The 53,189-nt window shown below is 61.3% G+C and carries 43 protein-coding genes; 27 read left to right on the plus strand and 16 right to left on the minus strand.

Features of this window, described 5'->3' with window-relative positions; genetic code table 11:
• Positions 1-341: 341 nt before the first annotated feature.
• Together rhtA and AC07XF_RS21525 are read left to right on the plus strand one after the other, a co-directional pair.
• Positions 342-1,229 (plus strand): threonine/homoserine exporter RhtA, encoded by an 888-nt coding sequence (gene rhtA / locus AC07XF_RS21520; RefSeq protein WP_495028076.1) that lies wholly within the window; start codon positions 342-344, stop codon positions 1,227-1,229.
• Between the two features lie 168 nt (positions 1,230-1,397).
• Entirely contained in the window at positions 1,398-1,679 is a 282-nt protein-coding gene (locus tag AC07XF_RS21525; RefSeq protein WP_495028077.1) for a hypothetical protein, read from the plus strand.
• Positions 1,680-1,693: 14 nt separating this feature from the next.
• On the opposite strand, the gene AC07XF_RS21530 is transcribed toward AC07XF_RS21525, so the two are convergent.
• Positions 1,694-2,254, minus strand: a complete 561-nt coding sequence (locus AC07XF_RS21530) for a TetR/AcrR family transcriptional regulator (RefSeq protein ID WP_495028078.1) — start codon at positions 2,252-2,254, stop codon at positions 1,694-1,696.
• A gap of 93 nt (positions 2,255-2,347) precedes the next feature.
• On the opposite strand from AC07XF_RS21530, the gene AC07XF_RS21535 reads away from it, so the two are divergent.
• Both AC07XF_RS21535 and AC07XF_RS21540 read left to right on the plus strand, forming a co-directional pair.
• Positions 2,348-3,076 carry an SDR family oxidoreductase gene (locus AC07XF_RS21535; protein ID WP_495028079.1) on the plus strand — a complete coding sequence of 243 codons (729 nt, stop codon included), beginning with the start codon at positions 2,348-2,350 and terminating at the stop codon, positions 3,074-3,076.
• Between the two features lie 36 nt (positions 3,077-3,112).
• Positions 3,113-3,703: a 2-hydroxychromene-2-carboxylate isomerase gene (locus AC07XF_RS21540; RefSeq protein WP_495028080.1), complete on the plus strand. Its 591-nt coding sequence runs from the start codon at positions 3,113-3,115 to the stop codon at positions 3,701-3,703.
• On the opposite strand, the gene AC07XF_RS21545 is transcribed toward AC07XF_RS21540, so the two are convergent.
• A complete protein-coding gene (locus tag AC07XF_RS21545) occupies positions 3,700-4,698 on the minus strand; it encodes a zinc-dependent alcohol dehydrogenase family protein (RefSeq protein WP_495028081.1) in 999 nt (332 codons plus the stop codon). The genes AC07XF_RS21540 and AC07XF_RS21545 overlap by 4 nt on opposite strands.
• A gap of 104 nt (positions 4,699-4,802) precedes the next feature.
• Here AC07XF_RS21545 and AC07XF_RS21550 point away from each other — a divergent pair, with 104 nt between their 5' ends.
• On the plus strand, positions 4,803-5,723 hold the full coding sequence (locus AC07XF_RS21550; RefSeq protein WP_495028114.1) for a LysR family transcriptional regulator: 921 nt from the start codon (positions 4,803-4,805) through the stop codon (positions 5,721-5,723).
• On the opposite strand, the gene AC07XF_RS21555 is transcribed toward AC07XF_RS21550, so the two are convergent.
• The 5 genes from AC07XF_RS21555 to AC07XF_RS21575 all read right to left on the minus strand — a co-directional run bounded on the left by AC07XF_RS21555 (position 5,716) and on the right by AC07XF_RS21575 (position 10,428).
• Positions 5,716-7,524 (minus strand): aminopeptidase P family protein, encoded by a 1,809-nt coding sequence (locus tag AC07XF_RS21555; RefSeq protein WP_495028082.1) that lies wholly within the window; start codon positions 7,522-7,524, stop codon positions 5,716-5,718. The two genes, AC07XF_RS21550 and AC07XF_RS21555, sit on opposite strands and share 8 nt — an antisense overlap.
• Before the next feature lie 65 nt (positions 7,525-7,589).
• Positions 7,590-8,747, minus strand: coding sequence for a cysteine desulfurase family protein (locus AC07XF_RS21560; protein WP_495028083.1), 1,158 nt, complete (start codon positions 8,745-8,747; stop codon positions 7,590-7,592).
• A 206-nt stretch (positions 8,748-8,953) separates the two neighbouring features.
• Entirely contained in the window at positions 8,954-9,568 is a 615-nt protein-coding gene (locus AC07XF_RS21565) for a LysE family translocator (protein ID WP_007990118.1), read from the minus strand.
• A 101-nt stretch (positions 9,569-9,669) separates the two neighbouring features.
• On the minus strand, positions 9,670-9,939 hold the full coding sequence (locus AC07XF_RS21570) for a hypothetical protein (RefSeq protein ID WP_495028084.1): 270 nt from the start codon (positions 9,937-9,939) through the stop codon (positions 9,670-9,672).
• A 117-nt stretch (positions 9,940-10,056) separates the two neighbouring features.
• The gene (locus AC07XF_RS21575) at positions 10,057-10,428 is read right to left on the minus strand and encodes an antibiotic biosynthesis monooxygenase (protein WP_495028085.1); all 372 of its coding nucleotides are present in this window, start codon (positions 10,426-10,428) and stop codon (positions 10,057-10,059) included.
• A gap of 95 nt (positions 10,429-10,523) precedes the next feature.
• Between AC07XF_RS21575 and soxR the strand changes: the two genes are divergently transcribed.
• From soxR to AC07XF_RS21625, 10 genes are all read left to right on the plus strand, one after another.
• Positions 10,524-10,979 carry a redox-sensitive transcriptional activator SoxR gene (soxR, locus tag AC07XF_RS21580; protein WP_495028086.1) on the plus strand — a complete coding sequence of 152 codons (456 nt, stop codon included), beginning with the start codon at positions 10,524-10,526 and terminating at the stop codon, positions 10,977-10,979.
• Between the two features lie 126 nt (positions 10,980-11,105).
• On the plus strand, positions 11,106-11,564 hold the full coding sequence (locus AC07XF_RS21585) for a VOC family protein (protein ID WP_495028087.1): 459 nt from the start codon (positions 11,106-11,108) through the stop codon (positions 11,562-11,564).
• Between the two features lie 398 nt (positions 11,565-11,962).
• Entirely contained in the window at positions 11,963-13,165 is a 1,203-nt protein-coding gene (locus AC07XF_RS21590; protein WP_495028088.1) for a PepSY-associated TM helix domain-containing protein, read from the plus strand.
• A complete protein-coding gene (locus tag AC07XF_RS21595) occupies positions 13,162-13,704 on the plus strand; it encodes a PA2404 family protein (RefSeq protein WP_495028089.1) in 543 nt (180 codons plus the stop codon). The genes AC07XF_RS21590 and AC07XF_RS21595 overlap by 4 nt, the downstream gene beginning before the upstream one ends.
• Positions 13,701-14,030, plus strand: a complete 330-nt coding sequence (locus AC07XF_RS21600) for a hypothetical protein (RefSeq protein ID WP_495028090.1) — start codon at positions 13,701-13,703, stop codon at positions 14,028-14,030. Before AC07XF_RS21595 ends, AC07XF_RS21600 begins: the two co-directional genes overlap by 4 nt.
• Positions 14,027-14,602: a DUF6162 family protein gene (locus AC07XF_RS21605; RefSeq protein ID WP_495028091.1), complete on the plus strand. Its 576-nt coding sequence runs from the start codon at positions 14,027-14,029 to the stop codon at positions 14,600-14,602. Before AC07XF_RS21600 ends, AC07XF_RS21605 begins: the two co-directional genes overlap by 4 nt.
• A gap of 29 nt (positions 14,603-14,631) precedes the next feature.
• Complete coding sequence (locus AC07XF_RS21610; RefSeq protein ID WP_495028092.1) at positions 14,632-15,558, plus strand: metal ABC transporter substrate-binding protein; 927 nt, start codon at positions 14,632-14,634, stop codon at positions 15,556-15,558.
• Positions 15,555-16,403 (plus strand): metal ABC transporter ATP-binding protein, encoded by an 849-nt coding sequence (locus tag AC07XF_RS21615; protein ID WP_495028093.1) that lies wholly within the window; start codon positions 15,555-15,557, stop codon positions 16,401-16,403. Before AC07XF_RS21610 ends, AC07XF_RS21615 begins: the two co-directional genes overlap by 4 nt.
• Positions 16,403-17,302: a metal ABC transporter permease gene (locus AC07XF_RS21620; RefSeq protein WP_495028094.1), complete on the plus strand. Its 900-nt coding sequence runs from the start codon at positions 16,403-16,405 to the stop codon at positions 17,300-17,302. Before AC07XF_RS21615 ends, AC07XF_RS21620 begins: the two co-directional genes overlap by 1 nt.
• Positions 17,303-18,205, plus strand: a complete 903-nt coding sequence (locus AC07XF_RS21625; RefSeq protein WP_495028095.1) for a metal ABC transporter substrate-binding protein — start codon at positions 17,303-17,305, stop codon at positions 18,203-18,205. It begins immediately after the preceding gene.
• Between the two features lie 200 nt (positions 18,206-18,405).
• On the opposite strand, the gene AC07XF_RS21630 is transcribed toward AC07XF_RS21625, so the two are convergent.
• The 4 genes from AC07XF_RS21630 to AC07XF_RS21645 all read right to left on the minus strand — a co-directional run bounded on the left by AC07XF_RS21630 (position 18,406) and on the right by AC07XF_RS21645 (position 22,324).
• Positions 18,406-18,633, minus strand: a complete 228-nt coding sequence (locus AC07XF_RS21630; protein ID WP_057713869.1) for an MbtH family protein — start codon at positions 18,631-18,633, stop codon at positions 18,406-18,408.
• Between the two features lie 81 nt (positions 18,634-18,714).
• On the minus strand, positions 18,715-20,115 hold the full coding sequence (locus tag AC07XF_RS21635; protein ID WP_495028096.1) for an aspartate aminotransferase family protein: 1,401 nt from the start codon (positions 20,113-20,115) through the stop codon (positions 18,715-18,717).
• 206 nt (positions 20,116-20,321) lie between these two features.
• Positions 20,322-21,647 carry an ATP-binding protein gene (locus AC07XF_RS21640; RefSeq protein WP_495028097.1) on the minus strand — a complete coding sequence of 442 codons (1,326 nt, stop codon included), beginning with the start codon at positions 21,645-21,647 and terminating at the stop codon, positions 20,322-20,324.
• Positions 21,644-22,324 carry a response regulator gene (locus tag AC07XF_RS21645; RefSeq protein ID WP_413423766.1) on the minus strand — a complete coding sequence of 227 codons (681 nt, stop codon included), beginning with the start codon at positions 22,322-22,324 and terminating at the stop codon, positions 21,644-21,646. Before AC07XF_RS21645 ends, AC07XF_RS21640 begins: the two co-directional genes overlap by 4 nt.
• A gap of 154 nt (positions 22,325-22,478) precedes the next feature.
• On the opposite strand from AC07XF_RS21645, the gene dsbD reads away from it, so the two are divergent.
• Genes dsbD through dsbG form a run of 3 tightly spaced genes read left to right on the plus strand, consistent with a single transcriptional unit; the run spans position 22,479 to position 25,812 of the window.
• A complete protein-coding gene (dsbD, locus tag AC07XF_RS21650; RefSeq protein ID WP_495028098.1) occupies positions 22,479-24,215 on the plus strand; it encodes a protein-disulfide reductase DsbD in 1,737 nt (578 codons plus the stop codon).
• Positions 24,215-25,069: a TlpA family protein disulfide reductase gene (locus AC07XF_RS21655; protein ID WP_495028099.1), complete on the plus strand. Its 855-nt coding sequence runs from the start codon at positions 24,215-24,217 to the stop codon at positions 25,067-25,069. The genes dsbD and AC07XF_RS21655 overlap by 1 nt, the downstream gene beginning before the upstream one ends.
• Positions 25,045-25,812 (plus strand): thiol:disulfide interchange protein DsbG, encoded by a 768-nt coding sequence (dsbG, locus tag AC07XF_RS21660; RefSeq protein WP_495028100.1) that lies wholly within the window; start codon positions 25,045-25,047, stop codon positions 25,810-25,812. Before AC07XF_RS21655 ends, dsbG begins: the two co-directional genes overlap by 25 nt.
• Before the next feature lie 151 nt (positions 25,813-25,963).
• On the opposite strand, the gene AC07XF_RS21665 is transcribed toward dsbG, so the two are convergent.
• Positions 25,964-38,962 (minus strand): non-ribosomal peptide synthetase, encoded by a 12,999-nt coding sequence (locus AC07XF_RS21665; RefSeq protein ID WP_495028101.1) that lies wholly within the window; start codon positions 38,960-38,962, stop codon positions 25,964-25,966.
• A 370-nt stretch (positions 38,963-39,332) separates the two neighbouring features.
• On the opposite strand from AC07XF_RS21665, the gene AC07XF_RS21670 reads away from it, so the two are divergent.
• A complete protein-coding gene (locus AC07XF_RS21670; RefSeq protein WP_495028102.1) occupies positions 39,333-39,881 on the plus strand; it encodes an RNA polymerase factor sigma-70 in 549 nt (182 codons plus the stop codon).
• Positions 39,882-40,007: 126 nt separating this feature from the next.
• Here AC07XF_RS21670 and AC07XF_RS21675 read toward each other — a convergent pair whose 3' ends face one another.
• The 3 genes from AC07XF_RS21675 to AC07XF_RS21685 form a co-directional block, all read right to left on the minus strand.
• On the minus strand, positions 40,008-41,021 hold the full coding sequence (locus AC07XF_RS21675) for a GNAT family N-acetyltransferase (RefSeq protein WP_495028103.1): 1,014 nt from the start codon (positions 41,019-41,021) through the stop codon (positions 40,008-40,010).
• Positions 41,022-41,096: 75 nt separating this feature from the next.
• Positions 41,097-41,915, minus strand: a complete 819-nt coding sequence (locus AC07XF_RS21680; RefSeq protein ID WP_495028104.1) for a substrate-binding periplasmic protein — start codon at positions 41,913-41,915, stop codon at positions 41,097-41,099.
• A gap of 93 nt (positions 41,916-42,008) precedes the next feature.
• Positions 42,009-42,635, minus strand: a complete 627-nt coding sequence (locus tag AC07XF_RS21685) for a TetR/AcrR family transcriptional regulator (protein ID WP_495028105.1) — start codon at positions 42,633-42,635, stop codon at positions 42,009-42,011.
• A 177-nt stretch (positions 42,636-42,812) separates the two neighbouring features.
• Here AC07XF_RS21685 and AC07XF_RS21690 point away from each other — a divergent pair, with 177 nt between their 5' ends.
• From AC07XF_RS21690 to ppnP, 8 genes are all read left to right on the plus strand, one after another.
• Positions 42,813-44,615: an acyclic terpene utilization AtuA family protein gene (locus AC07XF_RS21690; protein ID WP_495028106.1), complete on the plus strand. Its 1,803-nt coding sequence runs from the start codon at positions 42,813-42,815 to the stop codon at positions 44,613-44,615.
• Positions 44,616-44,627: 12 nt separating this feature from the next.
• Positions 44,628-45,497 (plus strand): SDR family oxidoreductase, encoded by an 870-nt coding sequence (locus AC07XF_RS21695; protein WP_495028107.1) that lies wholly within the window; start codon positions 44,628-44,630, stop codon positions 45,495-45,497.
• Between the two features lie 3 nt (positions 45,498-45,500).
• Positions 45,501-47,117: a geranyl-CoA carboxylase subunit beta gene (atuC, locus tag AC07XF_RS21700; RefSeq protein WP_495028108.1), complete on the plus strand. Its 1,617-nt coding sequence runs from the start codon at positions 45,501-45,503 to the stop codon at positions 47,115-47,117.
• A gap of 24 nt (positions 47,118-47,141) precedes the next feature.
• The gene (atuD, locus tag AC07XF_RS21705; protein ID WP_223550733.1) at positions 47,142-48,299 is read left to right on the plus strand and encodes a citronellyl-CoA dehydrogenase; all 1,158 of its coding nucleotides are present in this window, start codon (positions 47,142-47,144) and stop codon (positions 48,297-48,299) included.
• Positions 48,296-49,093, plus strand: coding sequence for an enoyl-CoA hydratase/isomerase family protein (locus AC07XF_RS21710; protein ID WP_495028109.1), 798 nt, complete (start codon positions 48,296-48,298; stop codon positions 49,091-49,093). The genes atuD and AC07XF_RS21710 overlap by 4 nt, the downstream gene beginning before the upstream one ends.
• Positions 49,094-49,210: 117 nt before the next feature.
• Entirely contained in the window at positions 49,211-51,172 is a 1,962-nt protein-coding gene (locus AC07XF_RS21715; RefSeq protein ID WP_495028110.1) for an acetyl/propionyl/methylcrotonyl-CoA carboxylase subunit alpha, read from the plus strand.
• A gap of 71 nt (positions 51,173-51,243) precedes the next feature.
• Entirely contained in the window at positions 51,244-51,786 is a 543-nt protein-coding gene (locus tag AC07XF_RS21720) for a 3'-5' exonuclease (RefSeq protein ID WP_495028111.1), read from the plus strand.
• A 69-nt stretch (positions 51,787-51,855) separates the two neighbouring features.
• A complete protein-coding gene (gene ppnP, locus AC07XF_RS21725) occupies positions 51,856-52,140 on the plus strand; it encodes a pyrimidine/purine nucleoside phosphorylase (RefSeq protein WP_495028112.1) in 285 nt (94 codons plus the stop codon).
• Between the two features lie 86 nt (positions 52,141-52,226).
• Here ppnP and AC07XF_RS21730 read toward each other — a convergent pair whose 3' ends face one another.
• A complete protein-coding gene (locus AC07XF_RS21730; RefSeq protein WP_495028113.1) occupies positions 52,227-53,033 on the minus strand; it encodes an MOSC domain-containing protein in 807 nt (268 codons plus the stop codon).
• Positions 53,034-53,189: the final 156 nt, after the last annotated feature.

Here is a 53,189-nt window from a genome sequence, read left to right on the forward strand (position 1 = left end):
TTGCGCCTTCGATCTCTCGTTGGCGGGAGGCGAATTCTACAGCGTTACTCGCTGCTGTCAACACCTCTTTTTCAACTCCCTTTCGGCTTCGATGACCTGAAGCAACTCACTGTCGAAAACTATGTAACTCTTTGTTTATCAAGGAGTTTTCCGCTTCGACTGCGCCGGAAGTGGGGCGAATTATAGGCCTCCAGAATCTGCCGTCAAGCACTGATTTTGGTTTTCTACCGACATGTGCAAAAACGCTGCTTATATATAGACGCGCCGGCAGCGAATGCGCAGTATATTGCCCATCACGAAGAGAAATGCCCTTACTTCCTATTTTCGGACGATGCCACGTAATGAATGATCAGCCTCGCAGCCTAGCCTCTACCCTGTTCTCGGTCGGGCTACTGCTCATAGCCATGGCATCGATCCAGTCCGGAGCCTCCCTGGCCAAAAGCATGTTCTCCGTTGTTGGCCCTCAGGGGACGACAACATTACGTCTGATTTTCGCCAGCGTGATCATGATGCTGATACTGCGTCCATGGCGGGCAAAACTCACCGCAAGATCCCTGCGCACCGTCGTCGTCTACGGGATGGCGCTGGGCGGCATGAACTTCCTCTTCTATATGTCACTGCAAACAGTCCCGCTGGGTATCGCGGTGGCTCTTGAATTCACGGGCCCATTGGCGGTGGCGATCTATGCCTCCCGTCGCGCAATCGACTTTTTGTGGATCGCCCTGGCTGCCGTCGGCTTACTGTTATTGATACCGACGGGAGAAGCGACCGCAGGAATCGATCTGATAGGCGCCGGTTATGCCTTGGGTGCAGGTGTCTGCTGGGCACTGTACATTTTGTTTGGCCAAAAAGCCGGGGCCGATAATGGCGTGCAAACCGCCGCGCTGGGGGTAATGATCGCTGCGCTATTCGTAGCCCCTATCGGTATTGTCCATGCCGGTTCAGCTCTGTTGACCCCATCATTGATCCCTGTGGCCCTCGGCGTTGCCCTCTTGTCCACTGCCCTTCCCTACACGCTGGAGATGGTCGCTCTGACCCGCATGCCGGCCAGAACCTTCGGCACACTGATGAGTATCGAGCCCGCCGTCGGCGCGTTGTCGGGCTTACTGTTCCTGCATGAATACCTCTCGCTGTCACAGTGGATGGCCATCATCTGCATCATCCTGGCATCCGTCGGCGCAACCATGACCATGAGCACTGCCACCAAACCAGCAGTAGCGGCAGATTGAATGCAGATATGACGTAGGTCTGGTATTTGCCGCCCAATTAGGCCATGTTTAGCCCCGCACCCAGAGTCATACCATGGACAATTCCAGATAGGGATATCGGCACGCTTCAAGTGCAAGCGAATGCAGCCAGACCCGGGCACAAGATCCGGGGACGCGTTAAGGACAGTAATGAAACGAATTTTGATAGTGATCGCCGTACTTGCAATTGCGGGCTGCGCAGCGACATCAAAAACACAGATCAAGCACGGCAAGAAAGGGCTACATATCAACTGTTCCGGACTGTCTTCATCCTGGGACAAGTGCTACGCCAGCGCAGCCAACTCCTGCGCACCCAAGGGCTACAAGGTCATTGCCAAGTCGGGAGATGCTGTGGAAGAGCCCGGCGACTATCCGTTTGGCCTCAATCCTGCGGGCTATACCAGTCGCAGCATGATTGTCATCTGCAAATAGTCAGGGCCGTCGCGTCAGGTTCTCGGACTTGCGATCTGACGGCCAATTTCTTCGTAGCTGGACTTCAGCACTGTACGCTGGATATCCGGGCTAGCGAGCATACGCGCCACAACCAGCGCGCCAATGCATTGCGACAGAATCGCCCACGCCAGGCTGTCGCTTTGCAGAACACCCGCCCAACTTTCCTGAAGCCGACAAATCCAGCGCTCTGCCTGTTGGCGGACAGCCACGTCGGAACGGGCAATTTCCGCCCCCAAAGCTGGTAATGCACAACCGGTTTCCGGATTCTCGACATGCGACATGCTCAAGTACAGTTTCAAGCAGCGCTCAAGCTTGTCACGGTCCTGCCCTTCCCCCAGTCGCGCCAGGCTTTGGCACAACTCACGCTCGACAATGGTTGCGAACAACTCGTCTTTCGACGAGAAGTGGCTGTAGAAAGCGCCTCCACTCAAGCCAATCGCTTTCATCAGGCCGTCCACGCCCACCGTTGAAAATCCGGACTTCTTGGCCGATACCGCACTGCTTTCCAGCAGCCTTTGCCTGGTTTCCAGCTTATGACTGGCCGAATAACGCATTGCCCTTCTCCCTTGATTGCTCACCTTGACGCCTGTCGAATCGTAGCATAACGTTCGTTTAGCTAACGATCGTTTACCAAAAGGGATCTACCCATGAATAACAAGAAGGTCGTACTGGTCGTCGGTGCAGGTGATGCCACGGGCGGCGCCATTGCCAAGCGTTTTGCGCGGGAGGGTTTTGTCGCCTGCGTCACTCGCCGCAGTGCGGACAAACTCCAGCCACTGGTGGATGCCATTCAGGCCGATGGTGGCGAGGCCCACGGTTTTGCCTGCGATGCACGTAAAGAGGAGGACGTGATCGCGCTGGTCGAGCAGATCGAAACCCAGATCGGCCCCATCGAAGCATTTGTCTTCAACATCGGCGCCAACGTGCCGTGCAGCATTCTCGAAGAAACCGCCCGCAAGTATTTCAAGATCTGGGAAATGGCCTGTTTTTCCGGTTTTCTCAACGCGCGTGAAGTGGCCAAGCGCATGGCCAAGCGCCAGCGGGGCACGATCCTGTTCACCGGTGCCACCGCAGGCATGCGTGGCGCTGCCGGGTTCGCCGCATTTGCGGGTGCCAAGCACGGTATTCGTGCACTGGCGCAAAGCATGGCCCGGGAGCTCGGGCCGATGAACATTCACGTTGCCCATGTCGTCGTCGACGGCGCCATCGATACCGACTTCATCCGCGAAAGTTTCCCTGAAAAATACGCCACCAAGGATCAGGATGGCATCCTCGATCCCGAACATATCGCCGAAAACTACTGGTACCTGCACAGCCAGCCCCGCGATGCCTGGACCTTCGAGCTGGACCTTCGCCCCTGGAGCGAACGCTGGTAATTACCCCCAAATAACAACAAGACGAGCGCCTGGAACATGAGCAAAACCGTGGAGTTCTACTTCGACCTCGGCAGCCCCGCCACCTATCTGGCCTACACCCAGCTACCGAAAATCTGCGCACAGACCGATACCCGACTGGTCTACATTCCGCTCTTGTTAGGCGGGGTGTTCAAAGCCACCGGAAACGCCTCCCCTGTGACTGTCCCGGCAAAGGGCCGCTACATGTTTCAGGATCTGGACCGCTACGCCAAACGCTACGGTGTGCCTCTGAAATTCAATCCGCACTTCCCGATCAACACCTTGATGCTGATGCGTGCCGTAACAGGCATGCAGTTGCGCCACCCTGAACGCTTTGCCGCGTTCATCGATTGCCTGTTCAAAGCCATTTGGGTCGACGGTCGGAATCTCGATGAACCGGCAACCGTCGCGGCAGTGCTGAGCGAAAACGCTTTCGATCCACAAGAAGTGCTAGCCCTGACCGCTGATGAAGAAGTCAAAGCCGTGCTCAAGGACAACACCGAAAAAGCTGTGCAGCGAGGGGTGTTCGGAGCGCCGAGCATGTTTGTCGACAACCAGCTGTACTTCGGCCAGGATCGACTGGATTTCGTGCTCGAAGCCTTGAGTTAAATCTCGACCACCAACCGCCCCTTTGCCGCTCCTGACAAGATCAGCACATGGGCGGCTTCTGCGGTCTGCAATGTGAAGGAGTGCGGGTCAAGCAACGGCAAGAGCTTACCCGCCTCAATCAACTGCGCCGCCTCGTGCAGAATCTCACCGTGATGCTCACGCCCCTTGCCCGTCAGGAGCGGCAGCAAAGTGAAAACACCGGAGTAAGTCGCCCCACGAAAAGAAAGCGGTGCCAGGCTGTGCTGACCCCAACCAAGACAACTGAGCACATGGCCGTGATACATCCGTGCAGCCTTGAATGACGCATCCAGCGTTTCACCCCCTACGGTGTCATAGACAATGTCAAATCCCTCACCAGCCGTATGCTCTGTCACATAGTCTTCAACCGAAGATTGCCTGTAATCGATAAATGTCGCACCAAAGCCCTCGATCGTTTTCTGTTGTGCGGCCGAGCCTGTAGCAAAAACCTCAGCGCCAAAAGCGCGGGCGATTTGCACCGCGACATGTCCGACGCCACCGGCGCCACCATGAATCAATACCTTCTGCCCGGGCCGAACGCGAGCCTGGTCCACCAGACCTTCCCAAGCGGTGATCAGCACGAGCGGCAATCCGGCAGCCTCGCGCATGCTCAAGTTGTGCGGTTTGCGAGCCAACAGCCGTGCATCAACTGCCGCGTATTCGGCCAATGAACCTTGAATACCACCAATGCCGGTGGCCATGGCGTACACCTCATCCCCCGGCAACCAGCCACTGACGCCCTCCCCCAACGCTTCTACGGTTCCGGCCAGATCCATACCCAATATCGCCGGCAACGGTTGACCCGCATGAGCCGCCTGCCCGGAGCGAATTTTGCCGTCCAGCGGATTCACACCACTGGCCTTGATCCTGACCAATACCTGCCCCGTCTGCGGCACAGGCCGCGCAATGGAAATCAAGCGTAACGGCGCATTGGCCGACTCGACCATCAGAGCGCGCATATCCAGTGAGTCAGTCATTTCGCAAAATCCCATCAGAAGTGAATGTAGGACCAATCTTGCCTCGACCCACTCATGCCGATAAGACGCTATATCGCTATAGTGAGCATTCCGAAAAAGCATCAATGAGGAACCCCGTGGACAAGCTCAATGCAATGGCGATTTTCGTGCGAGTGGTCGAACGCGGTAGCTTTTCTGCCGTTGCCCGGGAGATGCAGACCAGTCAGCCAACCATCAGCAAAGTGCTGCAAGCGCTGGAAACACAGCTGGGTGGAAAGCTGATTGCCCGCAGCACCCGCAAGTTATCCCTGACAGATGAAGGTCAGCGGTACTACAACGAATGCCGAATCATCCTCGCCGCCGTGGATGCGGCAGAACATAGCTTCCAATCCGGTCGGGAAAGGGTCGCCGGACCGTTGAAAATCGGCTCGTCGGTCAGTTTCGGACGCTTGCAGATCGCCCCCCGTTTACCGGGCTTTCTCAAACACTACCCTGACGTACAGATTGACTTGCAATTGAGTGATCAGAATCAGGATCTGGTGAGCGAAGGGCTGGACGTCACATTCAGGATCGGTGCCCTGGACGACAGTGGTCTGATCGCGCGCCTTGTCGGCAGCACACATCGAGTAACCGTCGCATCACCTGACTACCTCAGGCAAAACGGCCAACCACAAACACCGCAGGAACTGAGCAGGCACAACTGCCTGATGTTCAATCTGCTGAGCAGTCAAAACCTGTGGGTGTATACAAAAGACACCCAACGTCACGAAGTGCGGATCAAGGGCAATGCGCAGAGCAACAATTCCGAGGCGATCCGCGAACTGGTGCTGGGGGGATTGGGGATTGCGCTGTCACCGGTGTGGCTGTTCAGCGAAGACCTGAAAGCTGGCCGGGTGATCGCGATTTTGCAGGACTACAGCACGCTGTCGCTGCCGATACATGCCGTATCCCCGGCGAATCGTCGCCAATCCGCCAGGGTCAAAGCGTTTGTTGACTACATGAGCCAGGCGCTGGAGACAGCGCCCGAACTGAAAGCAATCAAATAGCCGCGGTACGAGTGTTCAGCCACTCAAGGGCCGCCCCCTCGACCAATGGGCTCAGGCGCTCGCGCACTTCGGCGTGATAGGCGTTGAACCACTGTTTTTCCTCTTCGGACAGCAGCGAGGTTTTCAGGCAGCGTGTGTCGATCGGGCACAGGGTCAGCGTTTCGAACTTCAGGAATTCACCGAATTCGCTTTTGCCTGCCTCACGGTTCATCGCCAGGTTTTCGATGCGCACACCCCAACGACCCGGACGATAGGTGCCCGGTTCAATGGACGTGATCATGCCAGGCTGCATCGCCGTTTGTGGCGCAGGCGCAGCCTGATAAGCGATGACTTGCGGACCTTCGTGTACGTTCAGGAAGTAACCGACACCATGACCGGTGCCGTGACCGTAGTCGACATTTTCCGCCCAGATGGGCGCGCGGGCGATGGCATCGAGCAGCGGCGACAGAATGCCTTTCGGGAACTGCGCGCGGGACAAGGCAATCACGCCCTTGAGCACGCGGGTGCAATCGCGTTTTTGCTCATCGGTCGGGGTGCCCACCGCAACCATCCGCGTGATGTCGGTGGTGCCGCCCAGGTATTGGCCGCCGGAATCGATCAACAACAGACCGTCCCCTTCGATCACCGCGTGTTCTTCTTCGGTGGCGTGGTAGTGCGGCATCGCGCCATTGGCGTTGAACGCAGCGATGGTATTGAAGCTCAGTGACACATAATCCGGACGACGCTCACGAGCGGCGGTGAGTTTTTCGTCGATGGTCAGTTCGGTGATGCACTCGCGGCCCAGCGCCGAGTCCAGCCAGGCGAAGAATTCGCACAGCGCTGCGCCGTCCTGTTCCATGGCCTGACGGATGTGATCAGCATCGGCCAGGCTTTTTTGCGACTTGGCCAGCGTGGTCGGGTTCAGGCCTTCGATCAGTTTCACCCCGCTGTCGAGGTTGTCCAGCAACCCCGCCGTGACCCGCGCCGGGTCGACTTGCAGGCTCGCGCCACTCGGCACGGCGCGCAGTGCGGCAGCGACTTCGCTGTAATCGCGCAAGGTCACACCGTCCTGTTCGAGGATTGCGCGCAACTCGGCGCTGACTTTGCTCAAGGCGACAAACAGCGTGGCCTGTTGTTGATTGATCAAGGCGAAAGAAACAAACACCGGGTTGAATGACACGTCGCCGCCACGCAGGTTGAACAGCCAGGCGATGTCATCGAGGGTAGCGATGAAATGCCAGTCGGCACCCCGTGCCTTAAGGGTTTCACGCAGTTTGGCGAGTTTTTCGCCACGGCTGACGGTCGCCTGTGGTGGCAAGTGTTGATAGATCGGTTCGTTCGGCAGGCTTGGGCGGTCGCTCCAGACTCCGCTCAACAGATCGAGGTCGGTGCGCAGACGGGCGCCACGCTCTTCAAGTTTACCGCCCAGGGTCCGTGCCGAAGCCACGGCCATGACCGCGCCATCGACGGCGACAACGCCACCTTCCGGGGTTTGCTCGGCCAGCCATTCCAGTGGCCCGGGTTGCCCCGGTTGCAGCTTGACCAGGTCAATGCCGCTGCCCTTGAGTTCCTTGGTCGCTTGCTCCCAATAACGGCTGTCGGCCCAGACGCCGGCAAAATCCGGGGTCACGATCAGGGTGCCGACCGAACCATGGAAACCCGACAACCACTGGCGCCCTTGCCAGTAACCCGGCAGGTACTCGGACAGGTGTGGGTCGGCCGACGGCACCAGCAAGGCGTGAATGCCCTCCCGGCTCATCAGTTCGCGGGTTTGCTCCAGGCGCTGGGGCACCGATCCATTGATCGAAAGCTGCGTATTCATCGTGTCTCCTGCTAACCACTTCATCATTATTGTTGAGGGCCGATCAACGTCGGCACTTCGTCGCCCTATTGCCAGAATGCCGGAGCACTGGCGCAGGCTGCCTTGATCAGTTGAACCGCCTGGTCGATATCCTGCTCGGTGGTGAAACGCCCGAGGCTCAAGCGGATGGTGCGACTGGCCGAGCGGGCATCATGCCCCAGGGCCAGCAATACATGGGATGGGGTATTACTGGCGGAATTGCAGGCCGAGGTCGCGGAAAACGCGATCGAAGCCAGCAGTGCTGCCGAGTTGAACTCGCCTTCGCTGAAGGTCAGGCTCAGGGTATGGGGAATGCGCCGGGTCGGGCTGCCGTTGAGACGCACGCCGGGAATACTCTGCAATTGCTCGAGCAAGCGTTCACGCAAACGCACGATGGTGGCTTTCTCTTCATCGAACGCAGCCGCCGCCAGTGCAAAGGCCGAACCCATGGCCACGATCTGATGGGTCGCCAGTGTTCCGGAACGCAAACCGCCCTCATGCCCGCCGCCATGGATCTGCGCCTGCAAACGCTGTTGTGCACGCGGACCGACGTACAACGCACCGATGCCTTTGGGACCGTACAGTTTATGTGCGGAAAACGACATCAGGTCCACCGCCCACTGCGCGAGGTCGATTGCCACTTTGCCCGCGCCCTGTGCGGCGTCGACATGGAACAACGCCCCGCGATCACGCACGACCTGACCAATGGCGGGAATGTCGTTGAGGGTGCCCAGTTCGTTGTTGACCAGCATCAGCGAGACCAGGAAGGTGTCCTCGCGCATGGCTTCGCTGACTGCTTGCGCGGTGATCAGGCCATCGGCGTCCGGCACCAGATAAGTCACCGCTACACCGGCATCCTGCAGTTGCTTCGCGGTATCGAGAATGGCCTTGTGTTCGATCTGGCTGGTGATGATATGGCCACCGCCAACGCCCCGGGCCTGGGCCACGCCCTTGAGCGCAAGGTTGTTGGATTCGGTGGCGCCTGAGGTCCAGACGATCTGCTCGGGCGTCGCGCCGACCAGTTCGGCGACCTGGCGTCGCGCCTGCTCAACCGATTGCCGGGCCTGCTGGCCGAATGCGTGGGAGCTGGAGGCCGGGTTGCCGAAATTGCCGGTAAAGCCCAGACACTCGACCATCACCTTGATGACCCGCTCATCCACCGGCGTGGTGGCGGCGTAGTCGAAATACAACGGACGTTTATTCATAAAAGACTCGCAGAGCGTGTTCCGGGATCAGGAAGCTCGTAACTGCAAACGGCAAAGCGCAGCCTTGTGAGCTGCGCGCGGTTTTCAGAACGTTACCAATACCTGATCGGATGCCGTTAAAGAAGAACTACTTCATTTAATAGTGCGTAGGAACGCTCCTGAAAAGTCAGCTTAACAGGCATCGGGCAACCGGTTGAAGCAATGCGTCAGCTAAAGCTTTCGAGTAACAGCGGATACAGCGAACCCACGAGCAACGCGGCCATGCCCCAATTGAACAGGCGCAGCCAGCGGCGGTCCTTCAGAACGTTGCGCAACAGCGTGCCGCAAGCGGCCCAGACACCGACGCTCGGCAGGTTGATGATCGCAAAGACGGCCGCAATCACGATCACATTAGTGAAGTAACCCTGCATCGGCGTGTAGGTGCTGATGGCGCCAATGGCCATGATCCAGGCCTTGGGATTGACCCACTGGAACGCGGCGGCGCCCAGATAGCTGATCGGTTTCGCCTCGCCCTGCTGGCTCTCCGACATTGGTCCGGAATGGGCGATTTTCCAGGCCAGATACAGCAAGTACGCCGCCCCCACATAACGCAGTACGGTGTAGAGCAAAGGGTAAGCCTGGAACACCGCGCCAAGGCCAAAACCGACCGCCACCACGAGTACGAAGAAGCCACAGGTGATGCCGAGCATGTGCGGAATCGTGCGGTTGAATCCGAAGTTCACCCCGGATGCCAGCAACATGGTGTTGTTCGGGCCGGGCGTGATCGAGGTAACGAGGGCAAACAGGGCGAAGCCCAGCAGCAGATCGAGTGAGAGCGTCATGGGTGGCAGTCCGTCAGGGTCGGTCAGGTATTGACCCTACCGCACACCTTGGGCGAAACCCACGGACAGTTGAGTGAAACTTGGAGCGGTACAGTTTTGCCTCAGCTTGGACGACCGTGAAGCTGTACAGATCGCCCGGCGTTCATTTCCCCTTGGTTGTCGAAATTGAACGACTTTTGTGGCTGGCCGAGCAGTTCGGCTTTTTTCGCATGGTATTCGTCGAAGGACAATCCGCGACGGTTCAGCGCCTCCAGCGCCAGTTCCTTGCTCTCTTCAGCCGTGTAAGGCCAAAGCTCCGGGGAAACATGGCTGGCACATCCGGCGAGTACGGAGACGGCGAGCATCAGCAAAGTGGCAATCATCGGTTTCATTTTTGGCGTCCTGGCGACTGGGTTCGAGACAATGAACACAGGCTACCCGCGCCTCCCGGGCAGCAGAAATCAACGCTTTCAATAGTGGCTATCAAGAAATGGCGATCATTGTCCTTATCAGCGCCAGCCCACCAGACTGCAATGCAATGCGTTGTCGTGGCTGAGCTCCAGACTGTGCAGGACCTGGAACGATCCGAAGGTCACTGCCTTCGCCTGATGGGCGCGGATCAACTGCCAGAAATCCTGTTCGCCGTTTTCAAAGGCCCGGAACGCGGCCTCCCCTGCTTCGCGGGTTTGCCATTGCAGGTAATTGAGGACGCGGCGGCCATCTTCGCTGGCCTGGATGCTGGCACTGAGAAAGCCACGGTGCTGCCGGGCCAGATACTCGGTCTGTGTCGACAAGGCCAACACCAGCGCGGGTTGTTGATGCGGCTCGATCTGGAACTCGATCAGTTGGGTAAAGCTGCGATTGTTCGCTGAGGCTTGCATGAAATGTCCCCACTCACAGGTCAGGCGAATCTTGCGATCCGAAGGCGTGCAGGGTAAAACCTCTAGTTAAGTAAAGGTCAAGAGGCAATTTTTAAATGATCACCCCGGAAAACCTGCATAAGGAACTCACCGTCGGCCAGGTCGCGGCGCGCAGTGGTGTGGCGGTCACGGCGCTGCATTTCTATGAGTCCAAGGGGCTGATCAAGAGCAACCGCAATCAAGGCAACCAGCGTCGCTATCCAAGGGAGGTGCTGCGGCGGGTGGCATTGATCAAGGTGGCCCAGCGCCTGGGGATTCCTTTGGCGGAAATCGGCGAAGCGTTCAAGTCACTGCCCGACAACCGGGCGCCGACGGCGGCGGACTGGAAAATACTCTCGGCGCAATGGAGCCGTGAACTGGATGAGCGCATCAACCAATTGACGCTGCTGCGCGATCGCCTCAATGGCTGTATCGGTTGTGGTTGCCTGTCGATGGAGGCTTGCCCATTGCGCAACGCAGGCGATGTGCTGGGGGAACGCGGGCCGGGAGCGCACTGGCTGGAGCTGACTTGATGGCACTTGTGTGGCGCTGCTGCTCGTCGGGCGCTCGGTGAGGCGAAAGAGGCTGGCCTATATTTATTCGGCCGAGTAACGGCGCAGGCACTGTCTATTCACACAACAAGAACAGCGAGATCCATCATGAGCGTCAAACCCATTCCAGAGGGGTATCACAGCATCACCCCTTACCTGGGCATCAACAAAGCTGCCGAAGCCATCGCTTTCTACAAGAAAGCCTTCGGCGCCATTGAAGTCATGCGCCTGGCCATGCCCGATGGCGGTGTCGGTCACGCCGAACTGCGCATTGGCGATTGCCCGATCATGCTGGGCACACCGTGCGACCAAGGGCCGCTGAGCAATCCGGACAATTCGCCGTCCGTGGGTCTGCATTTGTACGTGACGGATGTCGACAAGTCCTACAAACAAGCCATCGATGCCGGCGCAACCGTTGTATCCGAGGTCAAGGATCAGTTTTACGGCGACCGTACGGGCACCTTGAAGGATCCCTACGGGCACGTGTGGTTCCTGGCTACGCGCAAGGAAGACCTGACCCAGGAGCAGATAGAGCAACGGGCGAAGGAGATGTTCAGTCAGGGTTGAGACCTTTTTCCCAACCATAGAGTCTCCCACAGTGGGTCCCCGATCTTACGCGGGACTTGTGATCACTGAAGGAGCCTGTGGGAGCGGGCTTGCTCGCGAAAGCGGAGTGTCAGGCGACGTGGATGTTGAATGTGCCGGCCCCTTCGCGAGCAAGCCCGCTCCCACTGTTTGATCTTCAGTGAATGTAAATCCTGCGGCCGGCCGTGCGCGGATTGCTCTGCCTCTATGCCTCGCGCGAAACATTTTCTTTCATTTCCCCCTTCGGGATTTCCCCTGCTCATCCGTCCTACCTAGATGCAGTCCTGTCGCGTAGGCAAAAGCCACGACTGGACCTTTACGGCACTCAGCCCTGCGAAGCCCGCAGCCGAGTGGCCACTCATCCAGGCAAGACCTCCAACATGTCAAAGAAGTCCCGTTCAAAAATCTGGTTCCTGGTCCATAGCTGGCTGGCGCTGCCGATCTGGTTTTTCGTACTGATCGTGTGCGTGACCGGCACCCTGGCCGTCATCAGTCAGGAAATCGTCTGGCTGGCCAACCCGTCAATGCGTGCCACCCAACCCTCGGACGATGCACCGCTGCTCAGTTACCAGCAGGTCATCGAGGCCATCAACAGGGCCGAACCGCAGACCGTGGTGCAGAGCATCAGTCGCCCCGACGAATCGCACTTTGCCCTGGATGTCGAAGTCAGCTACCCCGACGGGCGCTCGGTGGTGATTTATGTCAATCCGTACAGCGGCGTGATCCAGGGTGTCGCGCCGGAATTCAACTTCCGCGCCTTCACCCGCGCCTTGCACGCCTGGTGGCTGGTGCCGTTCACCAACGGTTACAGCTGGGGCTGGTACCTGGTGTCGTTTCTCGGTCTGCCGCTGTTGGCGTCGCTGGTTACCGGGCTGGTGGTCTACAAACGATTCTGGAAAGGTTTTTTCCGCCCGACCCTGCGTTTTCGCCACGGCGCGCGGATTTTCTGGGGCGACTTTCACCGTTTGAGCGGCATCTGGTCGATCTGGTTCATCGCAGTGATTTCCATCACCGGCACCTGGTTCCTGATCCAGGCATTGCTGTCCGATAACCAGATTTCCATTTCCACGGAAAAGATCATCCCGGCGATGTCCCGCGAAGCGGTGCCGCTGTCGCCCGATGGCTCACCCCCGCCACGTATCGACCTCGACCGCGCGATTGAAATCGCCACGCAGAAAATCTCCGGCCTGGAAGCCAGCTTCGTCAGCCTGCCGGGCAATGCCTACAGCCACCTGGATGTCGGCGGACGCGGTTGGTATCCATTGATGTTCCAGACCGCCACTATCAACCCGTACAACGGCGAAATCGCCGCCTCGCGCCTGATCTCCGACCGCTCGGCCCTGGAGTTCGTCACCGAGTCCATGCGCCCGTTGCACACCGGAGACTTCGGCGGACTGTGGATCAAGCTGATCTGGGCATTCTTCGGCCTGCTGCTGAGCATGATGGTGCTCAGCGGCCTGCTGATCTGGAGCAAACGCACGGCACTGGCCACGGCCAATGCATTCAAGCGCAGTCACAAGAAACAGCGCGGCACCGCGGAGCAACCAGCCACGAGCAACGAAACGTCGGAGGCCAACCTGTGAGCAAAGTCACTGCGGCCTCTCACCCCTCGCGCCTGAGCGCGTTCTGGCTCAAATGGCGCTTTCACCTGAATGTCCTGTTGCTGCTGATTCCACTGGGTTTCATGCCCAAGTATTTCGCCGACGAAGCGTTGATGCGTGGCGACAGCGGCCTGGGTGAACGGGAAATCGGAGAAGTACAGGTCGGCCCCTGGAGCCTGCGCCTGGCGGAATTGCGCAATTCAGCCCCGATGCTCGAAGGACCGGCCGGTTACATGAAAGGCTTCAACGCCGCGCTGTGCGATGCCTGTATCGGACAGGTCAAGGCCACTTACCTGCGTATCGGCAAGCCCCGCAGCCTGCGCGCCGCCGGGGTGATCTTCTTCGGCGCCCCGTACCGCATGGGCGCCTCGCTGCCTGTCCCGGAAAAGACCACTGCCGACGCCGAGCTGTGGATCACCATGGAAGGCTGGGACGGCGCCCTGCATCAGGCATCCATTCCGTTGAGTCAGGCATCCCCCGCCACCATTGCCTGGCTGAACAAACAAGGAAGCAAACCATGATCAACCCTCTTCGCCCGCTCAACGCCGTATTGCTGATGCTCTGCGCCGGTTTTAGCGCCGGCGCCCTGGCCCACAATCCGATGTGCGAATGCAAGGCCATCGACGCCGACCAGATCCAGTGCACCGGCGGTTTTTCCGACGGCAGCGGTGCGCCGGGCGTGACCCTCGATGTGATCGGCTACGACGAAACCATTCTGGTGCCGGGCAAGCTCGGGCCTGACTCGACCCTGACCTTCAAGAAGCCCGACGCCGAGTTCTATGTGCTGTTCGATGCCGGCCCCGGTCACGTCGTGGAAATTGACCAGGCGGACATCGAAACGCCATGAGCACTCCAACGACCCAAGTCGTGCGCCCGGCCGGCGCAGGTCAAGAAACCGTCTACGTTCTGCTGCTGTGCCTGGTGATCCTCGCGGTCGCAGGGACTGTGGTGCTCTGGCGCGGTGAAACCCATGAAGTGACCAGCGTCAACAGCCACCAACTGGACGCGCGCCGTGACCTCAGTGCATCCGAGCAAGGCATCTACGCCGATTTGCGCGTGACGCTGGACGAGATTCATGTGCTGCGCCAGGAACAGCAAACGCTGGCGACACCCGAGGCCCTCGCCGAGGAAGGTTTTTCCCCGTTCGCCCAGGACGCCAGTTCTGTCAGCCGGGGCGGCCATGCCTGGCAATTGCTCGACGCCAAAGCCTACTTCGGCCTGAGCCAGGCGCCGACTGTCGCCGGCTCATTCCTGATGCGCCTGAGCGCAACCGACGATGCCGCACCGGACATCTGGCTCAACCGCGCTGGCAACCTCACGGCACCGGCCGACCTCAGCGACGCCGCGCTCGAAAGCGCCGGCTGGCAGCAGATCGTCGCGCAATTCGATGCCGGCGTGACCCGCCAGCACCGGCACTGAACCCTCACCCGAGAGAAGACCGCTTTCCCATGCCTATTTCATCTCAACGTTCTTTCCTGCGACTGCTGCTGGCGGGCCTGCTGGCTTGCCTGCTGCCAGCTCTGGCCAGCGCCGACGAAGCCAGGCGCCTGCGCATCGGCATCACCCTGCACCCTTATTACAGCTATGTGGCGAACATCGTCGGCGACAAGGCTGACGTAGTGCCGCTGATTCCGGCCGGTTTCAATCCGCATGCCTACGAACCCCGCGCCGAAGACATCAAACGCATCAGCGGCCTCGACGTCATCGTGCTCAACGGCGTCGGCCATGATGATTTCGCCGACCGCATGATCGCCGCCAGCGAAACCCCAAATGTCCCGGTGATCGAAGCCAACGAAAACGTACCGCTACTGGCCGCCACCGGCATTGCCGCCAGGGGGGCGGGCAAAGTGGTGAACCCGCACACCTTCCTGTCGATCAGCGCCTCGATTGCCCAGGTCAACAACATCGCCCGCGAGCTGGGCAAGCTCGACCCGGCCAACGCCAAAATCTATGCCGAAAACGCCCGCGCCTACGGCAAGCGCCTGCGCAAGATGCGCGCCGACGCCCTGGCCAAACTGACCCAGGCGCCGAACGCCGAACTGCGGGTGGCCACGGTGCATGCGGCCTACGACTACCTGCTGCGCGAGTTCGGCCTGGAAGTGACGGCCGTGGTCGAGCCGGCCCACGGTATCGAGCCGAGCCCTAGCCAGCTGAAAAAGACCATCGACCAACTGCGTGAGCTGGACGTGAAGGTGATCTTCTCGGAGATGGATTTTCCGTCCACTTACGTCGACACCATCCAGCGCGAATCCGGGGTGAAGCTGTATCCGCTGTCGCACATTTCCTACGGCGAATACGCCGCCGACAAGTACGAAAAGGAAATGACCGGCAACCTCGACACCGTGGTGCGAGCGATTCAGGAGTCGGGGGCATGACATCGAAAGAAACGCTCACCACCCCAAACGCCGAATACCCTGTGGGAGCGGGCTTGCTCGCGAAGGCGCCCAGTCAGTCAACATCATCGTTTAATGACACACCGCTTTCGCGAGCAAGCCCGCTCCCACAGTTTCCCGGACCGACTCTGGATTTTTCCGACGTCAGCCTGACCCTCGGACGCACGACGATCCTCGACAAGGTGACCTTCAAAGTCCGCCCCGGCAGCGTGCATGCACTGGTCGGCCCCAACGGCGGTGGCAAGAGCTCGCTGATCAAGACTCTGCTCGGGCAAATGCCGCATCAGGGCCGCTTGAGCCTGCAATGGCCCGCCGAGCCGGGGACCATCGGCTATGTGCCACAGGCGCTGGAGTTCGACCGGGGCTTGCCGATGACCGTCGACGATTTCATGGCCGCCATGTGCCAGCGCCGCCCGGCGTTTCTCGGTTTGAGCAAACACTACGCGGCGGCGATTGGCAAGGCGCTGGAACGGGTCGGCATGCAGGACAAACGCAAGCGACGCATGGGCGCGCTGTCCGGCGGCGAACGGCAACGGGTGTTGCTGGCCCAGGGGCTGATCCCGCCTCCGCAGCTACTGGTACTCGACGAACCGATGTCGGCCCTCGATGAGGCCGGCATTCAGGTGTTCGAGCGCTTGCTCGGCGACTGGCGAGCAGCGGGCATCACCGTGCTGTGGATCGAGCACGACCTGGAAGCGGTCGGCCGTCTGGCCGATCACGTCACCGGGCTCAATCGCCGGGTGCTGTTCGACGCCACGCCGCAACAGGCGCTGACACCGGAGCGTCTGTTGACGCTGTTCTCGACCCACCCACGGAGCCTTGCCTGATGAGTTACGAAGCTTTTCGCCTGATGGTCCAGGGTTGGGCATCGTCGGGTTATCTGCCCGAGGCGCTGGCCTATGGGTTTGTGGTCAACGCCCTGCTCGCCGGCCTGCTGATCGGCCCGGTGCTGGGTGGTCTGGGCACGCTGGTGGTGGTCAAGCGCTTCGCGTTTTTCTCCGAGGCGGTCGGCCACGCTGCGCTGACCGGCGTGGCCATCGGCATCCTGCTCGGTGAACCCTACAGCGGCCCCTACGGCAGCCTGTTCGGCTACTGCCTGCTGTTCGGCATCCTGCTCAATTACCTGCGCAACCGCACCGGCCTGGCGCCGGACACCTTGATCGGCGTATTCCTCTCGGTGTCCCTGGCGCTAGGGGCGAGCCTGCTGCTGATTCTGGCGGGCAAGATCAACGTGCACATTCTGGAAAACGTACTGTTCGGGTCAGTGCTGACGGTCAACGGCAATGACCTGCTGGTGCTGGCCATCGTCGGTTCGCTGGTGATGGCCCTGGCCTTGCCGTTGTACAACCGCATCATGCTCGCCAGTTTCAATCCGCAACTGGCGGCGGTGCGGGGAGTGGCGGTAAAAGCCCTGGATTATCTGTTCGTGATTCTGGTGACGCTGATCACCGTCGCTGCCGTGAAGGTCATCGGCGCAATTCTGGTCGGCGCCCTGCTGGTGATTCCGGCCGCCGCGGCACGCCTGCTCAGCCAATCGCTGAAGGGCTTTTTCTGCTGTTCGGTGCTGATCGCCACCGTCAGCACGCTGTGCGGGATTCTCGCACCGATTGTCTTCGACCTGCCGATCCCGTCCGGCGCCGCGATCATCCTCGTGGCCGGTATCGCCTTCGCCTTGGCCGCCCTCGCGCGCGGCGTCGTCCCCAGCCTGAAAGGGAATCTTGGATAAATGATTTTTTCACTGCGCCAACTGACCCTGGCCGTTGCCCTGTGCGGACTGGCCACTACGACCTTCGCCGCTGAAAACGCTAAACCGCTGCGTGTGCTGGCCTCCTTGCCGATTACCTATGGGCTGGGTGAAGTGTTGCTCAAGGGCACCGATGTCAGCCTCGAACGTGCAGCCCCGGCCAACCTGCCCGGTAGCCGCCAGACTGCCTACTTCACTGGCCGTGGCGCCCCGGCGTTGGAAAAACTGGCGAACGATGCCGATGCGGTGATCGGCCTGCGCTCACTGTGGCCGGATGACCCGCTGTACCCGATCGCGCGCCGCAGCAATATCCGTATCGTCGAAGTCGACGCCGCCCGCCCCGTCGACGGCGCCCTGCCCGGCATTGCCGTGCAACCTGGCAACAAGGTCGACGGGCTGAACAGTCAGCCGTGGTTTTCCAGCAATAACATGGGGCGAATGGCCGACGTGATGGCGGCGGACCTGGTGCGCCTGGCCCCTGAAGCCAAGCCGACAATCGACGCCAACCTGGCAGCGCTCAAGCAGCGTTTGCTCAAACTCAGCGCCACCAGCGAGGCGCGCCTGGCGAGCGTCGATAAACTCAGTGTGATGAGCCTGAGCGATCACTTTGGCTACCTGATCGGCAGTCTCAATCTGGAGTTGATCGGCCAGGACGCACGCCCCGATGCCGAGTGGACACCCGAAGCGCTCAAGCAGTTGGTCATGACGCTCAAGGACAATGACGTGGCGATGGTGCTGCATCATCGGCAGCCGTCAGACGCACTGAAAGCGGTGATTGTCGAGTCGGGTAGCCGGTGGGTGGTGTTGAGTACCGATGCCGAGGATCCGGTGGCTGAACTGGAAGGGAATGTGGATCTGGTCATCAAGGGGTTGAGCGGCACGTAAACCTGTAGGAGCTGGCTTGCCAGCGATGAACTCATAGGCACCGCGTTCATCCATTAAGTACTCGTCATCGTTAACGTCCATCGCTGGCAAGCCAGCTCCTACAGGTTCTGCGTCGCACACAAATTTCCTGTGCAAAAACTCCAGACATGAAAAAGCCCGCTGACCTTACCGGTTCAGCGGGCTCTTTTATTGGCAACAACTCAGTGCGCCACAGCCGCCTGCTCGTCCATCTTCTGCCGCAGGCTTAGCGGACGCATGTCGGTCCAGGTTTCTTCGATGTAGGCCAGGCATTCCTTTTTCAGCCCGCTTTTACCCACGGTGCGCCAACCTTGTGGCACGGCTTTGTAGTCGGGCCAGATCGAGTATTGCTCTTCGTGGTTGACCACGACCTGAAAGAGGATGTCCTCGCGGTCGAATACTGACGTCATGGTGTCTCTCCATCGTTATCGGGTGGGCTGCGCTGTGTGCGCAGCCGTTATGTAGAAGGAACGTTGCGCAAGGTGGAAAATTTAAGGATTGACCGTGGCGGCGGCCAGGGACCGAGCGAAAATCTCAGCCACCTGATCGATTTGCTCAGCGGTAATCACCAGCGGCGGCAGGAAACGCACCACCGCGCCATGCCGGCCACCGAGCTCCAGGATCAAGCCACGCTTGAGGCATTCGCGCTGTACCAGCGGTGCCAGGCGGGCGAAGGCCGGCGGGTGACCTTGGGCATCCAGCGCGCCAGTCGGGTCGACCAGTTCGACGCCGAGCATCAAGCCACGCCCACGAATGTCCCCCAGTTGCGCAAAGTCCCGCTGCAGGATGCGCAAGTGCCCGGCCAGGCGTTCGCCCATCGCGGCGGCATGCTCGCAGACCTTGTGTTCGACCAGATAACGCATCACCGCGGAACCGGCGGCCATGGCCATTTGGTTGCCACGGAAGGTCCCGGCGTGGGCGCCCGGCAGCCAGGTGTCGAGCCAGTCGCGGTAGACCACCACCGCCAGCGGCAGGCTGCCGCCAATGGCCTTGGACATCACCACGACATCGGGAATGATCCCGGCGTGCTCGAAGGCAAACATCTTGCCGGTGCGGGCGAATCCGCTCTGGATTTCATCGACGATCAGCGCGACGCCAGCCGCTTCGGTGATCCGCCGCACACCGCGCAACCAGTCCAGGTCCGCCGGGATCACCCCGCCTTCGCCCTGCACCACTTCCACGATCACCGCCGCCGGCAATTGCACGCCGGCCTCGGGATCGTTGAGCAGATTTTCCAGATAACTCAGATTGGCCTTGACCCCTTGCGCGCCGCCGAGCCCGAACGGGCAGCGGTAATCGTAAGGGTACGGCATGAACTGCACGCCGCTGCCGAGCAAGGCGCCCAAGGGCTTTTTCGGCCCCAGGCTGCCCATCAGGCTCAACGCGCCCTGACTCATGCCGTGATAACCGCCCTGAAACGAGATCACGGTGCTGCGGCCGGTGGCGGAACGCACCAGTTTCAGTGCGGCTTCCACGGCGTCGGTGCCCGTGGGACCACAGAACTGGATCTTCGCTTCTGCGGCCAAGGCAGGTGGCAGCAGACCGAACAGATCCTGGACGAACCGGTCCTTGACCGGCGTGGTCAGGTCCAGGGTGTGCAGGGGCAATTCATCGGTCAGCACTTGTTGAATGGCTTCGATCACCACCGGGTGATTGTGCCCCAGGGCCAGGGTCCCGGCACCGGCCAGACAGTCGATGAACGTGCGGCCTTCGACGTCTTCGACGTAAATGCCCCTGGCGCGCTTGAGTGCCAGGGGAATGCGTCGCGGATAGCTGCGGGCGTTGGATTCCTGCCGGCTCTGACGGGCGAGCAATGGCGATTCGTTGAATTGAAAAAGCGTCTCGGCGGGCGCCGCCGGCTGCTCTTCGATAAGGCTGGTAGCGACTGACATCTCTCGACCCCTCAATAAGGTTTTCCTGTTCTGGAAACGCATCAGCGAGGTAGGGATTTAGACTTTGAATCTACTTTCTTGGCGGTCACCGCAATACCCTGTAGGAGCGGGCTTGCCCGCGAAGGCGGTATTACAGTCAGCAATGATGTTGAATGTAATGGCCTCTTCGCGAGCAAGCCCGCTCCCACAGGGTGTGGTGGTGTTTTTCAGGACGGTTGCAGTGGCATCGTCAGCTCGACCCGCAAACCGTCCGGCCGGCTATCGAAATGCAGCGTACAACCGCAACGCTGAACGATGGCCTGGACAATCGCCAGCCCCAGACCACAACCGGTGCTCTGACCGTTGCGCCAGAAGCGCTGGGTCAGGTGTTGCAAATCTTCTTCGGCAATCCCCGGTCCATGGTCGCGCACCACGAACTGCACACGATTGCCGGTGGTTTCCAGGCTCAACTCCACCGCTTTGTCGGCCGGGGTATGCCGCAGTGCGTTGTCGAGCAAGTTGCGCAGCGCGGCAATCGACAGCACGGCGGGCATTTGTACCGGCGCAGCGGAAACCTTGCCCGGGGCCTGGAACCTGATGCGCTGACGATCGCCGCTCGCCGCGTCCTGGATCGCCAGTTTCGCCACTTGTTCGGCGTTACATTGCACACCGTCGTCGAACGACAGACTGCCCTCGACTCGCGCCAGCAGCAGCAACTGTTCGAGGGTCCGGTGCATGCGGTCCGCCCCCTCTTCGGCCCGGGCCAGGGACTGATCCCGGGCGCTGCCTTCAGTCATTCGCGCCACTTGCAGGTGGGTCTTGATCGCGGTCAGCGGACTGCGCAGTTCGTGGGCCGCATCCCCGGTCAGGCGACGTTCGCGCTCGATAGTCTTGCCGATGCGCTGGAGCAACTGGTTCTGGGTTTCCAGCAAGGGTTGCAACTCGCTGGGCAATGGCTGGATCTGCAAGGGTTCGAGGGAGTCGGCACTGCGGCGCATCAAAGCATCGCGCATGCGGTTGAGCGGCGCCAGCCCCTGGCCGATGCCCAGCCAGAGCAGGCACAGGCAGCCGAGCAGCGCCACGCCCACCGGCACCGAAGCGGCCAGCAGGATCGACATGTTCAAGGCCTCGCGCTCGATCTGCCGGTCGGCGGTGGTGATACGCAGATCGCCCCGGGCCAATGTAAAGCTGCGCCACGGCGCGCCGTCGATCATCTGATCGTGAAAACCGAGTTTTTCGGCCTCCAGTGCCTGCTGCGGATCGGTGTGACTGCGAGCAAGGATTTCACCGCGCAACGAGCTGACCTGGCACGCCATGCCCCCCGGAATGTTCAGTTGTTCGGCGCTGAAGTGGGTGCCCTCGCCCTTGCTCGGCACGGGCGGCAGTTGCTCCATCAGGCCGGCGACCATGCGCGCCGACGCCACCAGGCGCTGGTCCAGGGAAAACATCATTTGATTGCGCAAATCGCTGAGCATCCAGGCCGCGGCCAGGGCCCAGATCAACGCAAAGGCGGCGCCGAGCGTCAGGCTCAGGCGCAAACGCAGACTCATCACTTCGATTCTTCTCCGCCATCAGCCGGCCCCAGGCGATAGCCCAGGCCGCGCACGGTCTCGACAATGCCATTGCCGAGTTTGCGCCGCAGGTGATGGATATGGACGTTGAGGGCGTTGCTCTCCAGTTCGTCGTTGAAGCCGTAGACGCTGTCCTTGAGTTGCTCGGTGGACAGCACCCGGCCACGGTTATGCAGCAACGCTTGCAGCAATGACTGCTCGCGCCGCGACAGGTCCACCGGCCGCCCCGCGAGTGTGGTTTCGCGGCTGCTTGGGTCGTAAGTCAGGGCTCCGTGTTCGATCAGGTTGACGCTGCGCCCCGCCACCCGTCGCAACAGCGTATGCAGGCGTGCAGCCAGTTCACGCAAGTCGAACGGTTTGAGCAGATAGTCGTCGGCACCGGCTTGCAGGCCATCGACGCGGTCGGTGACCGAATCACGCGCGGTGAGGATCAAAACCGGTAACTCCAGGCCTTGATGGCGCAGCTGCTGCAGCAGCTTGAGGCCATCTTCGTCCGGCAGGCCAAGGTCGAGCACCATCACGTCGAACTCCGCCACCTTGAGCATTGCCCGGGCGGCGGACGCCGTGGCCACGTGTTCCACAGTCAGGCCCTGGGCGGTCAGGCCGGCGACGATGCCGCTGGCGATCAGCTCATCGTCTTCGCAAACCAGTACGTGCATGGGGAGCCTCGTAAAAATAATGCTGATTAAGCCGTTGACCGATTAAGCCGACATTATGCCGCAAGCGCCACCGCCACAAGGCCGAGCCGGTTAATCATCGGTTAATCGCCACCCGCCACTGTGCACCTCATTAGCACAGGGCAAAGGCTTATCCATGCGTCGTCTGTTTGTACTTTTTACCCTCTTGATCGCGGGCCTGGCCCAGGCGGGAACCAATCCGTTCGACACCAAACCTGAGTTTCTCCCGGTTGATAAAGCATTCACCTTTACCTTTGAACGTCTGGAATCCGGCGAAACCCAGCTCTATTGGCAAATTACCGACGGCTATTACCTGTATCAAAAACGTTTGAAGTTCGACGGATTGCCTGTCGCGCAGCATCCCGCGTTGCCCGAGGGTGAAGCCCACAGCGACGAGTTTTTCGGTGAACAGCAAGTCTACCGCCAAGGCCTGGAACTGAAGATTCCGGCGGGTGCCAGCGGTCAGATCAAGGTCAGTTACCAGGGCTGTGCCGATGCCGGCTTGTGTTATCCGCCGCAAACCAAAGTCGTGGACCTGGGCACTACCAATGCGTTGAACACGACCACTGAAGCACCGGACCAAGCGCTGGCCAGCGGCCTGCAACAACGGGCGCTGGGCTGGAGCCTTTTGCTGTTCTTCGGCCTGGGCCTGTTGCTGGCTTTCACCCCCTGTTCATTGCCGATGCTGCCGATTCTGGCGGGGTTGATCGTCGGTAGTGGCGCCTCGCCCAAGCGTGGTTTCGCCCTGGCCAGCAGTTACGTGGTCAGCATGGCACTGGTGTATGCGGCGATGGGTGTGCTGGCTGCATCCCTCGGGGCGAACCTGCAAGCCTGGTTGCAGAACCCCTGGCTGCTGGGGAGTTTCGCGGCGATTTTCGTGCTGCTGGCACTGCCGATGTTCGGTTACTTCGAACTGCAACTGCCGGTGGCCGTGCGCGATCGCCTGGAAAACGTCTCGCGCAATCAACGCGGCGGCAGTCTGATTGGCGCAGGTGCGCTGGGTGCCCTGTCGGGTCTGCTGGTCGGCCCGTGCATGACCGCACCGCTGGCGGGCGCGCTGCTTTACATCGCGCAAAGCGGTAACGCATTGCATGGCGGATTGATTCTGTTCGCCATGGGTATCGGCATCGGTGTGCCGCTGCTGTTGCTGGTGACTGTCGGCAATCGCTTCATGCCCAAGCCTGGCGCCTGGATGAATCTGGTCAAAGGCATTTTCGGCTTCCTGTTCCTCGCCACCGCATTGTTGATGCTGCGCCCGGTGCTGGACGAATCCCTGTGGGTCGGCTTGTGCGGTGCGCTGCTGTTGATCGCGGCCTACAGCGCCTGGAAACAATCGGAAGGTTTCGGCCACGTCGCGCACCTGTTCGGCGCCAGTTCGTTGCTGCTCGGTTTATGGGGGGCAATGTTGGTGATCGGTGCGGCCGGTGGCGCCGATGATCCGTTCAAGCCATTGCAGGTCTACCGCGCCTCGAACCAGGCTGTGGCCGCCGTGCCGGTTGGCCACGACGCCTTCACCACCATCAAGGATCCGCAGGCACTGCAACGGGAACTCGACGCCGCGCAGGCTCAAGGCCAGTGGGTGCTGCTCGACTACTACGCCGACTGGTGCGTGTCGTGCAAGGTCATGGAAAAACAGGTCTTCGGCAAAACCCGTGTCCTCGAAGCCTTGAGCGATGTGCGCTTGCTCCGGCTGGACGTCACCGCCGACAATGCCGCCAGCCGCGAACTGCTCGGCCGTTACAAAGTGCCAGGGCCACCGAGCCTGCTGTGGATTGGCGCTGACGGTGAAGAGCGGCGCAGCCAGCGCATCACCGGCGAGGTCGATGCCGATACTTTCCTGCAACGCTGGACCACCACCCGAGACGCCCGTTAATGCTGACCTTTACCCTCGGCACCTTTGCCATCGCGCTCAATCACCTGCTGTTGATCAGTGCGCTGGCGCTGGCCACTTTTGTCGGTTGGCGGGTGGCCAGGCGTGGGGGAGACAACCCCGAATCGGTACTGTTCAGCCTGTTTCTAATGGGCATGCTCGCGGCCCGAATCAGTTTCGTGGCGGTCTATTGGGCGCACTATCGCAACGATCCATGGCAGGTCATCGACCTGCGCGATGGTGGTTTCCTCGCCTGGCCGGGGGTGATTGTCGTTTTGCTCGCCACACTGTATCGCGGCTGGCGTCGCCCGGGCTTGCGGCGTCCATTGGGCTTTGGCGTAGCCAGCGGCCTGGCGTTCTGGCTGTTGGCGACATTCTCCCTGTCGATTTATGAACAAGGCACACGCCTGCCGGAAATCACCCTGAAAAACGCCGCCGGAGAGGTCGTGCAACTGGCCGACTATCAGGGCGGTCCGCTGGTGATCAATCTCTGGGCCACCTGGTGCCCGCCGTGTCGCCGTGAAATGCCGGTGCTGGAAAACGCCCAGCAACACCGGCCGGACCTGACGTTCCTGTTCGTCAATCAGGCGGAAAGCATGCAAAGCGTCGCGACCTTTCTGGAAACCCAGGGCCTGAGCCTGACCAACGTGCTGTTCGACGGCGGCGGGCGTCTGAGCCAGGCCGTCGGTTCCATGGTGATGCCGACTACGCTGTTCTATAGCCCCGAAGGTCGCCTGCTGGGCAGTCATCTGGGCGAGCTGTCGGAAGCCAGCCTGGCCCGCGCGCTGGAAAACTTCGACACCGTACCCGCCACCTCTTCAAGGAAACCGCCATGCCCCGCCTCTGCCACCTGCTGACCCTGAGCCTCGGTGCTGCCCTGTTGCACCTGCCGTCGGTACAGGCCGAAGAGTTGCCCGATGCCATCAAGAAAATCGAGGCCAAGGGCGCGAAAATCGTCGGTCAGTTCGACGCTCCCGACGGCTTGCGCGGTTATGCCGCGCAATACCAGAGCCGCGGCATGGCGCTGTACCTGACTCCGGATGGCAAACACGTGTTGCTGGGTAATCTGTATGACGCCGAAGGCAATGACCTGAGCAGCGCGCCATTGCAGAAACTGGTGTATGCGCCGATGGCCAAGGAAGTCTGGGCCAAGTTCGAAACCAGTAACTGGATCGGCGACGGCAAAAAGGATGCGCCGCGCGTGGTGTACCTGTTCAGTGACCCCAACTGCCCGTACTGCAATATGTTCTGGGAACAGGCCCGACCGTGGGTCAAGGCTGGCAAGGTGCAATTGCGTCACATCATGGTGGGCATCATCCGCGAAGACAGCCCGGGGAAATCCGCCGCACTGCTCGCGGCCAAAGACCCGGAAAAAGCCCTGCAGGATCACGAAGCCGCTGGCAAGGACAGCTCGCTCAAGGCCTTGAAGGAAGTGCCGCCAGCGATTCAGGCAAAATTCGCGGCCAACATGCAATTGATGGAAGAGCTGGAGCTGCAGGCGACGCCAGCGATTTTCTACATGGACGACAAGGGCGATCTGCAACAGCAGCAAGGCGCGCCGTCGCTGGACAAGTTGGTGAAGATTCTCGGGCCGAAGTAGATCTACCTTCAGATTTGCGATGACAGTACTGATGCCTTCGCGGGCAAGCCCGCTCCCACAAGGGGTAGTGGTGAACATATGATTTGTGCACACCAGAAATCCCTGTGGGAGCGGGCTTGCCCGCGATGAGGCCGGTACAAACACTAGAGAATCACAGCCCCTCCAGCTCCGCCATCAGATCATTCAAGCGATCCACCTTCTCCTCGGTGATATCCGTCGCCGCCAACCCGTCGATGTACCTGGCCAACTCTTCCACCGTGCTGCACTCGAACATCGCCCGCAACGGCACATCCCGTTGCAGGGTTTTCTGCACCCGCGAGGCGATCTGCGTGGCCAGCAGCGAATGCCCGCCCAACTCGAAGAAGTTGTCGCGAACACCCACTCTCTCGACCTTCAACACCTCGGCCCAAATGTCTGTCAGGGTCTGCTCCAGGTCATTGCGCGGCGCCTGGTAATCCTGGCTGTGCATCTGGCCGATCTCCAGCGCCGGCAGGGCCTTGCGGTCCAGTTTGCCATTGGTGTTGAGCGGCAGCTTGTCCAGCCATAGCCAGTGCAGCGGCACCATGTATTCCGGCAGTTCGGCGCGCAGGCGCTGCTTGATGCGCTCAAGGCGCTCAGCAGGATTGAGCGCTGAATCGGCCGCCACCAGATAACCCACCAGATGCTTGCCGTTCGCGCCTTCCTGCACACCGACCGCCGCATCGCGGACTTCCGGTTGTTCGTGCAGGCGTGCTTCGATTTCACCCAGCTCAATGCGGTAACCGCGAATCTTCACCTGATGGTCGATGCGCCCGACGTACTCCAGCACGCCGTCACTGCGACGGCGGGCCAGGTCGCCGGTGCGATACAGGCGCTCACCCGGTGCGCCGAACGGGTTCGGCACAAACACCGGTGCGGTGCGCAGCGGATCGCTGACATAGCCGCGACCGACCCCGGTACCCGCCACGCACAGTTCACCCACTGCACCCAACGGCACCAGATCCAGTGCGCCATCGAGCAGATACAACCGGTTGTTGTCGGTCGGCGTACCAATCGGCAGGTAACTGCCACGAGTCGAGGCCAGGTCAACGCGGAAGAACGCCACGTCGTCCGAGCACTCCGCCGGGCCATAGGCATTGACCAGGCCGATCTGTGGATAGCGCAACAGCCATTGATGCGCCAGCTCCGGCGGCATCGCCTCACCCGTTGGCAACATCCAGCGCAGGCCGTCGAGGCTCATGCGTTCCTGGGCGAGCATGCCCTGGATCAGCGACGGCACGCTTTCCAGCACGGTGATGCCCTGGCTCTGCACATGGGCCAGTAAGCCCAGGGGATCGTGGGCGATGGTGTTCGGCACGATGTCCACCCGCGCGCCGAACAACGGCGCGGCGAGGAACTGCCAGACCGAAATATCGAAGCTTTGCGAAGCGGTTTGCGCGATCACGTCGGCATCGCTCAGGTTCAGGTACGGCACTTTGCTCAATTGGTTGTTGAGCATGCCGCGCTGTTCGACCATCACGCCTTTCGGCAACCCCGTGGAACCGGAGGTGTAGATCACGTAGGCGAGGTTGTCCGCAGCGCTGTAGATGCCAGGATTGTCCGCTGACAGCGCAAGGGCTTGAACTTCCTCCCAGACCAACAGCCGTGGCCGGCTGGAGCAGCCGAACTCGTCGAGCAAGGCCTGCGCCTGTTCACGGCACGCTTGAGTGCACACCAGCAATGGCGTGCGGCTCAGTTCGATGATCCGGCTCAGACGCTGACTCGGCAAACCCGGGTCCAGTGGCAGGTAACCTGCACCCGCCTTGAAGCTGCCGATGATCATTCCCAGCAAATCGAGGCTGCGTTCGGCCAGCAACGCTACCGGTTGATCGCGCCCGACACCGGAAGCGATCAACGCATGACCGAGTTGGTTACTGCGCTGGTTCAGCTCAAGGTAACTGTACTGCCGGTCAAGACAACGGGCGGCGATCCGCTGTGGGTGCCTGGCGACCTGCGCTTCAAACAATGCAACGTAGCTCTGCTCCAGCGGATACGGGTGTTCGCTCTGGTTGCAGCCATGGATCAGGAACTCCCGCTCCTCGGTCCCCAGCAACGGCAGGTCGGCCATGTCGCCATGGAATCCCGCTACCAGCGCCAGCAACAGACGCTTGAACTCGCCGAGCATGCGCTCGACCGTGACTTCATCGAAATAGCGCTGGTCGTAGGACAGGTGCAAGCCCAGGTCATCACCCGGATAGCACACGGCCGTCAGAGGGAAGTTGGTATGCGTGCGGCCCGAATCCGACGTCGCGTTGAGGCTCTGCGCACGGTCCAGCACCGAGACTTCCACCGGGGCGTTTTCGAACACGAACAGGCTGTCGAACAGCGGCTGGCCTTTGGGCAGTTCACTCTGTTCCTGGATGTTCACCAGCGGCAGGTATTCGTATTCACGCAGTTGCATGTTGTGGTCGAGCAGACCGCTGAGCCATTGGCGCACGCTGCAACACTGGCCATCCTCGGGCATTTTCACCCGCAGCGCGATGCTGTTGATGAACAGGCCGACGGTGCGCTGCATCTGCGGCATGTCCACCGGACGCCCGGCCACGGTAACGCCGAACAACACGTCGCGATCACCGCTCAAACGCCGCAGCACCAGGGCCCATGCCGCCTGGGCGAAGGTGTTGATCGTCAGCTGATGCGCCTGGGCCAGTTCTCGCAGTTGCGTACCGTCACGGGCATCGAGCCTTGTGTAGCAGTCGCCGACGATCATGCCGCCGCTGTCGCCGGCGTGTTCGCGCAGCAATGGCCGGTCGCTCGGGATCGGCGTGGTCCGTTCGAAACCTTGCAGGTTGGTTTTCCACCACTGCCGAGCTTCGGCGAGGCTCTGATGCTGCAGCCAGCCGATGTAGTCGCGATAACGTGACACAAGCCCAAGCTGCGCTTCCCGGCCTTCGCCGAGGGCGCTGTAGATCTCGAAGAAATCGTTCATCAGCAGCGAACGGCACCAGGCATCGATGAGAATGTGGTGGTTGCTCATCATGAACCAGTAGCGCGCCGCGCCGACGCGGATCAGGCGCAGGTGGAACGGTGCCTGGTTGAGCAGATCGAACCCGGCCTCGCGCTCGGTCTTGAGCAAGGTTTGCAGCTTCGGCTCTTGCTCGGCTTCGGCGATAGCGCTCCAGTCCAGATACTCGATCGGCGTGCTGCCCGGTTTGTGGATCACTTGCAGCATGGCTTCACCGACGTTCCAGCAGAACGATGCGCGCAACGCTTCATGGCGGGCAATCACCGCTTGCCAGGCCTGGGCGAAACGCTGCGGGTCGAGTTCGCTGTTGATGCGGTAGCGGTCCTGCATGTAATACAGGCCGGTGCCCGGCTCCAGCAAGGTATGCAGCAGCATGCCTTCCTGCATTGGGGTCAACGGGTAGACGTCTTCGATGACGGCGGCCGGGACCGGCAGCGCATCCAGTTGCGTCTGACTGAGCTGCGCCAGCGGGAAGTCCGACGGCGTCAGGCCACCCGCGTCGTCGCGCAGGCAATGCTCGATCAGGCTGCTCAACTCACCGAGGTAGGCATCGGCCAACTCGTCGATGGTTTGCACATCGAAGCGTTCGGCGCTGAAAGTCCAGCGCAGCACCAGTTCACCGCCATACACCTGACTGTCGACGCTCAGCTCGTTGGGCAATGGTGCATTGGCATCGTGGGCCGCGCCGATGGCTTCATCCAGTGGATGAAACAGCGCATCCGCCCCGAAGCTCTGGTCGAACTGCCCGAGGTAGTTGAAGGTAATCGGTGCCACCGGCAACGCCGCCATACTGTGGCGACTCTGGTCATCGACGAGGTAACGCAGCACGCCATAACCCAGGCCTTTGTGCGGCACGGCACGCAATTGCTCTTTGATCGCCTTGATTGAGGCGCTTTGCCCGGCGGCTTCTTCGATGTTTGACGGGGTCAGGCGCAGCGGATAGGCGCTGGTAAACCAGCCGACGGTGCGGGTCAGGTCGATGTCGTCGAACAGCGTTTCACGGCCGTGGCCTTCCAGTTGAATCAGCGCCGATGGCTGACCGCTCCAGCGGCACAGCACGCGGGCCAACGCGGTCAGCAACAGGTCGTTGACCTGGGTGCGATAGGCGCTCGGTGCCTGTTGCAGCAGTTGCCGGGTGCGCTCGCTGTCGAGGCGCACGCTGACGGTTTGCGCATGCCGGTTCTGTCGTCCGCCCTCGGGACGATCACACGGCAATTCGGCGCTCGACCCGGTCAGTTGCGCGTGCCACCAGCCCAATTCTTCACGCAGGGATTCGCTGCCGGCGTAAGCCTGCAAGCGTGCGGCCCAATCCTTGAAGGCGCTGGTTTTCGCCGGCAGCTTCACCGACTGCTGCGCGTCCAGTTGGCGATACACGGTTTGCAGGTCATCCAGCAGCACCCGCCACGACACGCCGTCTACCACCAAGTGGTGGATGGCGATGAACAGGCGTTGCTGGCCCTCGGGCCCATCGACCAGCAACACGCGCAGCAAAGCCCCCCCTTCCAGGTCGAGGCTGCGCTGGGCATCGGCGAACAAGGCCGCGCATTTGTCCATGGACGAAACGCGTACCTGCCACAGTACCGGCGCATCGGAAATCGACTGGTGTGTGGCCTGCCATTGACCGGCAACGTTGCTGAAACGCAGACGCAAAGCATCGTGCTGTTCGATCACCGCCAACAACGCTTGCTCCAGGCGATGGGGTTCCAGCGTCATGGCCGGTTGCATCAACAACGCCTGGTTCCAGTGTTGGCGTTGCGGGATATCGGTGTCGAAGAACCAGTGCTGGATCGGCGTCAGGCGCGACTCGCCGATGATCAAGCCTTGCTCGGCGCTGACCTGCTCGCTACGGGTGGCCACGGTGGCGAGGGTCTGCACGGTCTGGTGCTGGAACAGATCGCGCGGGCTGAAGTGAATGCCCTGCTGCCGTGCCCGGCTGACCACCTGGATCGACAGAATCGAGTCACCACCCAGTTCGAAGAAGTTGTCGTTGAGGCCAACCTGATCGACGTTGAGCACTTCGCACCAGATCTGCGCGAGCATGACTTCGAGCTCGTTGCTCGGCGCCACGTAGTGTTGGCGATTGAGCTCCGGGTCCGGCGCCGGCAGTGCGCGGCGGTCGAGTTTGCCGTTGGCGGTCAGCGGCATGCTGACCAGCAGGATCAGGTGCGTGGGCACCATGTAATCCGGCAGTTGCGCTTTCAAACAGGCCTTGAGCGATTCACGCAAAGCGGTTTGCTGCGCTTCGTCTTGTCCAGCGATATCCGTTACCAGATAGCCGACCAGTAGCTTGCCGCTCGGTGCATCGAGTGCCAGCACCACGGCTTCGCGAATCAACGCATGCTCCAGCAGACGGGTTTCGATCTCGCCCAATTCGATACGGAAACCACGGATCTTCACCTGGTGGTCGATCCGCCCGAGGTATTCCACCAGGCCGTCGGCCCGCTGACGCACCAGGTCGCCGGTGCGGTAGATACGCCCACCGCTGGCGGCAAACGGATCGGCCACGAACCGCTCCGCAGTCATCCCCGGACGCTGGTGATACCCCTGGGCCAGACCCGCGCCGCCGACGTACAACTCACCCGTCGCGCCTTGCGGCACCAACGCCAGATCGGCGTCGAGAATGTAGGCCACGCGGTCACCGATCACGCTGCCGATCGGCACGCTGCCGGCACCCTCTTCCAGCACTTCAGGGGCGAGGCTGGCCAGCGGCATGACCACGGTTTCGGTCGGGCCGTAGGCGTTGAAGAACTGGCTCGGCTGGAACGCTGCGCGAAGCCGCGCCAGGTGTTCACCGGTCAGCGCTTCGCCACCGGTGATAACCGTACGGACCGGCAGGGTTTCATTTTGCGTTGCCAGCCATTGCGCCAACTGGCTGCCGTAGCTCGGCGTGAAACCGAGGACGTTGATGTGATGACGAAGGATCAGGCCACAGATTTCTTCGGCGTCCCACTGCCCTTGAGCCCGCAGCACCACTTGCGCACCGCTGAGCAGCGGCACCAGCAAACGTTCGGTGGCGGCGTCGAAGTTGATCGAATAGAAGTGCAGCTCGCAGTCGTCGGGGCGCATGCTGAAACGCTCGATCACGGCGCGGCAATGCATGGCGATTTCGCCGTGAGACACCACCACACCTTTCGGTTTGCCGGTCGAGCCCGAGGTGTAAATCAGGTAGGCCTGATGCTGCGGCAGGCTGATCAATGGCAACTCGGTGGCCGGATAGTTGACCAGTGCAGCGGCATCCTCTTCCAGACACCAGCGGCCGACGGTCGCCGGCAACTCGCCCAGGGCTTTGAACATCGCCGCATCGCTGAGCAGCAGACCGATGCCGCTGTCTTCGATCATGTAGTGCAAGCGGTCCAGCGGGTATTCCGGATCCAGCGGCACATAAGCGCCGCCGGCCTTGAGGATCGCCAGCAGGCCGACAACCATTTCCAGCGAACGCTCAAGCGCCAGGCCCACGCGCACCTGCGGACCGACACCGCGTTCACGCAGCATCCACGCGAGGCGATTGGCGCGGCGGTCGAGTTCGGTGTAGCTCAAGGTCTGCCCGGCGAAGGTCAGGGCCGGAGCGTCTTTGCGCAGCAGGGCTTGTTCGGCGAACAGGTGATGGATGCACTGATCCAGCCGATGTTCGCCCGGCTCGACGCCGAGGCTGTCGAGCAGCAGTTGTTGTTCGCCGCACGTCAGCAGCGGCAGCTCGCTCAAGCGCTGTTGCGGATCGGCAATCAGCGCCTCCAGCAGATTGCGCCAATGCCCGGCCATGCGGGCGATGCGCGGTTCGTCGAACAGGTCGGTGCTGTAGGTCAGGCAGCAACCCAGGCGATGGTCGAGGTCAGTGACTTCCAGGTTGAGGTCGAACTTGGTCGCGCGGGCATCGTTGGCCAGGTACTCGACCGTCATGCCGGCCAGTGTTCGGCTTTGCTGGAACTCCCAGCGCTGCACGTTACACATCACCTGGAACAACGGGTTGTAGGCCGCGCTGCGGGGTGGTTGCAAGGCCTCCACCAGATGATCGAATGGCAGGTCCTGATGGGACTGGCCTTCGATCACCGTGTGCCGGACCTGCTCGAACAGCTCGCCCACGGACATCTGCCCGTCGAGCTGGCAGCGCAGCACTTGAGTATTGAGGAACGCGCCGATCAGCCCTTCACTTTCCGGGCGAATGCGGTTGGCCACCGGTGCGCCGATGCGCAAATCGTTCTGGCCGCTGTAGCGGTACAGCAGCGTAGCCAGGGCGGCGGTCATGGTCATGAACAGGGTCAGGCCGTGTTGCGCGTTGAAGGCGCGGACCCGTGCCGCGAGGTCGTCGCTCAGGTCGAACCGGTACAACTCACCCTGATGGCTTTGCACCGGCGGACGCGGACGGTCAGCCGGCAACTCCAGCAACGGATGTTCACGGCCCAGTTGCGTGGTCCAGTAATCGAGTTGGCGCTGACGCTCGCCGGACTCCAGCCACTGGCGCTGCCACACGCTGTAATCCAGGTACTGCACCGGCAACGGCGCGAGCGGCGATTCACGGTCGTCGACAAACGCTTCGTATAGCGCGCTGAGTTCCCGGGCGAAGATGTCCATGGCCCAGCCTTCGGTGACGATGTGGTGCAAGGTCAGCACCAGGTAGTGTTCCTGCTCGGCGGTCTTGGCCAGGCACGCGCGCAGCAGCGGACCGGTTTCCAGATCAAACGGCTTGTGCGCGTCATCGTCGGCCAGTTGCTGGACCTGCCACTCGCGGCCTTCGGCATCCAGCGCGGTGAAATCCTTCCACGCCATGCGCACGCCGGTCTCCATGTGCACCTGTTGGCGAGCGACGCCGTCAACGCTCGGGAACGTAGTGCGCAGGGTTTCGTGACGCAGGATCAGGGCTTGCAGAGCGGCCTCGAAGCGCGCCACGTCTAGCACACCGCGCAGCCGCGCCATGCCGCCAACGTTGTACGCCGGGCTGTCCGGCTCCAGCTGCCAGAGGAACCACATGCGCTGCTGGGAATAGGACAGCGGCACCGCCTGGCGGCGGTCGACCTGTTCAATTGGCAACTGTTTATTGGTGCGGCCACTGGCCTGGATCAAGCGAACCTGTTCGACAAATGCACCCAGCTCACTGTGTTCGAACAATACCCGCAACGCTAGCTCGACGTCGCAAGCCTGGCGGGTGCGGGAGATGATTTGCGTGGCCAGCAATGAGTGACCACCGAGTGCAAAGAAATCATCGTGCAGGCCGACTTGTGTCAAACCCAGCACTTCGCGCCAGATACCGGCGATTTGTTGTTCCAGTTCAGTCACGGGCTCAACGTGTTCGCGAACCTGCCACTGTGGTTCCGGCAAGGCGCGGCGGTCGAGTTTGCCGCTCGGGCTGAGGGGCATCTCTTCCAGGCGCATCAGTTGCGCCGGCACCATGTAATCCGGCAGTTCGGCGGCCAATGCACTTTTCAGGCGCGCGGTTTGACCGGCTTCGTCCTCTGCCTTGTCCGCAGCGGTGTAGTAACCGATCAGCTGCGCCCCGGCCACGGTTTGGCGCACCAGCACCACGGCTTGCGCAACCTCCTCCCGGGCCAGCAGACGCGCTTCGATTTCTTCCGGCTCGACCCGGAACCCGCGCAGTTTGACCTGCTGATCGAGACGGCCGAGGTATTCGATCACGCCGTCCGCCGTCCAGCGCGCCCGGTCGCCGGTGCGGTACAGACGCGCACCCGGCTCGCCCAATGGATCGACCACGAATCGTTCGGCGGTCAATGCCGGGCGACCGAGGTAACCACGGGCTAATCCAACGCCGCTGATGCACAGCTCACCCGGCACGCCGGCTGGAACGGGATTGAGATCGTCATCGAGTACGCGGCAGATCACATTACCCAGCGGCCGGCCGATCGGCGAGCGTTCGCCGTCGGCGCTGGAGCACTGCCAATGCGTGACGTTGATCGCGGTTTCAGTCGGTCCGTAGCGGTTGTGCAGTTGCACCGCCGGCAACTGCGCCAGCACGCGGTTGCGCAGCTCCGCGGGCAAGGCTTCGCCCCCGGAGAACAGCCGGCGCAGGCTGGTGCATTCAGCGCTCAGCGGTTCGTCGATGAACAACGAAAGCAGCGGTGGCACGAAGTGCAACGTGGTCACGCCGTGTTCTTGCACAAGCTGCGCAATACGATGCGGATCGCGGTGTTCGCCGGGGCCGGCAATCAACAGGCGTGCACCTGCGATCAGTGGCCAGAAGCACTCCCACACCGACACGTCGAAACTGATCGGCGCCTTTTGCATCAGCACGTCGCTTTCGTTCAGGCGATACGTGTCCTGCATCCATTGCAGGCGCTCGGCCAGCGCCGCGTGGGTGTTGCCGACGCCTTTGGGCTGGCCGGTGGAACCGGAGGTGTAAATCACATAGGCGAGGTTGTCGCCCTGCAGATGCAGCCCCGGCGCATGGCTTGGCCAGCGGTCCAGATGCAAGGTGTCCATGGCGATCACACTGACGCCCTCGCTGGCCGGCAAGCGCTCGAGCAATCGGGTTTGCGTCAGCAGCAATTCAACGCCGCTGTCGCTGAGCATGTAGGCCAGGCGCTCGGCCGGGTAATCCGGATCCAGCGGTACATAAGCACCGCCAGCCTTGATGATCGCCAGCAGGCCAATTAACAGTTGCGGCGAACGCTCGCAGGCGATCGCCACGCAGACATCCGGGCCAACGCCTTTGTCGCGCAGGTAATGGGCCAAACGGTTGGCCTGGCTGTGCAGTTCGGCGAAGTCCAGGCTGCCGCCGTCCCACAGCAACGCGGTGCGTTCCGGGGCCAGGCGTGCTTGTTCGTTGAGCTGTTCCGGCAGCCATTGTTGTGCTGGAGCGCACGGGGCAACACTCCAGTCTTTTTGCTGATTGTGCTCGTTGACGGTGAGCAGTTGCAGATCGCCGATGGCTTGTTGCGGACGCTCGCAGACTTCGCGCAAGAGGTTCGTGAAGTGCTCGGCGAGACGCTCGATGGTCGCGGCGTCGAACAGTTCGCTGGCATAGTCGAAGGACAGCGTCAGACGACCGTTTCGGTCTTCTTCGCTGTGCAATTGCAGGTCGAACTTGGCTTCGCGACTGTGCCACGGCAGCTCTTCGGCGAGCAGGCCCGGCAGACGCTTGAGCGCACTCAGGTCACGTTGCTGATGGTTGAACATGACCTGGAACAGACCTTGTTCGCGCGCCTGGGGAAAGGCTTCGAGCAGTTGTTCGAACGGCAGGTCCTGATTCGCCTGCGCGCCGAGTGCAGCCTGGCGGGTCTGGGCCAGCAGTTCGACAAATGGCAGGCGCGAATCGACTTCAGCGCACAGCACCTGGGTATTGATGAAGAAGCCGATCAGACCTTGGGTTTCCAGGCGCGGACGGTTGGCATTGGGCACGCCGATGCGGATATCCCGTTGACCGCTGTAGCGGTGCAACAGGCTCTGGAACGCCGCGAGCAGCAGCATGAACGGTGTGGATTCATGGGCCTGGGCGGTCTGGCGAATGGCTTCGCTGAGGCGCGCGTCCAGACGCACCGTGTGGCGCGCAGCGCTGCGCAATTGTTGCGCCGAACGCGGATGATCGGTGGCCAGGCTCATCGTTGGATGCGCCTCGCCCAACTGTGCTTTCCAGTACGCCAGTTGCCGCTCGCTCTCCCCTTGCGCCAGCCATTGGCGCTGCCAGCTGGCGTAATCGGCGTACTGCGTCGGCAACGGCGCCAGCACTGCTTGTTGCCCCTGGGAGGCGCTCGCATACAGGCGCGAGAACTCGTCGATCAGCACATTCAGCGACCAGCCGTCCGCAATGATGTGGTGCAGGGTCACCAACAACTGGTGGTCCTCATCGTCGAGGCGCACCAGCGTCACCCGCAGCAGCGGACCTTTCTCCAGATCGAACCGGGTACGCGCTTCATCCTCGCGGATCTGCTGCGCGTGGGCTTCACGTTCGGCCACCGGCAAATCGCTGATGTCGATCATTTGCAGGTTGAACTGACCGACCGGATCAACCTGTTGCAACGCCACGCCATCACGCTCGAAGAATCGCATGCGCAGGGATTCGTGGCGCTCAATCAACTGCTGGAAGCAGGCGCACAAGGCGTGCTCATCCAGTTCGCCACGCAGGCGCAAGGCACCCGGAATGTTGTAGGCGCTGCTTTGGGGATCGAGTTGCCAGGTGATCCACAGACGGTTTTGCGCGAGGGACTGTGGTAGCGCTGCAGCGCGTGACAACGGCGTGATCGCACCCTGGGCCAGGCCACCATCCTGTTGCTGGCGGGCCACCCCATCGACGAATGCGCCAAGGGTCGGTGCTTCGAACAGCAGGCGCAGGTTCAACTCCAGACCCAGTTCTTCCCGCAGGCGCGCCACCACTTGTGTCGCCGTTATGGAGTTGCCGCCGAGCAGGAAAAAATGATCGTCGGCGTCCACCCGCCCGACCTGCAACTGCTCACACCAGATGCGGCCGATCAAGCTTTGCAGCTCGGAGCCCGACTCGATCCGGCCTGCGCTTTCGGTGTTGGTCGACGGGAACACCGCGTAGCAATCGAGACTGCCGTCCGCCAGGCGATTGCGGCACGCAGAACGTTGCAATTTGCCGCTGGACGTCTTGGGCAGCGCTCCCGGATTGAGCAGCACCACCACGCTCGGTGCTTCCTGATACACCTCGGCGACAGCCTGGCGAATGGCTTTGATCAAGGATTCCGGTGGCAGGATTTTCTGCACGCTGCGGCTGATTTCGGCGGCGATGCCGATGCCTTCCTGACCATCAACCGTGACGGCGAAGGCGGCAACCCGGCCCTTGCGCACCACTTCCACTTCGCGCTCGACGGTCTGCTCGATGTCTTGCGGGTACAGGTTGTGCCCACGCACGATCAGCAGGTCTTTCAAGCGCCCGGTGATAAACAGTTCACCGTTGCGCATGAAGCCCAGGTCACCGGTTCGCAGCCAGGTCTGGCCGGCGTGCCGGACGAAGGTCTTGGCGGACGCCTCGGGGTTGCGCCAGTAACCAAGTGCGATGCTCGGCCCGCTGGCCCAGACTTCACCGACGGTGTTGTCGACCTGTTCGGTGAGCGAGACCGGGTCGACGATCAGTACGGCGTGACCCGGTTGGCTGATGCCACAACTCATGATCGGGCTGCCATCGCCCGCTTCGACACGGTTCTGTGCCAGGGCCTGATCGTCCACCCGCAGGTTGCCGATGCCTTGGCCGCGCACTGTGCCGGCCACAAACAAGGTGGCTTCGGCCAGTCCGTAGGAGGCCATGAAACAGTCCGCGGTGAAGCCGCAGGTTGCGAACTTCCCGGCGAAGCGCTCCAGGGTGTCGAGGCGAATCGGTTCGGAACCGGAATACGCCACGCGCCAGCCGCTCAGGTCGAGCCGTTCCAGGGCCGACTCGCTGACCCGCTCGCTGCACAAGCGATAGGCAAAGTCCGGCCCGCCGCTGATGGTGCCGCCGTATTCGCTGATCGCCTCCAGCCAGCGCAACGGCCGGCCAAGGAAGTACGCCGGGGACATCAATACGCAAGGCACGCCGCTGAAAATCGGCTGCAACAGGCCGCCGATCAGGCCCATGTCGTGGTACAGCGGCAGCCAGCTGACGATGACGTCGTCGGGATTCAGATCAATGCCGAAACCGTGGCGAATCAGCAATTCGTTGGCCACCAGATTGCCGTGGCTGACTTGCACGCCTTTGGGCAGCGCGGTGGAGCCGGAGGTGTATTGCAGAAAGGCGATGTGATCGTCCTGCAAATCCGCCGCGACCCAGCGCTCGGCCAGTGCACCGTCGAGAGTATCGACACACAGCAACGGCGGCGCCCCGTCGATTTGCTGCAATGCCTCACGCAGCCCGGCGCTGGTCAGCAGCAAGCGCGGTTCGGCATCGTCGATGATCGACAACAGGCGTTCCTGGTGATGACGCCGCGTCGACTCCGGCGGATAGGCCGGCACCGCAATCACCCCGGCATACAGGCAACCAAAGAACGCCGCGACGTAATCCGGGCCGCTGGGGAACAGCAACACGGCGCGGTCGCCAACCTCCGCTTGAGCCTGCAACGCGCCGGCAATCGTCCGCGCCCGCTGATCCAGTTCGCGATAGCTGAGCACCACCACTTGTTCCGGGGTTTCGGCGAGAAAACGCAGGGCCACCCGATCCGGTGTCAGGGCCGCGCGGCGCTGAAGGGCTTGGACCATTGTGCTGGGGAGTTCGAACGCGTCGGTCATGAGGTTTCCTGCCTGAATTCGGCTGTAGGAGCGAGCTTGCTCGCGAAAAAAAGGAGAACGCCGCGGAGTGTCAGACGCCCATCGCCATCGTTGACGACCATCGCGAGCGAGCTCGCTCCTACAGGGTTATGAGGATTGCGCTGTGCCATTCACCACTGAGAACGGATGACGTCTTGAAGTAATTAGTCGCCAGGCGGGCTGAAGGAGGAGTCAGCGTGTCGCAGTTCTCACTCTGCAGCGCCGCAGCGCACTAGTTCTTTTTCTCATTTGACAATCATTATCATTAAGCCTAATTTGTCGCTCGATGTGTAGGACGGCCCCCCCGGTTTTTTCGCCGTCCCACCAACCTTTTGGCAGCAGGGTGATTTCCATGATGGAACCAGTATCCACAAGCAGGTGCGATACACCGCTACTTCAGGCATTCGTCGACAATCGACTGATTCTGGTGAAGATTGCAGCCCGAATTACCGGTTGCCGCTCACGTGCCGAAGATGTTGTGCAGGACGCATTCTTCCGGTTGCAATCGGCCCCGCCCATCACCAGTTCGATCAAGGCCCAGCTCAGCTACCTGTTCCAGATCGTGCGCAACCTGGCCATCGACCACTACCGCAAGCAGGCGCTGGAACAGAAGTATTCCGGCCCTGAAGAGGAAGGTCTGAATGTGGTGATCCAGGGTGCGTCACCGGAAACTTCGCACATCAACTTCTCGACGCTGGAACACATTGCCGATGCGTTGACGGAGTTGCCGAGCCGCACCCGCTACGCCTTCGAGATGTATCGCCTGCACGGCGTACCGCAAAAAGACATCGCCAGGGAACTCGGCGTCTCGCCGACCCTGGTGAACTTCATGATTCGTGATGCGCTGGTGCACTGCCGCAAGGTGTCGGGCAAGCGTGGCGATACGACTTCCCGCCAATAAGATCTGAAATCTGCGTCGCTCCCTTCGCGAGCAAGCCCGCTCCCACAGGTTCAGCACAATCCTTGTGGGAGCGGGCTTGCTCGCGAAGGCTGACTCAAGACCGCAACGAATCTTGAGCCTCAAGTATCAAGCCAGTCTGCACCGATCAAAGAACCGCTCCCGCCCCAACACCATCAAGGCCGCCCGCTTGTGCGGGAAGTCGAACTCTTTCTCGCAGTGAAAGCACTGGTTCTGCATGTACCCGATCATCTTCGCGTTATCGGCACGAGGCTCGGCAACCACGCACTGCGTACGCGGATCATCGAGAAACAGGTAATGCACCAGCGCCGATAACCAGCTCGCCACCTTGTGCGGACCGCGATGATGTTCCTCACCCACCAGCATGTGGATGCCGCGGTCGTAATCGTTGGCCCCGTAGAACGGCGCGATGCGATCTTCCTTGGCCCAGTAGGCTTCAAAGTAAGCGAACGGCTGATCGTCGAAACAACCGATCAGCGTCAGCGTGTGCGGGTCGGCCTCGAGTTTGTTCAGGTATTGGCGATGCTGTTCGAGGCTGCCCTCCTCCTGCCAGAAACTCGCGACGCGCGGGCTGTTCTGCCAACGGTTGAAGCGTGCCAGGTCTTGCTCGATTTCCAGCGCGCGCAGGGAAACCCAGGCGCCCAGCCGCGCATCGAAGCGTCGATATACTTCACCCCGGGGTTTGACCGGCCGCCGTGGATGACGCTTGTCGCCGCTCATGAGCATTTGCTGCGGATAGTTGCCGGTCAGTGAATGCCCGAGCCACGGCTGCGGCAATTGCCAGAACAACGTTCGCTCGCAGTGATACTGGCCGCTTATGGAGGTCGGAATCAGCAAGCCGCTGAACAGCGCTTCGTTCGGCACGTCTTGCAGTTGCCAGACCAGGCGCTGACAGTCGGGGTCGCGGGCGAACAGCCAGTAACAGGCCGCCCACAACGCCTGCCCTTCAGGGCGACCGAAATGCTCTTCCAGTTGCACGTGCAATTCGGGGCCACGCATCAGCCGCAGGGTGAGCAACGGCTGCCCCTCCAGGCTGAGGCTCAGGCGGCTTTGCGTTTCATCAGCGGCAAGACGACTGCCTGTCGGCAGACACAGGGCAGTCAGGTCATTCAGATTGGGCATGGATCAGGCTCACGATAATCGTCGACAGTTCAACGAGGTGACGTGAGCCAGGGCGGGAAATTTAGGAAAAGACCATCACTTGGCGACCTGTGCAGCCGGTTCGTTGTGCGGGATCGGCACAATCGCAATCTTGTACGGATCGAAAATCCTCAGCATCTGGCCGTTGTCCCGCAAGCCTTGCAACAACTTGCCGAAGGCCTCGCCGCTGATGGGCGCGGTCGGACGCAGAATTGCGTAGTGGTGATAGACCTGATCGATGCGATCGGACGCCAACAACTCCTTGGCGACATTCGGATTGCGCAAAAAATAGTCGTTCAGGTAAGAGCGCGTGACCAGGGCGATATCGGCGCGACCGCGTAACACCATCAGCAGATTGCTGTCATGGGAATAGGTCAGCGTGGCGTTGTAGTTTTTCGCGAGGTACTCGGGCTCGGCATTGAAGTTGGCGAATTCGTAGTGATAGCCGCTGAACAGTGCCAGACGCTTGTCGTTCAGGTCGGCAAAATAGCTTTGCTGTCGATCGGGCAGGCGTTGCGCAACAAAAATCTCGGCGTCCTCCAGCCCCATGTCGACGGCCGTGTGGGGGATCTCCTCCCAACCCCAGGCGGGATTTTCGAAGATGGCCATGTCGACCCGACCCTGCTTGAAGTCACCGAAGCGCCGGGGAATGGAAGTGGGTACCAGGACAAACTGGTAGTCACTTTGCGATGCGTTCAGGGCCTCGACCAGTTGCGGCAACAACCCGGTATCGGCCCCGGATTCCGGGCGCACGGTGTAGGGTGGAAAGTGCGCGGCACCAATGCGCACCAGTTGCGCAGCCTGGGACGGTATCACCGTTGACGCCGCAAGCATCGCCAGCAAAAGCTGCGAGGCTGTCCGAATTGGCAAACCCATCAAAACGACCCCACTCCCCAATAAAACGGCATCAATGCATTCAAGCTAGGCGGTTTCGTCCAGTTAGCCAGTTTAATGCTGGCCAATACAACTTTATTGCCGCTCTTCCAGCACCAGAATCAACGCCTCTTCGGCCAACTGATCGAGGCTCATGCTACCGCCGGCGCGAAACCACGTCGTGGTCCAGGACAATGCGCCGGTCAGGAACCGTCGGGTAATGAACACATCACCACGGATAAACCCGGCGGTCTTGGCTTCGCCCAGTACCTGCAGCCAGATGTCTTCGTAGATGTCCCGCAGCGCCAGGACCTTGGCCTGGCCATCTTCGGACAGCGAGCGCCATTCGTAGACCAGCACGGCCATGGCCTCACCGCTGCCACCCATGATCGACTGCAATTCACACCGGATCAGCGCCAGCACCCGCTCGCGCACATTGCCGGCCTCGGCGATGGCCGCACGCATCATCGCGGTGTTGTAGCGTATGGTTTCTTCCATCACGGCGCGCAAGATTTCGTCCTTGCTTTTGAAGTGATGGAAAATACTGCCGGACTGAATGCCCACGGCGCCGGCCAGATCGCGCACGGTCGTGCGTTCATAGCCTTTATTGCGGAACAGGTGGGCCGCCACTTGCAGCAGCTTGCCACGGGCGCTGTCCGGGTCGGTCAATTGGCCGTTGTCCACCAATTCACGCATAACCCTCAGGGCTTTTTGCTCGTCCACCCGTTCTCTCCTACAGTCGATCAATCAGTAACGCGATCCCCCCGAAAACAGCGGGGTTGCGCGGGCAATTTAAGCTCATGGATGCAACCAAGCAAGCGCTCGGGCAGAAGATAATCAAGTCATTTACAAACCAAGCGCTTGCTTGGTAATGTCGACGCACTTCGGTTGGAGGTGGCTATGGAATGGACTGCGCCTAAAACAATTCGCATCGGTTGCGCCAGCGCCTTCTGGGGCGATACCTCGACCGCCGCCGCGCAACTGGTCAATCATGGGCAACTGGACTATCTGGTCTTTGATTACCTGGCCGAGATCACCTTGTCGATCATGGCCGGTGCGCGAATGAAAGATCCCCAGGCCGGTTATGCGGGCGACTTCATCGAAGTCCTCGCGCCCTTGCTGCCGCAGCTCGCGCAGCAAAACATCCGGGTCATCAGCAATGCCGGCGGGGTCAATCCCCAAGCCTGCGCCGCCGCCCTGCAAGCAGCCTGCGACAAGGCCGGGGTGGCCCTGAAGATCGCCGTGCTGCTGGGTGACGACCTGCAACCGCAATTCAAACAGCTGGGCAACCTGGGCATTCATGAAATGTTCAGCGGCGCACCCCTGCCATCGATGTGCGTCTCGACCAATGCCTACCTCGGCGCTCCCGGCATCGTCGAAGCCTTGCGTCTGGGGGCGGACATTGTGATCACCGGGCGCGTGGTCGACAGTGCCGTGGTCAGCGCCGCGCTGGTGCATGAGTTCGGCTGGTCGTGGCACGACTACGACAAGCTCGCCCAGGCAGCATTGGCCGGGCACATCATCGAATGCGGCGCCCAGTGCACAGGCGGTAACTTCACTGATTGGCGCGACGTGCCCGACTACGAACACATCGGTTTTCCCATCGTCGAAGTCAGCGCCGACAGCCAGTTCATCGTCAGCAAACCCGAAGGTACCGGCGGGCTGGTCACGCCGCTGACGGTGGGCGAACAGATGTTGTACGAAATCGGTGACCCGCGGGCGTATCTGCTGCCCGACGTGGTGTGCGATTTCACTCAGGTCAAACTGCTGCAACAAGGCAAAAACGCGGTGCAGGTGCACGGTGCCAAAGGCCTGCCGCCGACGGCTCAATACAAGGTCAGCGCCACGTACCCCGATGGTTTTCGCTGCACCGCCAGTTGCCTGATTGCCGGCATCGATGCCGTCGACAAGGCGCGGCGAGTCAGCGATGCGATCATCAACAAGACCTCGGAAATGTTCCGCCAGCGCGGCTGGGCACCGTACAGCGACGTGAGTATCGAGTTGCTGGGTAGCGAGGCCACCTACGGCCCCCACGGCCAGCGTCAGGACAGCCGCGAAGTGGTTATCAAACTCGCCGTGCGCCATCCGGACAAGCAGGCATTGATCGTGTTCTCCCGGGAAATCGCCCAGGCAGCCACGGGCATGGCGCCGGGGCTGACCGGGATTGTCGGTGGGCGGCCGACGGTGTATCCGCTGATCCGGCTGTTCTCGTTCCTCATCGACAAAACCGCCTGCACGCTGGACATTGATTTCATGGGCCAGCGCCACCCGTGTGCCCTGCCCACCCTCGATGTGCTCGACCCGCTGGACTTGCCAGTCCCGCTCGCCGCGCCGAAACCGATTGGCCAGGCCGACGCCAGCGTGGCCCTGGTCAAACTCGCGGTCGCCCGTTCCGGCGACAAGGGCAACCACAGCAACATCGGCGTCATGGCCCGCGCTCCCGAATATCTGCCATGGATTGCCGAAGCGCTGACGCCGGAAGTGATCGTCGACTGGATGGGCCACGTCCTCGATCCAATCCACGGACGGGTTGAACGCTGGTACTTGCCCGCCAGCCACAGCCTGAATTTCCTGCTGGAAAACGCCCTTGGCGGCGGCGGTGTCGCCAGCCTGCGAATCGACCCGCAAGGCAAGGCCTTCGCCCAGCAGTTGCTGGAAATCCAGATCCCGGTGCCGCAGCGCATCGCCGACCAGCTCAATTAGAGGAGTGCCGCCATGGCCTACGATTCGATTTTCAAATCCGATTTGTTTGCCGGCCAAAACATCATCGTCACCGGGGGCGGCAGTGGCATCGGCCGCTGCACCGCTCACGAACTGGCGGCCCTTGGCGCCCATGTGCTGCTGGTCGGGCGCAAGGCCGACAAACTGAAAACCGTTGCAGCGGAAATCGCCGAAGACGGCGGCAAGGCCGACTGGGCGGTTTGCGATATCCGCGAGGAAGAGTCGGTGCAGCACCTGGTCAGCGAATTGATCCGCAAACATGGCCCCATTCATGGCTTGGTCAACAATGCGGGCGGGCAGTACCCGTCGCCCCTGGCCTCGATCAATCAGAAGGGTTTCGAAACCGTGATGCGCACCAATCTGGTGGGCGGTTTCCTGATGGCCCGGGAAGTGTTCAACCAGTCCATGAGCAAGCACGGCGGCGCCATCGTCAACATGCTCGCCGACATGTGGGGCGGCATGCCCGGCATGGGCCACTCCGGCGCGGCACGTTCGGGCATGGACAACCTGACCAAGACCGCCGCGTACGAATGGGGTTATGCCGGGGTGCGGGTCAACGCCGTGGCGCCGGGCTGGATTGCCTCCAGCGGCATGGACACTTACGAAGGCGCGTTCAAGGCCGCGATCCCGACCTTGCGCGAACACGTACCGCTCAAGCGCATCGGCACCGAGTCGGAAGTCAGCGCGGCGATTGTTTTTCTGCTCAGCCCGGCAGCGGCGTTCGTCAGCGGCAGCACCTTGCGCATCGACGGCGCCGCCAGCCTCGGCGGGCGTGCCTGGCCGATTCACAAGGCTACCAACAGCGAGTCGTATAACGGCTTCCACCGCGCCTACGTACCAGACGTGTTGAAGGACAAGGAATAACCCATGCCGGTGATTCAGTCGCAACTCGACCCCCACAGCGAGCCGTTCGCCCGGAACCGTGCGGCGATGCTGAGCGCCATCGAGCAAGTTCGCGTGCTCGAACAGAACCAACTGAACAAGGCTGCCGAAGCCAAACCCAGGTTCGAAAAGCGCGGCCAACTGCTGCCCCGCGAGCGTCTCAATCTGCTGCTCGACCCCGGCGCGCCGTTTCTTGAACTGGCGAGCCTGGCCGGCTACAAGCTGCACGACGACAAGGACGGCAGCTCCGCCGGTGGCGGTTTGATCGCCGGCATCGGCTACGTGTCTGGTGTGCGTGTGCTGGTAGTCGCAAACAACAGCGCGATCAAGGGCGGGACCATCTCCCCCAGCGGTTTGAAAAAATCCCTGCGCCTGCAACAGATCGCCATGGAAAACAAACTGCCGGTGATCACCCTCGCCGAAAGCGGCGGCGCCAACCTCAATTACGCGGCGGAGATTTTCGTCGAAGGCGCACGCAGCTTTGCCAATCAGGCACGGATGTCGGCCATGGGTTTGCCGCAGGTCACCGTGGTGCACGGCTCGGCCACGGCGGGCGGTGCCTATCAGCCGGGGCTGTCCGATTACGTGGTGGTGGTGCGCGGCAAGGCCAAGCTGTTTCTGGCCGGCCCGCCGCTGCTCAAGGCCGCCACCGGCGAAGTCGCCACCGATGAGGAACTGGGCGGCGCCGAGATGCACGCACAAACCGCCGGCACCGCCGAATACCTGGCCGAGAACGACGCCGACGGCGTGCGCCAGGTGCGCGAGATCGTCAGCCTGTTGCCGTGGAACCAGCAGTTGCCTCGCCTGCCCGAACGGCATTGGGAAGAGCCGCTCTACCCCATCGACGAATTGCTGGGCCTGATCCCGGATGACCCGAAAAAACCCTACGACGTACGCGAAATCATCGCCCGTCTCGCCGACGCTTCGAACTTTCTTGAATTCAAAGGCGAGTTCGATCAGCAGACCGTGTGCGGCCACTTGAAAATTCAGGGGCGCGCCTGCGGCTTCATCGGTAACAACGGCCCGATCACGCCCAAGGGTGCGAGCAAGGCCGCCCAGTTCATTCAGCTGTGCGACCAAAGCTGCACGCCGCTGCTGTTTTTCCACAACACCACCGGGTTCATGGTCGGCACCGAATCGGAGCAACAAGGCGTGATCAAACACGGCGCGAAGATGATTCAAGCGGTGGCCAACGCCCGGGTGCCGAAGCTGACCATCGTCGTCGGTGGCTCCTACGGCGCGGGTAACTATGCGATGTGCGGACGCGGCCTCGATCCGCGTTTCATCTTCGCCTGGCCCAACAGCCGTACCGCCGTGATGGGCGGCGCGCAAGCGGGAAAAGTGCTGCGCATCGTCACCGAGGCCAAACAGGCCAAGGACGGCCTGGTGCCCGATCCGAAAATGCTCGACATGCTGGAACAGGTCACCGCGCAGAAACTCGACAGCCAGTCCACGGCGCTCTATGGCAGCGCCAACCTGTGGGACGACGGTTTGATCGACCCGCGCGATACCCGGACCTTGCTGGGTTATCTGCTGGATATCTGTCACGAGGCCGAGGTGCGGCCATTGCAAGCCAACAGTTTTGGCGTAGCCCGGCTCTAGGCCGGCTCAAGGAGAACAATAAAAATGATCTTCACCCAGGAACACGAAGCACTGCGCCGCACCGTGCGCCAATTCGTCGAACACGAGATCAACCCGCACGTCGAAGAGTGGGAAAAGGCCGGGCGCTTCCCCATCCACGACATCTTCCGCAAGGCCGGCGACCTCGGGCTGCTGGGCATTTCCAAACCGGAAAAATTCGGCGGCATGGGGCTCGACTACAGCTATTCGATCGTTGCCGCCGAGGAGTTCGGCACCATTCATTGCGGCGGCATCCCGATGTCCATCGGCGTGCAGACCGACATGTGCACGCCGGCGCTGGCACGTTTCGGTTCCGATGAGTTGCGCGACGAGTTCCTGCGCCCCGCCATCAGCGGCGAGCAGGTCGGCTGCATCGGCGTCTCCGAAGTCGGCGCCGGCTCTGACGTCGCCGGGCTGAAAACCACCGCGCGCAAGGACGGCGACGACTACGTGATCAACGGCAGCAAAATGTGGATCACCAACTCGCCGAGCGCCGATTTCATCTGCCTGCTGGCGAACACCTCGGACGACAAACCACACATCAACAAGTCGCTGATCATGGTACCGATGAACACACCGGGCATCAGTTTGAGTTCACACCTGGACAAGCTCGGCATGCGCAGTTCGGAAACCGCCCAGGTGTTTTTCGACAATGTGCGCGTACCGCAGCGCAACCGCATCGGTCATGAAGGCGCGGGGTTCATGATGCAGATGCTGCAGTTCCAGGAGGAACGCCTGTTCGGCGCGGCCAACATGATCAAGGGCCTGGAGTACTGCGTCGACAGCACCATCGAATACTGCAAGGAACGCAAAACCTTCGGCAATGCGCTGATCGACAACCAGGTGATCCACTTCCGCCTGGCCGAACTGCAAACCGAAATCGAATGCCTGCGGGCGCTGGTCTATCAGGCCACCGAACAATACGTCAAAGGCCAGGACGTCACGCGCCTGGCCTCCATGGCCAAGCTCAAGGCCGGTCGGCTGGGCCGCGAAGTCAGTGACAGTTGCCTGCAATACTGGGGCGGCATGGGCTTCATGTGGGACAACCCGGTGGCCCGGGCTTACCGCGATGTACGGCTGGTATCGATTGGCGGCGGCGCCGACGAAATCATGCTGGGGATCATCTGCAAGTTGATGGGCATTCTGCCGGGGAAAAAGAAATGAGCAGCCTGCCGGTTTGCCAGACCTTGCTGCTGGAGCTGCACAACGGCGTATTGCACATCACCCTCAATCGCCCGGAAAGCCGCAATGCGATGAGCTTGCAGATGGTCACCGAGTTGCGCTCGGTGCTGGCAGCCGTGCGCGATGACCGCGGGGTTCGCGCTCTGGTGATCGGCGGTGCCGGCGGCCACTTCTGTGCCGGCGGCGACCTCAAGGACATGGCCAACGCCCGCGCTCAAGGTTCGAGCGCTCAGCGTGATTTGAATCGGCTGTTCGGTGCGCTGCTGCAAGAGGTGCAACACACCCCGCAAGTGGTGATCACCGTGCTGCAAGGCGCGGTGCTCGGCGGTGGTTTCGGCCTGGCCTGTGTCAGCGATATCGCCCTGGCCGATCACCAGGCGCAATTCGGCCTGCCGGAAACCAGCCTCGGCCTGCTGCCGGCGCAGATCGCGCCATTCGTGGTCCAGCGCATCGGCCTGACCGAGGCCCGGCGCCTGGCCCTGACCGCGGCCCGTTTTGATGGTCACCAGGCACGGCGCATGGGGCTGGTGCATTTTGTCGAGCATGATCCGCAGGCCTTGGCCGAACGTCTCGATGAGGTCTTGGCCCATGTGTTGTGTTGTGCGCCAGAAGCGAATGCGATGACCAAGAAACTGTTGCTGGCGAGTGCCGGACAGCCTTCGGATGCATTGCTGGATCAGGCTGCCGAATGGTTCAGCGAAGCGGTGACCGGAGCAGAAGGCGTCGAGGGAACGCTGGCCTTCGTGCAAAAACGCAAACCGGGGTGGGCCTCTTGAAAGCTTCGCTGGCAAGCCAGCTCCTACAGGGTTTGTGTGCGACATAAATCCACTGTAGGAGCTGGCTTGCCAGCGAAGAGGCCCGAACAGACACCGCACAACCTGAGAGACCACCCCATGCCCGGACTGAAAAAAATCCTCATCGCCAACCGCGGTGAAATCGCCTGCCGTATCCAGCGCACGGCCCAGGCGCTGGGCTATCGCACGGTCGCCGTGTTCAGCGACATCGACGCCGATGCACTGCACGTGCAGATGGCTGACGAAGCAGTCAACATCGGCCCGGCCCCGGTGCAACAGTCTTACCTGAACATCCCGGCCATCCTCGACGCGGCCCGGCGCACGGGCGCGGATGCGATCCACCCTGGCTACGGTTTCCTCTCGGAAAACGCCGGGTTTGCCCTCGCCTGCCGGGACGCTGGCATCACCTTCATCGGCCCCAGCCCCGAGGCCATCGAACTGATGGGCAGCAAGCGCCTGTCGAAGATCGCCATGATCGAAGCAGGTGTGCCCTGCATCGACGGTTATCAAGGTGCCGAGCAGGATGACGCCACCCTGAGCCGCGAAGCCGAACGCATCGGCTATCCGTTGATGATCAAGGCCAGCGCTGGCGGCGGTGGACGCGGCATGCGCCTGGTACACGACGCCGGCGATTTGCTGGAGCAGATTCGCACCGCGCGCTCTGAAGCCCTGAACGGTTTTGGTAGCGGCGAACTGATTCTTGAGCAGGCACTGGTCGAACCACGTCACGTCGAGGTTCAGCTGTTCGGTGACCGGCATGGCAACCTGATTTACCTCGGTGAGCGTGATTGTTCGGTCCAGCGCCGGCATCAGAAAGTCATCGAAGAGGCGCCCTGCCCGGTGATGACCCCTGAGTTGCGGCAGGCCATGGGCGAAGCGGCGCTCAAGGCCGGGCGAGCGGTGAAATACGTCGGCGCGGGCACTGTTGAATTCTTGCTGGATGCGCGCGGACAGTTCTACTTCCTGGAGATGAACACCCGGCTGCAAGTGGAACACCCGGTAACCGAACTGATCACCGGACTGGACCTGGTGGCCTGGCAACTCAACATTGCCGAGGGGCAACCATTGCCGCTGCGCCAGGAGCAGGTGCAACTCAAGGGCCATGCCATGGAAGTGCGCTTGTATGCCGAAGATCCTGCTCAGGGTTTCCTGCCGCAAACCGGGCGCGTCGTGGCCTGGGAACCGGAGTTACGGGACGGTGTACGGATCGACCACGGTCTGATCGAAGGTCAAGTCATCAGTCCCTTCTACGACCCGATGCTCGGCAAGCTCATCGCCCACGGCGCCACCCGCGAAGAAGCCCGACGCAAATTGTTGCGTGCGGTACAAGACAGCGTGCTGCTGGGTCTGCAAAGCAATCAACGCCTGCTGGCCAGCCTGCTGGAACACCCGCAGTTCGCCTGTGGTGATTTCAGTACCGGGTTCATCCCGCAGCATTTTTCCGAGCATGCCTGCCTGCATTCCCACGTCCCGAGCGCGCAACACCTGGCGATCGCCACCGCCTTGTTCTATCAGGCTTCGGCGCAGGCTCATCCGGCCCCGCTTTGCGGTTGGCGCAACAACGCCAGTGTGCCGCTGCACTATCGCATCGGCCTTGAGGATCGGGACTGGCCGGTAGCGTTGCAGGCGATCCCGGGCGAGCCGTTGCGCATTCAGGTCGCCGAGCACAGCCTCGAACTGAAGATCATCCACAGCGACGGACGCTGGGCCACCCTCGAAATCGAAGGCGTTCGCCAACGCCACGCTTACCGCCTGGAGACCGGGCATCTCTGGCTGTTTACCCGTCCGGGCAGTCTGCAGTTCGCGGATCGCACTCAGGCGCAGGTCTGCAGCCAGGCCAGTGTCAGCTCCGGTACCCTCAAGGCACCGATGGACGGGGCGATTATCGACGTCCTGGTCAATGAAGGCAGCCCGGTGACCAAGGGCCAACTGCTGGTGGTACTGGAGGCAATGAAAATGGAGCACCCGTTGAAATCGGGCATCGACGGTGTTCTCAAACGCTTGCAAGTCAAAATCGGGGATCAGGTGAAAAACCGGCAGGTCCTGTTGGAGATCGAATAAGCAGCTAGGCGGAACCGCCGGGTTTGGCTACGCTCAAAGCCTATCAGGACGCGGATACCAGGAACCCTGCAATGCCTCACTGGCTGGTCATTGATCTGGAGGCCACCACCGATGAGGGTGGTTGGCCCGTAACGGATATGGAAATCATTGAAATCGGCGCCACCCTGGTGGACCGCAAAGGACGCGAGCTGGACCACTTCCAGCGCTTCGTCCGCCCCTTGCGGCGGCCGCTGCTGACGCCGTTTTGCCGCGAGCTGACGCACATCACCCAAGCCAACATTGATGCCGCGCAACCGCTTGACGAAGTCTGGTCGGCGTTTGAACGCTGGCTCGGCCAACACCACACGCGACTTGAAGGCTGGGTCAGCTGGGGCGATTACGATCGCAAACAACTGCTTCAGGAATGGCAGCGGCTGGGGCTCGCCAGTGTGCTGGCCAACGTGCCGCACATGAACCTCAAGCAGCGCTTTGCCAAGGCCCGGCGACTGGAACGCCCGCTGGGGCTCAACGGTGCCCTGCAACTGGCCGGCCTGCAGTTCACCGGCCAGCAACACCGGGCGCTGGAAGATGCGCGTAATACCGCACGACTGCTGCCGCTGGTTCTTCCGCTTTAGACAGGTGACGACACCCAGGGCCTTGTGCATACTGGCCGGCCCTTTTTAGCCCTTTTCGAGGAATCGCCCATGTTTAAAGTCAACGAGTACTTCGACGGCACCGTCAAGTCGATCGCCTTTGGCACCGCAGAAGGTCCAGCGACCATCGGCGTCATGGCTCCGGGCGAATACGAATTCGGCACCAGCCAGCGTGAAATCATGCACGTGGTCAGCGGCGCATTGACCGTCAAGCTGCCGGACAGCAGCGACTGGGAAACCTTCGCCGCCGGCAGCCAGTTCAACGTGCCGGCTAACAGTAAGTTCCAGCTGAAGGTAGCCGTCGACACCGCTTACCTGTGCGAATACCGCGCCTAAACCTGCGGGGCTTCACCCAAATAGAAGTCACCGCAATAAAAAATGCCCGTGTTTTTCGACACGGGCATTTTTTATTCTGCGGAAAATTATTCGAGGATCTCTACCGGCATACCGACTTCAAGCCGACCGTTGCCGTCGTTGACCAGGTTCTGGCCGAACATTGCGCCGTCGGCCTGCGAACGGTATTTCTGCAAGGTTGCAAGGGGTTCGCGGTCGTCGCTGCGCTCCCCGGTTTGCGGGTCGATGGTGGTCAGGATGCAGCGTGAACAGGACTTGACCACGCGGAACTCAACCTCGCCGATGCGGATACGCTTCCAGCCGTCTTCGGCGAACGCTTCACTGCCTTCGACCACCAGGTTTGGCCGGAAACGCAGCATCTCCAACGGACGCCCGACCCGTTGCGACAAGTCCTCGAGGGATGCCTGACCAATCAGCAACAACGGATAGCCATCGGCGAACGCCACCTGATCGTCATCCTTGCCGTAGCCAGCCTCCGTCATCCGCGCCCGATCAAGCGGCACTTGCACCAGACGGGTCGGTTTACCAATAAATTCGCTGACCCAGGCTCCTGCTTCATCGCCGGCATCGGGGACTCGCAAGGTATCGCGCCAGATCGTCACGCCACGCAGCTCTGCATCGCTATCGGGCAAGGCGATATCGATCGGCGAATGGCCCGGCGCGCTGAGTGTCAAGCCGCCCTCGGCATTCCACAACGCCGACAACTGACTCATCTGCGCCACTGCACGCTGGGTCAGGAAGCGCCCGCTGGCTTCATCCACCAGCATCCAGCGTCGATCGCCATCCAGCCCAAGTTTATCGAGACCGATATGTTGCAACGTCTCGCCCTTGGCGGATTTCAACGGATAACGATACAGCGCGCTCAGACGCAACATGGCCAGCTCCCTGGTAGGCTAAAAAAGCCACCCTATACGAGCTTGATCACTGAATCAAAGACTGACGATCAGACACCGCAAACCTGTGGGAGCGGGCTTGCTCGCGAAGGCGGTGTGTCAGTCGATAACAATGCCAACTGTCACACCGCCTTCGCG

It is taken from the genome of Pseudomonas sp. GW821-FHT01C01 (assembly GCF_059422645.1).

Bases quoted from the DNA above. Each gene is read 5' to 3' on its own strand.
- rhtA (WP_495028076.1), top strand. From the start codon at position 342: ATGAATGATCAGCCTCGCAGCCTAGCCTCTACCCTGTTCTCGGTCGGG.
- AC07XF_RS21525 (WP_495028077.1), top strand. From the start codon at position 1,398: ATGAAACGAATTTTGATAGTGATCGCCGTACTTGCAATTGCGGGCTGC.
- AC07XF_RS21530 (WP_495028078.1), bottom strand. From the start codon at position 2,254: ATGCGTTATTCGGCCAGTCATAAGCTGGAAACCAGGCAAAGGCTGCTG.
- AC07XF_RS21535 (WP_495028079.1), top strand. From the start codon at position 2,348: ATGAATAACAAGAAGGTCGTACTGGTCGTCGGTGCAGGTGATGCCACG.
- AC07XF_RS21540 (WP_495028080.1), top strand. From the start codon at position 3,113: ATGAGCAAAACCGTGGAGTTCTACTTCGACCTCGGCAGCCCCGCCACC.
- AC07XF_RS21545 (WP_495028081.1), bottom strand. From the start codon at position 4,698: ATGACTGACTCACTGGATATGCGCGCTCTGATGGTCGAGTCGGCCAAT.
- AC07XF_RS21550 (WP_495028114.1), top strand. From the start codon at position 4,803: ATGAGGAACCCCGTGGACAAGCTCAATGCAATGGCGATTTTCGTGCGA.
- AC07XF_RS21555 (WP_495028082.1), bottom strand. From the start codon at position 7,524: ATGAATACGCAGCTTTCGATCAATGGATCGGTGCCCCAGCGCCTGGAG.
- AC07XF_RS21560 (WP_495028083.1), bottom strand. From the start codon at position 8,747: ATGAATAAACGTCCGTTGTATTTCGACTACGCCGCCACCACGCCGGTG.
- AC07XF_RS21565 (WP_007990118.1), bottom strand. From the start codon at position 9,568: ATGACGCTCTCACTCGATCTGCTGCTGGGCTTCGCCCTGTTTGCCCTC.
- AC07XF_RS21570 (WP_495028084.1), bottom strand. From the start codon at position 9,939: ATGAAACCGATGATTGCCACTTTGCTGATGCTCGCCGTCTCCGTACTC.
- AC07XF_RS21575 (WP_495028085.1), bottom strand. From the start codon at position 10,428: ATGCAAGCCTCAGCGAACAATCGCAGCTTTACCCAACTGATCGAGTTC.
- soxR (WP_495028086.1), top strand. From the start codon at position 10,524: ATGATCACCCCGGAAAACCTGCATAAGGAACTCACCGTCGGCCAGGTC.
- AC07XF_RS21585 (WP_495028087.1), top strand. From the start codon at position 11,106: ATGAGCGTCAAACCCATTCCAGAGGGGTATCACAGCATCACCCCTTAC.
- AC07XF_RS21590 (WP_495028088.1), top strand. From the start codon at position 11,963: ATGTCAAAGAAGTCCCGTTCAAAAATCTGGTTCCTGGTCCATAGCTGG.
- AC07XF_RS21600 (WP_495028090.1), top strand. From the start codon at position 13,701: ATGATCAACCCTCTTCGCCCGCTCAACGCCGTATTGCTGATGCTCTGC.
- AC07XF_RS21605 (WP_495028091.1), top strand. From the start codon at position 14,027: ATGAGCACTCCAACGACCCAAGTCGTGCGCCCGGCCGGCGCAGGTCAA.
- AC07XF_RS21610 (WP_495028092.1), top strand. From the start codon at position 14,632: ATGCCTATTTCATCTCAACGTTCTTTCCTGCGACTGCTGCTGGCGGGC.
- AC07XF_RS21615 (WP_495028093.1), top strand. From the start codon at position 15,555: ATGACATCGAAAGAAACGCTCACCACCCCAAACGCCGAATACCCTGTG.
- AC07XF_RS21620 (WP_495028094.1), top strand. From the start codon at position 16,403: ATGAGTTACGAAGCTTTTCGCCTGATGGTCCAGGGTTGGGCATCGTCG.
- AC07XF_RS21625 (WP_495028095.1), top strand. From the start codon at position 17,303: ATGATTTTTTCACTGCGCCAACTGACCCTGGCCGTTGCCCTGTGCGGA.
- AC07XF_RS21630 (WP_057713869.1), bottom strand. From the start codon at position 18,633: ATGACGTCAGTATTCGACCGCGAGGACATCCTCTTTCAGGTCGTGGTC.
- AC07XF_RS21635 (WP_495028096.1), bottom strand. From the start codon at position 20,115: ATGTCAGTCGCTACCAGCCTTATCGAAGAGCAGCCGGCGGCGCCCGCC.
- AC07XF_RS21645 (WP_413423766.1), bottom strand. From the start codon at position 22,324: ATGCACGTACTGGTTTGCGAAGACGATGAGCTGATCGCCAGCGGCATC.
- dsbD (WP_495028098.1), top strand. From the start codon at position 22,479: ATGCGTCGTCTGTTTGTACTTTTTACCCTCTTGATCGCGGGCCTGGCC.
- AC07XF_RS21655 (WP_495028099.1), top strand. From the start codon at position 24,215: ATGCTGACCTTTACCCTCGGCACCTTTGCCATCGCGCTCAATCACCTG.
- dsbG (WP_495028100.1), top strand. From the start codon at position 25,045: ATGCCCCGCCTCTGCCACCTGCTGACCCTGAGCCTCGGTGCTGCCCTG.
- AC07XF_RS21665 (WP_495028101.1), bottom strand. From the start codon at position 38,962: ATGACCGACGCGTTCGAACTCCCCAGCACAATGGTCCAAGCCCTTCAG.
- AC07XF_RS21670 (WP_495028102.1), top strand. From the start codon at position 39,333: ATGATGGAACCAGTATCCACAAGCAGGTGCGATACACCGCTACTTCAG.
- AC07XF_RS21675 (WP_495028103.1), bottom strand. From the start codon at position 41,021: ATGCCCAATCTGAATGACCTGACTGCCCTGTGTCTGCCGACAGGCAGT.
- AC07XF_RS21680 (WP_495028104.1), bottom strand. From the start codon at position 41,915: ATGGGTTTGCCAATTCGGACAGCCTCGCAGCTTTTGCTGGCGATGCTT.
- AC07XF_RS21690 (WP_495028106.1), top strand. From the start codon at position 42,813: ATGGAATGGACTGCGCCTAAAACAATTCGCATCGGTTGCGCCAGCGCC.
- AC07XF_RS21695 (WP_495028107.1), top strand. From the start codon at position 44,628: ATGGCCTACGATTCGATTTTCAAATCCGATTTGTTTGCCGGCCAAAAC.
- atuC (WP_495028108.1), top strand. From the start codon at position 45,501: ATGCCGGTGATTCAGTCGCAACTCGACCCCCACAGCGAGCCGTTCGCC.
- atuD (WP_223550733.1), top strand. From the start codon at position 47,142: ATGATCTTCACCCAGGAACACGAAGCACTGCGCCGCACCGTGCGCCAA.
- AC07XF_RS21710 (WP_495028109.1), top strand. From the start codon at position 48,296: ATGAGCAGCCTGCCGGTTTGCCAGACCTTGCTGCTGGAGCTGCACAAC.
- AC07XF_RS21715 (WP_495028110.1), top strand. From the start codon at position 49,211: ATGCCCGGACTGAAAAAAATCCTCATCGCCAACCGCGGTGAAATCGCC.
- AC07XF_RS21720 (WP_495028111.1), top strand. From the start codon at position 51,244: ATGCCTCACTGGCTGGTCATTGATCTGGAGGCCACCACCGATGAGGGT.
- ppnP (WP_495028112.1), top strand. From the start codon at position 51,856: ATGTTTAAAGTCAACGAGTACTTCGACGGCACCGTCAAGTCGATCGCC.
- AC07XF_RS21730 (WP_495028113.1), bottom strand. From the start codon at position 53,033: ATGTTGCGTCTGAGCGCGCTGTATCGTTATCCGTTGAAATCCGCCAAG.